Annotated in this window: 46 protein-coding genes and 1 pseudogene; 21 read left to right on the plus strand and 26 right to left on the minus strand. The window is 39.5% G+C overall.

The window, feature by feature from the left end:
• Nucleotides 1-245: class I tRNA ligase family protein (locus tag MRT15_RS01625; RefSeq protein ID WP_304327286.1), on the minus strand; the 245-nt coding region annotated here is incomplete at its 3' end.
• Between the two features lie 474 nt (nucleotides 246-719).
• On the opposite strand from MRT15_RS01625, the gene MRT15_RS01630 reads away from it, so the two are divergent.
• The 3 genes from MRT15_RS01630 (at nucleotide 720) to MRT15_RS01640 (ending at nucleotide 6253) form a co-directional block, all read left to right on the plus strand.
• Nucleotides 720-2363: a DUF2070 family protein gene (locus tag MRT15_RS01630; RefSeq protein WP_304327288.1), complete on the plus strand. Its 1644-nt coding sequence runs from the start codon at nucleotides 720-722 to the stop codon at nucleotides 2361-2363.
• 60 nt (nucleotides 2364-2423) lie between these two features.
• On the plus strand, nucleotides 2424-5417 hold the full coding sequence (mgtA, locus tag MRT15_RS01635; protein ID WP_304327290.1) for a magnesium-translocating P-type ATPase: 2994 nt from the start codon (nucleotides 2424-2426) through the stop codon (nucleotides 5415-5417).
• Nucleotides 5418-5563: 146 nt separating this feature from the next.
• Nucleotides 5564-6253: an MBL fold metallo-hydrolase gene (locus tag MRT15_RS01640; RefSeq protein ID WP_304327292.1), complete on the plus strand. Its 690-nt coding sequence runs from the start codon at nucleotides 5564-5566 to the stop codon at nucleotides 6251-6253.
• 35 nt (nucleotides 6254-6288) lie between these two features.
• Here MRT15_RS01640 and MRT15_RS01645 read toward each other — a convergent pair whose 3' ends face one another.
• Nucleotides 6289-6756, minus strand: a complete 468-nt coding sequence (locus MRT15_RS01645) for a hypothetical protein (RefSeq protein WP_304327294.1) — start codon at nucleotides 6754-6756, stop codon at nucleotides 6289-6291.
• 110 nt (nucleotides 6757-6866) lie between these two features.
• On the opposite strand from MRT15_RS01645, the gene MRT15_RS01650 reads away from it, so the two are divergent.
• Nucleotides 6867-7610: an ECF transporter S component gene (locus tag MRT15_RS01650; RefSeq protein WP_304327296.1), complete on the plus strand. Its 744-nt coding sequence runs from the start codon at nucleotides 6867-6869 to the stop codon at nucleotides 7608-7610.
• 2 nt (nucleotides 7611-7612) lie between these two features.
• On the plus strand, nucleotides 7613-8626 hold the full coding sequence (mch, locus tag MRT15_RS01655; protein WP_304327375.1) for a methenyltetrahydromethanopterin cyclohydrolase: 1014 nt from the start codon (nucleotides 7613-7615) through the stop codon (nucleotides 8624-8626).
• Nucleotides 8627-8713: 87 nt separating this feature from the next.
• On the opposite strand, the gene glyA is transcribed toward mch, so the two are convergent.
• The 3 genes from glyA to MRT15_RS01670 all read right to left on the minus strand — a co-directional run bounded on the left by glyA (nucleotide 8714) and on the right by MRT15_RS01670 (nucleotide 12108).
• Nucleotides 8714-10027, minus strand: coding sequence for a serine hydroxymethyltransferase (glyA, locus tag MRT15_RS01660; protein ID WP_304327298.1), 1314 nt, complete (start codon nucleotides 10025-10027; stop codon nucleotides 8714-8716).
• 25 nt (nucleotides 10028-10052) lie between these two features.
• A complete protein-coding gene (ade, locus tag MRT15_RS01665) occupies nucleotides 10053-11783 on the minus strand; it encodes an adenine deaminase (RefSeq protein WP_304327300.1) in 1731 nt (576 codons plus the stop codon).
• 121 nt (nucleotides 11784-11904) lie between these two features.
• The gene (locus tag MRT15_RS01670) at nucleotides 11905-12108 is read right to left on the minus strand and encodes a tautomerase family protein (protein WP_304327302.1); all 204 of its coding nucleotides are present in this window, start codon (nucleotides 12106-12108) and stop codon (nucleotides 11905-11907) included.
• Between the two features lie 114 nt (nucleotides 12109-12222).
• Here MRT15_RS01670 and MRT15_RS01675 point away from each other — a divergent pair, with 114 nt between their 5' ends.
• Entirely contained in the window at nucleotides 12223-12990 is a 768-nt protein-coding gene (locus MRT15_RS01675; RefSeq protein WP_304327304.1) for an HpcH/HpaI aldolase/citrate lyase family protein, read from the plus strand.
• A 69-nt stretch (nucleotides 12991-13059) separates the two neighbouring features.
• Here the strand turns inward: MRT15_RS01675 and MRT15_RS01680 are convergent, their stop codons facing one another.
• From MRT15_RS01680 to larA, 5 genes are read right to left on the minus strand one after another with little or no spacing between them, the layout of a single operon-like run.
• Nucleotides 13060-14673 carry an amidohydrolase family protein gene (locus MRT15_RS01680; protein ID WP_304327306.1) on the minus strand — a complete coding sequence of 538 codons (1614 nt, stop codon included), beginning with the start codon at nucleotides 14671-14673 and terminating at the stop codon, nucleotides 13060-13062.
• 50 nt (nucleotides 14674-14723) lie between these two features.
• Nucleotides 14724-16166 (minus strand): tRNA uridine(34) 5-carboxymethylaminomethyl modification radical SAM/GNAT enzyme Elp3, encoded by a 1443-nt coding sequence (locus MRT15_RS01685; RefSeq protein WP_304327308.1) that lies wholly within the window; start codon nucleotides 16164-16166, stop codon nucleotides 14724-14726.
• Nucleotides 16167-16214: 48 nt separating this feature from the next.
• Nucleotides 16215-16919, minus strand: coding sequence for a class I SAM-dependent methyltransferase (locus MRT15_RS01690; RefSeq protein WP_304327310.1), 705 nt, complete (start codon nucleotides 16917-16919; stop codon nucleotides 16215-16217).
• Nucleotides 16920-16935: 16 nt separating this feature from the next.
• Nucleotides 16936-17136: a DUF1922 domain-containing protein gene (locus MRT15_RS01695; protein WP_304327312.1), complete on the minus strand. Its 201-nt coding sequence runs from the start codon at nucleotides 17134-17136 to the stop codon at nucleotides 16936-16938.
• Between the two features lie 55 nt (nucleotides 17137-17191).
• On the minus strand, nucleotides 17192-18427 hold the full coding sequence (gene larA, locus MRT15_RS01700; RefSeq protein ID WP_304327314.1) for a nickel-dependent lactate racemase: 1236 nt from the start codon (nucleotides 18425-18427) through the stop codon (nucleotides 17192-17194).
• A gap of 105 nt (nucleotides 18428-18532) precedes the next feature.
• Here larA and MRT15_RS01705 point away from each other — a divergent pair, with 105 nt between their 5' ends.
• Complete coding sequence (locus MRT15_RS01705) at nucleotides 18533-19378, plus strand: class I SAM-dependent methyltransferase family protein (protein ID WP_304327315.1); 846 nt, start codon at nucleotides 18533-18535, stop codon at nucleotides 19376-19378.
• Here MRT15_RS01705 and MRT15_RS01710 read toward each other — a convergent pair.
• Nucleotides 19365-19550, minus strand: coding sequence for a tautomerase family protein (locus MRT15_RS01710; protein ID WP_304327317.1), 186 nt, complete (start codon nucleotides 19548-19550; stop codon nucleotides 19365-19367). The genes MRT15_RS01705 and MRT15_RS01710 overlap by 14 nt on opposite strands.
• A gap of 192 nt (nucleotides 19551-19742) precedes the next feature.
• Between MRT15_RS01710 and MRT15_RS01715 the strand changes: the two genes are divergently transcribed.
• On the plus strand, nucleotides 19743-21035 hold the full coding sequence (locus tag MRT15_RS01715; protein ID WP_304327319.1) for a GNAT family N-acetyltransferase: 1293 nt from the start codon (nucleotides 19743-19745) through the stop codon (nucleotides 21033-21035).
• An 80-nt stretch (nucleotides 21036-21115) separates the two neighbouring features.
• On the opposite strand, the gene MRT15_RS01720 is transcribed toward MRT15_RS01715, so the two are convergent.
• From MRT15_RS01720 to MRT15_RS01735, 4 genes are all read right to left on the minus strand, one after another.
• Nucleotides 21116-22999, minus strand: a complete 1884-nt coding sequence (locus MRT15_RS01720) for an ASKHA domain-containing protein (RefSeq protein ID WP_304327321.1) — start codon at nucleotides 22997-22999, stop codon at nucleotides 21116-21118.
• A gap of 148 nt (nucleotides 23000-23147) precedes the next feature.
• Nucleotides 23148-24986: an aldehyde ferredoxin oxidoreductase family protein gene (locus MRT15_RS01725; protein WP_304327322.1), complete on the minus strand. Its 1839-nt coding sequence runs from the start codon at nucleotides 24984-24986 to the stop codon at nucleotides 23148-23150.
• 78 nt (nucleotides 24987-25064) lie between these two features.
• A complete protein-coding gene (gene sfsA, locus MRT15_RS01730) occupies nucleotides 25065-25802 on the minus strand; it encodes a DNA/RNA nuclease SfsA (protein WP_304327324.1) in 738 nt (245 codons plus the stop codon).
• Between the two features lie 24 nt (nucleotides 25803-25826).
• Nucleotides 25827-27224, minus strand: coding sequence for a threonine--tRNA ligase (locus tag MRT15_RS01735; protein ID WP_304327326.1), 1398 nt, complete (start codon nucleotides 27222-27224; stop codon nucleotides 25827-25829).
• A gap of 71 nt (nucleotides 27225-27295) precedes the next feature.
• Between MRT15_RS01735 and MRT15_RS01740 the strand changes: the two genes are divergently transcribed.
• The 10 genes from MRT15_RS01740 to MRT15_RS01785 all read left to right on the plus strand — a co-directional run bounded on the left by MRT15_RS01740 (nucleotide 27296) and on the right by MRT15_RS01785 (nucleotide 35710).
• On the plus strand, nucleotides 27296-28012 hold the full coding sequence (locus tag MRT15_RS01740) for a gamma-glutamyl-gamma-aminobutyrate hydrolase family protein (protein ID WP_304327328.1): 717 nt from the start codon (nucleotides 27296-27298) through the stop codon (nucleotides 28010-28012).
• A gap of 149 nt (nucleotides 28013-28161) precedes the next feature.
• Nucleotides 28162-28737 carry a hypothetical protein gene (locus MRT15_RS01745; RefSeq protein ID WP_304327330.1) on the plus strand — a complete coding sequence of 192 codons (576 nt, stop codon included), beginning with the start codon at nucleotides 28162-28164 and terminating at the stop codon, nucleotides 28735-28737.
• Between the two features lie 137 nt (nucleotides 28738-28874).
• On the plus strand, nucleotides 28875-29489 hold the full coding sequence (locus tag MRT15_RS01750) for a transcriptional regulator (RefSeq protein ID WP_304327332.1): 615 nt from the start codon (nucleotides 28875-28877) through the stop codon (nucleotides 29487-29489).
• A gap of 46 nt (nucleotides 29490-29535) precedes the next feature.
• A complete protein-coding gene (locus tag MRT15_RS01755; protein ID WP_304327334.1) occupies nucleotides 29536-30309 on the plus strand; it encodes an HAD-IC family P-type ATPase in 774 nt (257 codons plus the stop codon).
• A 10-nt stretch (nucleotides 30310-30319) separates the two neighbouring features.
• Entirely contained in the window at nucleotides 30320-31978 is a 1659-nt protein-coding gene (locus MRT15_RS01760) for an HAD-IC family P-type ATPase (RefSeq protein WP_304327336.1), read from the plus strand.
• A gap of 49 nt (nucleotides 31979-32027) precedes the next feature.
• On the plus strand, nucleotides 32028-33026 hold the full coding sequence (locus tag MRT15_RS01765) for an ATP-binding cassette domain-containing protein (protein WP_304327338.1): 999 nt from the start codon (nucleotides 32028-32030) through the stop codon (nucleotides 33024-33026).
• 1 nt (nucleotide 33027) lies between these two features.
• Nucleotides 33028-33792 (plus strand): ABC transporter permease, encoded by a 765-nt coding sequence (locus MRT15_RS01770; RefSeq protein WP_304327340.1) that lies wholly within the window; start codon nucleotides 33028-33030, stop codon nucleotides 33790-33792.
• Between the two features lie 51 nt (nucleotides 33793-33843).
• Nucleotides 33844-34101: a hypothetical protein gene (locus MRT15_RS01775; protein WP_304327342.1), complete on the plus strand. Its 258-nt coding sequence runs from the start codon at nucleotides 33844-33846 to the stop codon at nucleotides 34099-34101.
• A complete protein-coding gene (locus tag MRT15_RS01780; protein WP_304327344.1) occupies nucleotides 34098-34679 on the plus strand; it encodes a lysine exporter LysO family protein in 582 nt (193 codons plus the stop codon). The genes MRT15_RS01775 and MRT15_RS01780 overlap by 4 nt, the downstream gene beginning before the upstream one ends.
• A gap of 50 nt (nucleotides 34680-34729) precedes the next feature.
• Nucleotides 34730-35710: an ornithine cyclodeaminase family protein gene (locus tag MRT15_RS01785; protein WP_304327346.1), complete on the plus strand. Its 981-nt coding sequence runs from the start codon at nucleotides 34730-34732 to the stop codon at nucleotides 35708-35710.
• A gap of 36 nt (nucleotides 35711-35746) precedes the next feature.
• Here the strand turns inward: MRT15_RS01785 and MRT15_RS01790 are convergent, their stop codons facing one another.
• From MRT15_RS01790 to MRT15_RS01830, 9 genes are all read right to left on the minus strand, one after another.
• Nucleotides 35747-36598, minus strand: a complete 852-nt coding sequence (locus MRT15_RS01790; RefSeq protein WP_304327349.1) for a M55 family metallopeptidase — start codon at nucleotides 36596-36598, stop codon at nucleotides 35747-35749.
• 69 nt (nucleotides 36599-36667) lie between these two features.
• Entirely contained in the window at nucleotides 36668-36835 is a 168-nt protein-coding gene (locus tag MRT15_RS01795; protein WP_304327351.1) for a hypothetical protein, read from the minus strand.
• Between the two features lie 89 nt (nucleotides 36836-36924).
• Nucleotides 36925-37875 carry a fumarylacetoacetate hydrolase family protein gene (locus MRT15_RS01800; RefSeq protein WP_304327353.1) on the minus strand — a complete coding sequence of 317 codons (951 nt, stop codon included), beginning with the start codon at nucleotides 37873-37875 and terminating at the stop codon, nucleotides 36925-36927.
• A 28-nt stretch (nucleotides 37876-37903) separates the two neighbouring features.
• On the minus strand, nucleotides 37904-39061 hold the full coding sequence (locus MRT15_RS01805; RefSeq protein WP_304327355.1) for an MFS transporter: 1158 nt from the start codon (nucleotides 39059-39061) through the stop codon (nucleotides 37904-37906).
• A gap of 64 nt (nucleotides 39062-39125) precedes the next feature.
• Nucleotides 39126-40073, minus strand: coding sequence for a hypothetical protein (locus MRT15_RS01810; protein WP_304327357.1), 948 nt, complete (start codon nucleotides 40071-40073; stop codon nucleotides 39126-39128).
• A gap of 3 nt (nucleotides 40074-40076) precedes the next feature.
• On the minus strand, nucleotides 40077-41048 hold the full coding sequence (locus MRT15_RS01815) for a hypothetical protein (protein ID WP_304327359.1): 972 nt from the start codon (nucleotides 41046-41048) through the stop codon (nucleotides 40077-40079).
• A gap of 29 nt (nucleotides 41049-41077) precedes the next feature.
• The gene (locus MRT15_RS01820; protein ID WP_304327360.1) at nucleotides 41078-42112 is read right to left on the minus strand and encodes an SPFH domain-containing protein; all 1035 of its coding nucleotides are present in this window, start codon (nucleotides 42110-42112) and stop codon (nucleotides 41078-41080) included.
• Nucleotides 42113-42610, minus strand: coding sequence for a hypothetical protein (locus tag MRT15_RS01825; protein WP_304327362.1), 498 nt, complete (start codon nucleotides 42608-42610; stop codon nucleotides 42113-42115).
• Between the two features lie 58 nt (nucleotides 42611-42668).
• On the minus strand, nucleotides 42669-42890 hold the full coding sequence (locus MRT15_RS01830) for a MoaD/ThiS family protein (RefSeq protein ID WP_304327364.1): 222 nt from the start codon (nucleotides 42888-42890) through the stop codon (nucleotides 42669-42671).
• Between the two features lie 101 nt (nucleotides 42891-42991).
• Here MRT15_RS01830 and MRT15_RS01835 point away from each other — a divergent pair, with 101 nt between their 5' ends.
• On the plus strand, nucleotides 42992-44290 hold the full coding sequence (locus MRT15_RS01835) for a CapA family protein (protein WP_304327366.1): 1299 nt from the start codon (nucleotides 42992-42994) through the stop codon (nucleotides 44288-44290).
• Here MRT15_RS01835 and MRT15_RS01840 read toward each other — a convergent pair.
• The gene (locus MRT15_RS01840) at nucleotides 44285-45613 is read right to left on the minus strand and encodes an NAD(P)/FAD-dependent oxidoreductase (RefSeq protein WP_304327368.1); all 1329 of its coding nucleotides are present in this window, start codon (nucleotides 45611-45613) and stop codon (nucleotides 44285-44287) included. The two genes, MRT15_RS01835 and MRT15_RS01840, sit on opposite strands and share 6 nt — an antisense overlap.
• 61 nt (nucleotides 45614-45674) lie before the next feature.
• Nucleotides 45675-47189, minus strand: a complete 1515-nt coding sequence (locus tag MRT15_RS01845) for a DASS family sodium-coupled anion symporter (RefSeq protein WP_304327370.1) — start codon at nucleotides 47187-47189, stop codon at nucleotides 45675-45677.
• A gap of 236 nt (nucleotides 47190-47425) precedes the next feature.
• On the opposite strand from MRT15_RS01845, the gene MRT15_RS01850 reads away from it, so the two are divergent.
• Both MRT15_RS01850 and MRT15_RS01855 read left to right on the plus strand, forming a co-directional pair.
• Entirely contained in the window at nucleotides 47426-48871 is a 1446-nt protein-coding gene (locus tag MRT15_RS01850; RefSeq protein ID WP_304327372.1) for a TldD/PmbA family protein, read from the plus strand.
• A pseudogene (locus MRT15_RS01855) lies at nucleotides 48868-49640 on the plus strand (hypothetical protein); the annotation flags it as partial. The gene MRT15_RS01850 and the pseudogene MRT15_RS01855, both read left to right, overlap by 4 nt.

The raw sequence follows: 49640 nt of genomic DNA on the forward strand, positions 1-49640 counted from the left end.
CTCTTATACCTAGCAGTAATGTCAACTCTAAGTATGGTGAAGGCTCCACCGAGATGTATAAGGCCATTGATGTATGGATATGGGAAAGTTACAAAGAACTTTGGTTTTGATGGGTCTGGCTCAGCTTTAAAAATTCCATTATTAATCCATCTATCCATCCACTTATCCTCTATAGCTCTAACTTTACTGACGAGGGCAGGGTCAACCTTCGGCTTAACTCGACGCTCATTTACAATTCCAACCAAACACACCAACCTAGATATTAATGTTTAGAAACCTTTTAAAAGTTTTCATGAAATGTGATTGGTAGCATATGAACGCCTAATCCTCCTCACCCGAATCATATAGTATAAAATGATTATTGAGGTAATAGCCCAAACAATAAGTATAACCATTGAGAACACTCTTACCTCCCAACTATGAATGAAAAGATTCATTAACAATAGTATCAATGCAATTAGGAGAAGGATTCTTTGAAGAAGTCTAAGATAGAGGAAGCGCCTTCTAAGCCGACGCAACTCAACGTTTCTCACATGTAAAATTTGCATGAAGAATATTATCCAATCATCATGTAATTAAAATTTATCATTATTTGAGTTAAATTATTAGGGAAAGGTATATGTGATGTGGATAGAAGTATATTAGGGGTATGTACACAGTTAATTATAATTTTAGCTGAGGGGTATGGCTCTTAAATGTTGAGTTAGGGGGCAAGGGGATTGAACATTAAACATGAAACTATTGAGGAGAGGGCTAAGCTGGTTTTTTCACTGGGATCCATGAAGACTGCTATAGCAATAGTTACTGTGATGCTCACATTGATGTGGGGGGTAAACTTAATATATGCAAAAGACTTCATCAAGCCAGCATTATTCACAGCGTCAATAGCATTGATGACTTTGTCAGCTAATAAATCGAGTAGCTTCATGAATGTGAGGAGATCACTTTGGGCATCAATTATAATAATTGCACCACAACTCATAGCTCAAGTGATATTGATGCCCATAGGGCTTGAAAGATATGCATATGCCCTATTATACACATCCATGTACCTAGCGGGACTTGTAGCCATGATAATGGATAACAAGATTGCTAAATATGTGTTCATGGCATCGCCAATAATACCATCGATCCATGGGGGATTAACAACGTTAACGGCAGTATCAACAGCCATAATATCAATATTACTAACGAGGGAGGTTATTAAGAGAATCATGTTCATAGGTGAAGACATAATAAAACCTGCAACACACCTACTAATAGATGGAAACCCAAAACCTCTGGAGGAGGTTCTTGAGAAACTATCACCGGAAGGGGAAGTTCAAATATCAACAATAAAGGCCGAGAATATAACTCTGATAACAGCAAACTTCCATCCAGGACCCCTAATAGCTGGAAGCTCCAATGCACCAGCAAAAATAATGAAGATACTTGAAGAAAGGGGGTTTAAACCAGTATTCCTAAGAGCAGCAAGCACACACTCCGAAGACATACCATCACAAGAAGAAGTAGAGAAGGTTATAGCTGGAGTGGAGAGATGCATAAGTGGAGTTGAAGAATGCAAGTGTGGAAAGCTTGTGGTGAGAAATGATGGTGAATATGAAATAACAGCACAGAAATTTGGAAAAATAGTATTGACAACGGTGAGTGGGAGGGAGTTTGAAAGCTTCGAAGATATACCAAACACCACTGAGAAGAGATTAAATGAAATATTAAATGCAAAGGGTATGAATGTGAAAGCAATAGTGATTGATAGACATGACTCACTGACCCCTGGAAAACAAGCCGTCAAGGTGAAGCCATTCTCAAAGGAGGAGGATAAACTAGTAGAGGCATTACTAAAAGCAGTTGAAGAAGCCATACAAAGCGAAGGGGAAGAAGAGGTATACGTGGGATACTCAAGTAGAAGCATAAAGAGGGGTAGCATTGGAAGTGGGGGGATAAGAGCTGTGACGATAGGGGGAGCAGCATACATATCCTTCGACTCCAACAATATGATACCAGAGCTAAGGGATGCGATAAGCGAAATCGTAAGGAGTGAGGGATACCACCCAATAATAGCCACAACAGATACGCATGAAACCGTTGGACCTAGAGAAGCAGCAAATCCAGTTGGAATAAATTTCAATAGAAAGGATTACGATGAAATAATAGAGACTGTTAAAAGTGTTATAAGGGAAGCAAGGGGGAATTCTAAGAAAATGAAGTTGATGAGTGGAACGGTAAATGTGAGGGTGAAGATGGTTGGAGAAGACGTTATGAATAGCATAATTAAGAGAATAGAAGTAGCCAACTACATAATTCCACTAATACTCATGGGCATAATACCAGCACAAATAGCGCTACTCACAATAAATATATAAAAAATATAAAATATTATGAATATTTGTTGTTTAGGAGAGAGTTGTAAGGAAGATGATAACATGCCAGGGAATTACAGAAATAATGGTGGAAATGAGGAGGGGCTTAGCGCACCCTCCATAAGCATTGATGAAATACTACTCCTACCTGCAGACGAAGTCCTTCAACGTCTAGGAACCTCCATGAATGGTCTCAGCCCCAGTGAAGTTGATAGACGTTTAAACATTTATGGGTATAATGAATTGGAAGTGAGGAAGAAGAGGAGAATTATAATAGAATTTCTATCACACTTCAAAAATCCACTAGTAATAATATTGCTATTTGCAACGTTAATATCTGGATTGACTGGAGAGATGAGCAGTGCAATTATAATAACCTCCATAATACTCATGAGCACAACCCTAGACTTCTATCAGGAACATAAAGCTGAAAAGGCTGTTGAGAAACTTAGGGAAAGAGTTGCAATAACAGCCACCGTCATTAGAAATGGAGTGAAAAGCGAAGTGAAAACGTCAGAGCTAGTTCCAGGAGACATAATCCTACTTTCAGCTGGAGACATAGTTCCAGCAGATGCTAGGATAATAAGTGCAAAGGATCTATTCGTAGATCAATCAGCATTAACTGGAGAATCTTATCCCGTGGAGAAGAATGGGGAGCCATTAAAAACATACAGCCCAGACATAATTGATTGGAGCAATTACCTATTCATGGGAACATCAATAGTTAGTGGGAGTGCAACAGCTGTAGTGGTTAGAACTGGAACCAGTACAGAGTATGGGAAAATAGCAAGGGGACTTACATTAAGGGGGAGGGAGGTGGAGTTTGAGAGGGGAGTAAGATACTTCGGCTATATGATAATGGAATTGACATTCCTACTCACAATATTTGTATTCTTCATAAATGCATTCTACAAACGTGACGTAGTAGAATCACTATTATTCGCAGTTTCACTGGCAGTGGGCTTAACACCAGAATTACTTCCAATGATAATAAGCATAAACCTCTCCAAGGGAGCAATACTAATGTCCAAGCATGGGGTAATCGTGAAGAAACTAGTTTCAATACAAGACTTTGGAAGCATGGATATACTATGCACAGATAAAACTGGAACCCTCACAGAAAATAAGGTTAAACTCATACTCTACATAAACATAGATGGGGAAGATGATGAGAAAGTATTACTCTACTCATACCTAAACAGCTACTACCAAACTGGGTTGAAAAGCCCACTGGACAATGCAATACTAAGCTATAGGGAGATAGATGCTAAGGGGTATAGGAAAATAGATGAAATACCCTTCGATTCCATCCGTAAACGCCTATCCATAATAGTGGAAAACAATGGGAGAACATTAATGATAACCAAAGGCGCACCAGAAGAGATCATGAAAATATGCACAAAATACGAAAACAAGAATTCAATTATGGAAATGACTGATGAAGTTAGAGGGAGAATTGAGCAGAAATACCTTGAACTAAGTGAAAGGGGGTTTAGAGTATTAGGAGTAGCTTACAAGCAAATTGATTATGAGAAGAAAGCGTATTCAGCTGAAGATGAAAGGGAAATGATATTCCTAGGATTCATAGCATTCATAGACCCACCAAAGGAAACTGCAAGGGAATCAATAAAGCTATTGAGGGAAGCTGGTATAGAAATAAAAATACTAACGGGAGACAATGAACTTGTAACGAAAAATGTATGTAGATATCTGGGTCTTGAAATTAAGGGGGTTGTTACAGGTAGAGAGATAGCTCAAATGAGTGATGAAGCATTATCGAGAATAGTTGAAGAAGCAAATCTATTCTGTAGGTTAACACCAGTGCAAAAGGAGAGGATAATTAAAGCCTTAAGGGATAATGGGCATGTGGTTGGATTCCTCGGGGATGGAATAAATGATGCACCACCAATAAAGGCTGCAGATGTAGGGATATCGGTGGATAATGCTGTGGACGTTGCAAAGGAAGCTGCAGACATAATACTACTGAAGAACGATTTAACAGTACTGTATAGAGGTGTAATGGAAGGTAGGAAGACCTTTGGGAACACCATGAAATACATTATGATGGGGATAAGCTCAAACTTTGGAAATATGCTCAGCGTAGCCATAGGATCAATATTCCTACCATTCTTACCAATGCTACCAATACAGATACTGCTCAACAACCTACTCTACGATATATCCCAAACAGCTTTACCAACAGATAATGTTGATCCAGAATACATAGAGAAACCTAAAAGGTGGAACATGAAATTCATTAGAGCCTTCATGCTATACCTAGGGCCAGTAAGTTCACTATTCGACTTCATAACATTCTTCACAATGCTATTCATATTCAAAGCTTCAGAAGCACTATTCCAAACAGCATGGTTCATGGAATCACTAACATCACAAACGCTAGTAATATTCTCCATAAGAACCAAGAGACCATTCTGGAAGAGTATTCCAAGCAGATACCTACTAATAAACAATTTAGCAATAGTTGCATCAGCACTAATATTGCCATTAACACCCATAGGTGGATACTTCAAATTCGTACAACCACCACCACAATTCTACATGGCATTGGCACTAATACTGTTAACCTATATATCCCTAGCAGAAGCAATAAAGAGGGTATTCTATAAGAGGTATGATAAATACTTAGAACAATTCCAATACCGTAGAAGAATAGCAAAAATTTACTACGAGAACATCCAGAAGATAACTCAAAACTTAATAGCAACAATATGCCTACATGAAGAAAGGGAAATACCAATAAACACACTCATAGAGGAATTAGAGGATGAATTAGGAGAACAGGTAGATCCAAAACAAGTATACAGAGCATTAAGACACTTGAAAAATGAGGGACTTATATCCGTAAGCTGGATTGATGGAAAAGTTAAACGTGAAGATAAAATGAAAGAGTATGTTAACAAAATGGTTAGGAGGAGACTAAATGAAGTTGCCATAAACTGGAAAGCGGCAAGGGAAGTACTTATGAAAAGATACTCAAAAATAAACCAAGAATATATGGATATAATAAAACAATTGAGTAAAATTGAACATAAATAATGGAGACATTTAAACCCCCATATTTTACATAAATCCAGAAGGCAAACCCATGCACCTAAAACCATCCCAAACAGGATTGAAAATGCTGAGATTAAACAAACCAAATATAAGTAAATGAAGAACAAATGTAACCCGGGTGTTTACATTTGAAGAATTCGTGGCAAGGTGAAAACTGGAGTTTGAAAGTTTTATACTCTAAAGCTGGAGTAGCCACTCAGATACTGGTATCCACAAATGAATGCGACCTATTAGTAGATGTTGGTGATGGTGTCTTAAGAGATTTACTTGAAAACAAATACGACTTCAATAGGTTGGAGGCTATAGCCATAACACATGGACATTACGATCACATGGGTGGATTATGGAGTATACTTGGATTCCTCAGAATGCTCGGGAGGGGGAAGGATTTAACCATAATTTCACCAAAGGGTTGCAGTGAAGTAAGAACTGTTGTCCATGATTTTCTAGGGATATATGGGAAGACAATGCCATATAAGGTGATTTTAAGAGAAGTCATGGATGGAGAAGAGGTAAATGTTGGGAGCATGAGCATCCAAGCATTTCAAGTAATACATAGGGGGTCTATTAGGCATGCTGGAATCTTAGAGCCAATACCAGCAGTGGGATACTCAATAAGGTATGGAAATCAAAGGATAGTTATAAGTGGCGATACGGGATACTGCAAAAGATTGGTGGAATTCGCTGAGGGGGCAGACCTAGCGGTAATTGAAGCCACAAGTTCAAGTGGAATTCCAGAAGTCCACTTATCCATAGATGAGGCTATGGAGATTGGGAAGAAAGCGAAGGAATACATCCTCATACATAAAAGAGATTAATTAGGGGAGATCACATTTTTCTAGATTCGCAAGAATCATTTCTCTAAAGCTTCATTGAAAACCCTTCTGAAGTACTCCACATCTAAATTGAATGTTGAACATAATTTAACTATACTTTTGGCATACAATTTTAGTAGATCTTCAAGGGCATTCTTTATATCCATTGGTGAAAGCATTTCCCTCGGTTTAACCAGCAATATGAACCATCTCCCCAGAAACGTTGGTTTATACCATTTAACCCACATGGATTTACCATCAACCAAAACCTTCTCCACATCTTCCTCCAATATCTCTAATTCAACAAATGTTTTCAAATACTTGATGATAGACTTGTTTGAGTGTTGGGAGAGCTTTCTAATTAAATCCCTTTGATAAGTTTTCCCATCCAAATTTATATTTCTAAGTATGTCTAAAGCAACTTCAGAACTGAATATGGAAGTGAGTGTACGATACTGTAAAACTGATTTGTATGGTAGTGGAATTATGTAAGGCCAATACTCCACGAAATCACCAATAACCTCTTAATACACATACTTTTATTTCTCATCTTCCATGGGAAACCTTTATATATTCAGTGTAAAATAGGGAATAGCAGTGTAAAGGTGGAAACTAGATGAAGAGTAGAGATATAGCCCTCGCAGCATCCTTCGCAGCACTATACTTCATTCTATCAAGACTTCCAGGAATCCCAGTTATCGGATTACCACAGGTAAAGATACAATTGGAAGCAGCAATAGCATCTGTATTTGGACTCATATTAGGGCCATTTGTGGGGGCTTTAGCAGCTTTTGTAGGTACATTAATAGCATTCTTCTATAGTGGAGCAAACCCCTTCGGCTTACCATTCATACTATGCCCAGCATCAAATGCATTAATTGTGGGATTAATGTTTAGAAACAAGTTTAAAATAGCATTTGCAATACTTGCCGCAATAATAATTGGATTCTGGTTAACGCCAGTAGTTCAACCATTAACTGATTATTGGTATGTTGGTGTAGCTGCCACCTTCGATAAAATAATAGCTTTACTATTGATAATCCCATTGGCGAGAGCATATTCGAAGGGTATCTTTAAATTCGAAGGTTCTGGAAGTGTTAATTCGAAAAAGCTGTTCATATACCTATTCATAGCTTCATTTATTGGGAATCAAACTGATTCATCTCTTGGAACAACATTATTCGCTACACCACAGGTGTATAATGGCATATATGGGTTGAGCTTAAAAACTACGCGGACACTATTCTTATTAAGCCCATTTGCATATCCAGCGATAAGACTGATACAAGCATTTATAGCAACATTAATTGGGTTACCACTATTTAAAGCGTTTAAATCGAGGGGATGGATATTACATTGAATATGAATGAAAGAGCTTTAAAGATAGTAATGGAAATGGTTGAGAAGGCTGATGAACTGAATGTAAAGGTGCATAGAGCTCCATGCAAAGCTACAATAATAGATGCTGGAGTTGAAGTTAAGGGTAGTTTAATGGCTGGATTATATGTGACTAGAATTTGCTTAGCAGATTTAGCCAACATATCAATAACAAGCATGAATTATGGACAGTTAACATTGCCAGCCATACATGTATCCACAGACTACCCTTCAATAACCACAATGGGATCTCAACTTGCAGATTGGGAGATATGCATAGAAGGATATTATGGATTGGGGTCTGGACCTGCAAGGGCATTAGCCCTTGAAAGACCACTACCGAAGGCTGTAGCTTTAAAGAAGGATTTCTATGAGAAAATTGGATATCAAATTCTAAACCCAAAACAGATATATGAGAAGATAGGGTATGGTGAAACTGCAGATGTAGCGGTAATTGTGATTGAAGCTCCAAAACTACCGCCAGATGCCGTTTTAATGGATATAGCTGAAAAGTGTAAAGTTAAAGCGGAAAACGTTTATGCCATCATAACACCAACAACGAGTATAGCAGGCTCAGTCCAGATAGCTGGAAGGATAGTGGAAGTTGGAATACATAAACTCACATTACTTGGATTCGATCCGAAGAACATAATATTCGGATCTGGATGTTCACCAATAGCCCCAGTACATCCAAACATGATTAAAGCCATGGGAATAGTTAACGATGTTATAAGATATGCTGGATCCACATTCTACATTGTCAATTGCGATGACGAAGAATATTTAAAGAACATTATTAGCAGAGTTCCATCATCAAGCTCCAACAAATACTACAAAACATTCATGGAAATATTTAAGGAGGCAAACTACAGCTTCTACAATATAGATTTAGGGGAATTCTCACCAGCAACGATAACAGTAAACAATGTGAAAACTGGAAACATATTTAGTGCTGGAGAAATAAATCCAACAATGCTAAAAATGGCTTTAACCACCTAAACTCTAAACTCACTTTTTTCCATTTAAAATTAAGGGTTGTTATATGATTTGATTGGAGGGTTATGATGAGTTCTTACTGTACTAATGTTACTTTATGCGTATATAGGCGTAAGCTTCCTTTGCACTCTCGAAGCAATACTTTATCTCATTAAATCTCTTCCTAAATTCAGCGACATCCTTAGCTACAACTTTTGGATCTTCACGGTTTATGATAACCCTCTTCATGAATGATGCTATTTCGCTCATATCATCCTCCTTCATACCTAGCCTAGTTACCTCACTCGTACCTATACGTATGCCACCAGGATTAGTGAAATGCCTCCCCATTTTGAGATCCCATGGAAGTAGATTTCTATTGACTATTATATGTGCATCCTCCAACGCTTTCTCAGCATGTAACCCGCCACCATGATCTGAAACATCTATTAGTATTGTGTGGGATTCCGTGAACCCCTTCTTCTCAGCCACAACCTTGAACCCTTCATTCCATAATGCTTGTGCAAGTGCTTTAGCATTCCTTATTATCTGATTTGCATACTCTCTACCGAAGGCCTTCATTTCACATAAAGCTACACATAACCCAGCCAATGTATGTAGATGATGATTGGATGTAACTCCTGGGAAAACTGCCTTCTTTATGGCATCAGCATACTTATTCCATGAGAGTATTGCACCCCTCTGAGGTCCTGGGAGGGTTTTATGTGTACTCATCGTAACTACATCTGCACCCTCCCTCAATGGATCTTGGAAGCATTTCCCAGCTATGAGTCCAGCCACATGTGCAGCATCATAAGCCACTATCATGCCCATGGACTTCATGAAATCACTTAACTCCTTCACTGGATGTGGGAATAGGAATACACTTGCACCAAACATTGCCAATTTAAGTTTAACACCCTCCTTAACCAACCTCTCAATCTTCCTCTTAGTCTTATCAACATCAATATTCATCTCCTCATCATCAAATGGGAAATACTCAACCTTCAAACCATGAACAAGCCCAGCAGTTCCACTAAGCTCCTTCTTACCATAACTAATGTGACCTCCATTTGGTATGGATAAGCAGATCATGGTATCCCCAGGCTCTGTGAAAGCCGAATAGACGGCTAGATTGGCCGTTACACCAGATATTGGTCTAACATCAGCAAACTCAGCATTGAATAAATCTTTCATCAATTCTAGGGTTAATAATTCCACTTGATCAATGTATCTGCAACCAGCATAAACCCTCTCACCAGGCCAACCCTCAGCATACCTATGACCAAAATCAGATATCAAAGCTTCCCTAACAGCATAACTGGTGATATTCTCACTTGCTATTAAGGGTATGCTTGTAGAAAAGAATTTATGATGCTCCTCCAATAATGAGAACAACCTGTTATATGCTTCATGGGCATCCATAAAACATCACAATTAACTATGCTTTTCAAGTTTTTATAAATTTCCTTACTGGATCTATAAATCGAATACTCTTATCCAATGGATCATGTAAAATAAGCCCTCTATCAGTTAACCTTATTTCTGGAATTACAGACAATGCTATGAATGATAATGTCATGAAAGGCTCTTTAAGTCTACATCCAAGGATCTTTGAAGCCTCATATAACCTTTCGAGTTTAGCTGAAACTTCCCCAACATCTAAATTGCTCATTAAACCAGCTATTGGTAGTGGTAGGATTTCAAGTATTGAGCCACCCTTAACAGCCACAATTCCCCCACCATTCTCAACGATGCATTTAACAGCGTAAGCCATATCACTCCAATTCACGCCTACAACCACTATATTGTGACTATCATGTGAAATGCTTGAAGCTATAGCTCCAAACTTCAACCCAAACCCCTTAACAAAACCTAAACCAATATTCCCAGTAGCTTTATGACGCTCCACAACCGCAACCTGTATAATATCATCATCCACACTTGGAATAACTTTACCGCCCTCCACATTCAATTCAGCAGTTAAGTGTTTAGTGTATAATGTGGCTTCCTCAACTCCAATCACATTAACAATTGCTCTACCACACTCATTACCAACCTTAATGGCAAAATCATCTGTGGAGGGGAGCTTCTTCAAATTCATAGTTCTATACACTCTAGGAGGATAATCCCATTTCCCAATATCCACCGTGAGATTACCATCCTTCGCAACCACAACACCATTAAAAATGGTCATATAAACATTTATGGTTTTAAGATCATCAAGAACTACAAGATTAGCTTTTAAACCAGGAGCCACGGCTCCAATTTCATCATCTAAACGGTAGTATAATGCTGGATTCAATGTAACCATCCTAATGGCATCTATAGGGTTGCATCCACATTCAATAGCCATCCTAACAAGTTTATTCATATGGGATTTAAATGCATCCATAGGGTTTAAATCGTCAGTTACAAGCATAACTCTAGATAAATCCACACCAACCCTAACAAGGTAACCCAAAACTCTATTCAAATCTTTCGATAGTGAGCCTTCCCTAACCATAATCCACATACCACATCTAAGCTTCTCCAAAGCTTCAAAACCATCTACACATTCATGATCAGAATATACTCCAGCGGAAACATATTCTTGTAGGAGTTTACCACTCAATGATGGTGCATGACCATCAACCCTCAAACCACGCTCCCTAACCATGGAAATCTTCCCCATCAATGTGGGATTACGATTAACAACCCCCAAGAAATCCATAACTTCACCCAAACCCACAACCCTCCTAAAACCCAACAATCCCCTAACATCATCTAAACCAATAGTGGCACCGGAAGTCTCGAAATCTGCAGTTGCTGGAACACAACTTGGAATTGTAACATAAACATCCAACGGTATACCTTCACTCTCATCAATAAACATCTTCACACCATCAACACCAAGAACATTGGCAATCTCATGTGGATCAATAACTATCGATGTTGTCCCATGAGGCACTACTGCTTTAGCAAGCCCCCTAATAGTCAACATACTACTCTCAACATGAAGATGAGCATCAATAAACCCTGGACAAACATACCTCCCCCCAACATCTATAATTCGTGTTGAATCACCAATCACATCATCAACTGAACCAACTCTCCATATCCTTCCAAACTTAACAGCAATAGAACCATCAACAATTTCACCACTAAAAACATTAACTATCTTAGCATTCAAAAGAACCAAATCAGCATACACAAATCTAAATTGGAAAGACTGATATTAAAAGATTCAGCAAAATTAGAAACTTGAAAGACTACCCTTTAAACCTTACAATTTAGGAAATTGAATTAAAAAAGATGGGTATTTATGGTATCTTTACACCCTTAAACTTTTCACTAGCTTGACAGCCACCAATCCCCCAATTCTTCATGGGCAATTCATGTATCAAAACCTCCACAGCCTCCCTTGGAATACCAAGCTCAGTGAATACATTGGTTATCCCATGAATAGTCCTCCTCTTAGCATCATCAGAAAACCCTTCCCACACAAAGACATGCACAATAGGCATAGAAACCACCATAAAATATTATGATAAGGTAAAAGGTATATATTAAATTCAAATGTAACCAAGTCAATGAATAGGTTTTTCAATAGAACTAGTCATAGTAGTTTGATGGGTATTATGGTTAATAGGTTGAAGGAGAAGTTGATGAGGGGGGAGACTACTTACGGTATTTGGATAACTACAAACTCCACAGATATAGCGGAAGCGTTGTCTATGCTTGATTTCGATTGGATGCTCATAGATATGGAGCATGCACCACTAACCATTGGCGATGTCCATAGAATTATTCAAGTGATAGATGAGGATAAGGTGACACCTATAGTTAGAGTTCCATGGAATGATTTCGTACAGATAAAGCAGGTTTTAGATGTGGGTGCCATGGGGATTATGGTTCCATGGATAAATAATAGGAGACAAGCTGAGGAAGCTGTAAGGGCAATAAGATATCCTCCAAGGGGGATTAGGGGGTATGGCCCAAGAAGAGCTGCAAAATATGGATTGAAGCTTAAGGAGTATTTGGAGAATGTGGAGAGAGACTTAATGCTAATTGCGCAAATAGAGACTAGGGAAGCTTATGAAAACATTAATGAGATAATTATGGTTGATGGTGTAGATGCACTATTCATAGGCCCATACGATCTAGCAACATCACTTGGACATATAGGAAACCCACAACACAGAGAAGTTCAAGAAGTAATTAATGGAATTCTAAAGATATGCATTGAAAGGGGTAAACCAATAGGAATATACAGCTCAATAGAATATGCTGAAAAATATAGGGATATGGGATTCAAAATGATAGCCTTGGGAAGCGAAATAAATGCATTAATCTCATTATTCAATAGGGAACTTTCAAAACTAAAGGGCAATACCGTGAGAAAATAATAGACATAACATAAAAATTAAAATAATTTTTGTGGAAATAGGGAGTTAGATAAGCAATTTATGTGCACATTATAAAGTTTTTAACCCCTCAAAACTACGCCTCCTCAGAACTCTACCAGCCTTTGCACCAGTATGTACACCATTATATATTGTTACTACACCATTAACTATTACGTGTAGTATTCCACTTGGAAGTCTATGTGGATCTATGAAGGTGGCATTGTCTATCACAGTCTTAGGATCGAAGACGACGATATCTGCGTAAGCCCCTTCACGTATTATCCCACGATCTCTCAATCCAAGTCTCCAAGCTGGGAGATATGTCATCTTCCTTATAGCTTGCTCCAAACTTATCACCTTCCTCTCACGGGAATAAACTCCGAGAACTCTTGGGAATGTCCCATAATATCTTGGGTGGGGTTTACCCTTCCCCAAAACCCCCTCAGGAGCCACAGCACTACCATCAGATCCCACCATAACCCAAGGCAATCTCATTACATACTCAACATCCTCTTCACACATACCAAAACTTATATGTGAAACCCTAGTCTCCTCATCAAGCAACAATTTTATCACGGTATCTTCAGGGGATAGATTCAGCATGGAAGATATTTCACTAATAGTCTTTCCAAGGAACTGTTTATTCTTCTCCAAGTATGATATCATTATCCTATTCCAGTATTCTGGATCCCTCCGCTTATACATTTCCAAGTGACTTTTAATCTTATTTAGAGATTCTGGATTCTTTAATCTTTCAAGTAGCTTTTCAGCTCCACCTTCATGAGCCCATTCAGGCAGTAGTGCTGAGAGACTTGTACTTGCAGCTATGTATGGGTATTGATCTGCAGTTACATCCACGCCCATCTCCCTAGCTTCCTCAATAATTTTTGCAGCATCTTTAACTTTACCCCAATTCAGCTTTCCACTAGCTTTGAAGTGACTTATCTCCACTGGAACTTTTGCTTCACGTCCAATACGTATAGCTTCCCTAACAGCTTCAAGTAAAGTTTCACCTTCACCCCTAATGTGACTTGCATATATCCCACCATAATCAGCCACAACCTTAGCCAACTCAATTATCTCTTCAGTCTTCGCATAACAGCTTGGGGGATATATTAAACCTGTACTTAAACCCACAGCTCCATCCTTCATGGCATCAGCAACAAGCTTCTTCATATCCTCAAGCTCCCTACTTGTTGGCTCCCTATTATCAAACCCCAAAACACACGCCCTAACATTTGAATGCCCAACATGGGAAGCAACATTCAAGGAAATCCCACCCTTCTCAAGTTTATTGAAGTATTCACCCATCGTAGACCAATCCAGCTTTATCTGCCAATCATACTCTGGCAAAACAAACTTCTCCATATGGGCTTTCAGTAGATCATTTAATGGAGCTGCAGAACTACCACAATTACCCACAACCTCCAATGTAACCCCCTGATGAATTTTACTTATAGCTCTACCATCAACAAGCAATTCCAAATCGGAATGGCTATGCATATCAATGAACCCTGGAGCCAAAGCCAATCCAGATGCATCAATAACCCTCTTCGCATCCACACCCCTAGCCTTACCAATAAACGCTATCTTATCACCAAGAACACCTATATCCCCATAAAACCATGGATTACCAGTCCCATCAAAAACCCTTCCACCAACTATGAGTATATCAAACTCCATACCCATCGAATATGATATATGTGAATTCAAGAATTAACGGTTTCGATAATTTATTTCAAAACTTTACACATGTATGGGCTATCCCTAAGTTTACGGTAACCCAAACCCCTATAGTAATCCCTAACACCAATACCAGATAAAACTAGAATCTTCTTGGCATCAAATTCTTCAAGGGATATCCTTTCAGCTTCAGCCATCAATAGGCTTCCAAGCCCCCTATGCTGCCACTCAATGGTTGGCTTGAAACCCACTGGAACTTGAGGTCCATAAACGTGAAGCTCCCTAACAATGGTGGTTTTGGAATCTATTTCACGTCTATGGGCAAATTCAGATGGATACCTAAGCCTAAGGAAGGCAAGTAAAACATCTCTAACAACATCCTCAAAGGATAGGAAGACTTCAACTCCACCACTAGCTTCATAAGTCTCCCTAAGAAGCTTAACATCATTAATGTTTGGGTAAACCCCCTCCTTAAGCATCTTATGACCAACCTCCCTACACCTAATACAATTACACTTCAAACCCATCTCCCTCAACCTCCTATGAACAACCTCCCTCAAATTACCCACATCAACACCAGCTTCAACAACATTCAATGGTATATCCCTCTGAATACGCATAACCCTAACCCACCTAGGAAGCTTTGGCAAAACCTTCGTAAGCAATTCAATGGCATCTTCAGTGGTAAACGGCTTATATAGGCCTTTAACCCAATCATCATAAAGCCCAGTACCCTTAACAACCACCGTTGGATATATCTTCAACATATCAGGCATGAAATTTGAATCACTAAATATGGTTTCAAAAACCTTTAAATCCATATCCAAATCGCTACCAGGGAGACCTGGCATAATATGATAACAAATTTTGAAACCACAATCCTTTAGAATTCTAGTGGATTCAATGGTATCCTTAACAGTGTGACCTCTACGAACCCTAACCAGAATATCATCGAAAACAGTTTGAACACCCAACTCCACCCTAGTTCCACCCAAATTTAGCATTCTATCAGCATGAACCTCCCTACCCCAATCAGGCCTAGTCTCAAAAGTCATACCAACACATCTAATCATGGAATGCTCATTCCTAGCTTGAGCATCCCTCAAATAAATCCAGCCACTAGGCTTACCATTGGGATACCTATTCATAGCCTCCAAACACATGGTTACAAACCACTCTTGGTAATCCAGAGGCATTGCTGGGAAAGTTCCACCCATAATTATGAGTTCAACCTTCGATGGAATATGCCCAAGGGAGTAGTACTGATTAAGCCTAACCCTAACTTGCTCATATGGGTCATAGCCGCATTCTTGAGCCCTCATGAGGGCAGGCTCCCTACCATAATAGCTTTGAGGAGTCCCATAATCAGGCCCCCCAGGACAATAAATACATTTACCATGAGGACATGGGTATGGCTTAGCCATAACGGCAACAACACTAACCCCGGAAATCCCCCTAATAGGCTTCTTCAAACGCTTAAAATACTCAGCCAAAACTTCCAGCATAACAATTAAATGAAAGGTATTGGTGGGATAAAAGGTTTAAGGCTTAAATAATACAGCCACATGATTCTCCGAGAAGCGGGTTTTCCTAAAACTCTTACCGTAAATGTATGCTATGGAGAATTTCGATGATGAGCAGAGCTTAACAAATTCACGTCTAGAGAATAGGTGATGAAACCTCATATAAACAGCATTCCTAGACTTCCATGGAATATAAACATCCCCAAACTCCAAAACTCTACCAAAAACCCTATCTAAAAGCATTCTTGGAATAAGCCTTATGAATCTAGTCTGATAGAGTGCCCATGCACTTAGAATTAGAATACCAAACCTCTTCAAAACCCTATAAATCTCGTTAACTGAATCCAATCTAGCTTTGAATGTGGGTATATGGTGTATGGTGGCAATGCATAATGCATGATCTATGGAGCATGATTTAAATGGCAAAAACCCTATATCACAAACTACACCATTAACAAGCCTGTAACGATCACCACCCCTAAACTTAGATAAACAAAGTTTAACCATGATTGGGGATATATCCACAGCCAAAACTTCACAACCGCAATTCACCAAAGCAGAAACATGCCTACCAGAACCACAACCAAAATCAGCTATTAAACCACCAAATCTGGCCAGCAGGTAAACTTCACTCCAAGGCTTAGTCCTAGTAACATCAAATTCATATGCAATCCTACTGAAGACATCCATAACCCCCCTCTTAATATTCGAAATTAAATCCATGAGTATCACACGACATTTAACCCCTCTTTTTAAGGGATATCTCCTTAAACTTCATAACCAATAGTGGGAGGGAATCCCTATCACCAGTCCTATACAGTATTAAATGGGGAGCCAATTTAACCCTCCTACCACAAGTAAAACATTGGAAACTCTTAACATTGGAATGCACAGCCCTAACATCACCACAATGGGGACATTTAACAATCAAGTAGCTCATACATTAAAATCAATTGCTAGATACAATATTTAAATGAAGCGCAAAACAAACATGCCTAAGATTCAGCAATCCTTGGGACGCATATACTGGCTTCAGGTAGAACAGCCACTTCACCCTCAACACTAGATAACGCTTCATCCAAAGCCTTCTGCAAACTATTAAATGGCTTAATCCCTATCCTAGTTAAAACTTCTCCACTTAAATTTGTCACAGCATATATGTTGAACTTTTCAATTGCATCCAAGAGCTTTGCAGCTTTATGGTATCCAAGCTTATAATCCTCCCATATCCTCCTAATAATCTCCCCCCTATCCCCACTTACAAGTAGATCGTAGAAGTTTCTTGGACCAATACCATCCCAACATGGGGCTACGAGTATTATTACTCCACCAACCCTCGTCACAAGCTTAGTAGCTTCAATAGCCTTCTGAGCTTGATACAAATCTATACCCATACTTCTAGGTGCAACTGCAATTGTAATTCCAGCCTCCCTTGGAAGCTTAACCAAGTAATACGATTCAACATCCCTAACTATTGAGTAGAAGGATTGAAATGGATCACCAGCCTTAGCAGCCCAAACCATCCCCTCACCATTTATTGCAGTATTCAATGAGAATATACTGACCCTCTCAACCACAGCCTTAGCAATCTCCTCAAGATCCTCATGGACTGGATTACCCTTAAGCTTACCAAGAGCAGCTTCCGGCATTAAAGCAAACCTATGATTCTTCTCAATAGTTTCATACATGCATAATCCAGGGGCAAACATCTTCCTACCACCACTATAACCAGCAAAATAATGTGGTTCAACGGAGCTTATGGTGACCAGTAAATCATGCTGGAAAACCTCCCTATTAACAAGGATGGGAGTCCCCCTACTTGTAACCCCAAGATCAACGAATTCACTCTTCCTACAATCATGAGCCACAGTTACACCCCTCAAACGATCATAATGATGCCCAAGTATCATGCTACGATACTCCTCCTCAGTGGGAGCTCTATGAGAACCTGTGGCAACAATTATCTTCAAACGCTTCGCAGAAACCCTCCTAAGAATATGATCCAGCAATTTCGGAGTTGGAGTTAATCTAGTTTGATCATTAACCGATATCAACACACTTTCAGCATCATAATCTTCAAGTCTCCTCCCAATGGGATTATTAAGAGAATCCTCAATAACCCTATCCTCATCAACCCCTAAAGGCTCCTTAACTCTAAAAACACCCATAAATCGGGAATCTGGAATATCAACGGATACAGGCTCATTACCATATAGAACACTAACCTTCAAACAGAGCTCACCAATATCAACCTCAAGACATTCAATTTAAAACTTTCGTGGAAAATTAGCTATAAACCATATGATTTAAAGGTGTATAACGCAAAATTTAGGGTGATGAATCTTAGGGATATAAAGAGGGGGTGGCTTAGAAGCCTAGACATAATAGGAGACATTGCAGTAATAGAAGTTAAACCTGAATTCAAAGAGATAAAACATGAAATAGCAGAGAAAATACTTAGAGAGGTAAATTACATTAAAGTTGTCGTTGAGAAGAAGAGCCCAATAAGTGGGGAACATAGGGTAATGGATTTAGAGTGGCTTGCAGGGGAGAAGAGGTTCACAACAATACATAGGGAGTATGGATGCATATTTAAACTGGACATATCAAAAGTGTACTTCACACCAAGACTCTCCACGGAGAGGATGAGGATAGCGAGAATGGTTCGCGCCGGGGAAGTTATTGTTAACATGTTTGCAGGTGTAGGGACATACTCAATAATAATAGCTAAAAGGGCTTTGGAGAAGCCTTCAAAAATATACTCAATAGACATAAACCCATACGCATACGATTATGCAGTAGAGAATGTAAGGATAAATAAGGTTGAAGACATAGTTATACCAATACTTGGAGATGCAAAGGAAGTGATAATGAATAAACTTATGGGAGTTGCAGATAGAGTTTTAATGCCATACCCGGAACTAGCATTAAAATACCTTGAATACGCCATAATGGCATTAAAGGATTCAGGTGGAATAATACATGCATACGACTTCATAAAGTACATGAAGAATGAAGACCCAAAAGTGAAGATGAGGGATAGATACGAGGAAAAGCTGAAGGGGTTTGACGTAAAATACGAGATATTAGATGTGAGGAGGACTGGGGAAGTTGCACCTAGGGAGTATAGGATGGTTATAGACATAAAAATATTAAGTAAAAATGGGTTTAAGAGGTTTTAGAAGCAAGCTTACCAGCACTCCCCCAATTACTCTTCTCCACATCATGCAAAATCACAGTCACAGCTTCAGCTGGAACTCCGAGATTCACAAAGACATCAGTGATCCCCTTAACAATCTTCTCCTTAACCTCTTGACTCCTCCCAGCCCACATGTACACATGCACCACGGGCATCAAAATCCACCTCCAAACACAAATATAATAACAACCAATATTTAACCTAAACCATTCGGAAAGAGGCATTTAAGGTGAGGCTCAGCTCTGGTATCACTCTTCACAAATCCGTTTTACCAGCTCTCTTCATCGCCAAATAATTAGATGGAAATCCGATAAGATAAATATATCCATATAAAGAGAACTTTAAACATGGAAGTGAAGTTTAGGAGATATAAATCTGGAGATGAGGAGGGAATAGTGGAGTTAATGAAAACTTGCTTCAGAACCTTCAACTCATGGAAATTAAGCGTAATGGACTGGATTGGATATGAGGGGGATGATGATGGATTCTCAAGGGAAAATGCATTAGTAGCTGAAATTGATGGGGAGATAGTTGGACACGTACAGTTAATGCATAGGAAGATGAGGATTGGGAAAAGCATAATAGATTGCGGTGGAATAGCCAATGTATCCACACACCCAAAACATAGAATGAAGGGGGTAGCCACAAAACTAATGCAAATGGCATTGGACATATGCCGAGAGAAGGGGTGGCCAATATCATCACTGTTCACAGGATATGGAAGTGATGGATATAGAGTGTATAGGAAAGTTGGATACGCCAATACAACATTCATACACGAATACGTTGGGACATGCGAAAACGTCGACAACGCTTTGAAAACCCTGAGAAAATATGATAGAAATGGGATAAGTGAAATGGGTGAAGAAGATTTACATGCAGTAATAAAAATACATGATGAATATGGTAGAAAGATCAGTGGATATTGCCAGAGATCAGAGAATTATTGGAGGAGAAAGATTATGGAGAAAACATATTATCAAAGCTTCTTCTACGAGGGGAAGGAGACAGGGATCAGAATAGTTAGCGAAGATGATGAAGTAAATGGATATGCACTCTCATTCAACACATTAAAAGCTTCCAGAAGTCAATGGACAGATAAATTGGGGATGGTAATGGAGCTTGGAGCGATTGAAAGTGGAAAACTTTGCAATTTGCTAAATGGAATCTTAAATAAAATGAGGAATGAGGGGATTAAAATATTCAGACTTAGAATACCTAAACATGAAGAATTAAGCGAAGCATTAAAATGCTTTGAAACCATGAAGGGAGCAATATACATGAACTACATCGTAAACCAAAGGAAACTATTTGAAGCCATAAAGGGGGTATTGGAGGAGAGGATTATTGAGAAATATGGAGAATTGGACTACGAAATATCCATTGGAAGCCCATATGGATGCACAAAACTGGAGATATCAAGTGGCAAGATAAATGTGGTTGAGGGGAAATCTAAAAATCACATACAAGTAACCAGCGATGGAATTACAAAGCTAATATACGGAGTGGAAGGATTCAAGGAAATGCTAAATGACGGGAGAGACATTATTAGAATTGAAATTGATGGTGAAGCTCTAAAAATATTTGAAGCCATATTCCCAAAGAGAATTTTCCAGATAAGCCCAATAGATGAGTGGTAAATTTATGGGTTGTTTAGAAGAAGTGCGGTAGATTTGCTTAATTCACTTTTGGAAATACTATTCCCGTTAAGCTTTGAAAATCATATGTGACTTTGAATGTACTTCTTCACCGATGGAAATCTATCGATGATACTGTTTGGTATGGGAATTGCATTAATAAATTCTGAATTGAAATCTGGATCTGCTGCAAGCTCATGATAACGAACAATCTTCGTTAATGACTCCGCAATTTCCCTAACTTCCCTTGATATTAGAGCCATCTTCGCACCCATAACTGCCGTGTTCCCCACAAACCTTATCTTCTCAGTTGGTATGTCTGGTATTAGGCCTATGATCTTTGCATTTTCAGGGTTTATGTAGTTTCCAAAAGCACCGGCGATGAGTAGTTTATCGATATCCTCTTCCCTGAGACTCTTTTTCTTCATTAAAATTGAGCATCCTGTGTATATTGCTGCCTTTGCAAGTTGCAGTTCTCTAATATCCTTTTGCGTGATTGTTATTTCCCTCCCAGTGGCAGTTTCATTTTTCCATGCAATTACAAATTCAAATCCTCTCTCAGTTTTCCTCATTCTTGGAGTTGGAATGTTTGTGTTGAATTTCCCATGGAAATCTATTATGCCATGTTTAAACATCTCTGCCACCACATCTATAACTGCTGAGCCGCATAACCCTCTAGGCTTTTCACCACCTATAGTTTCATATTCAACTTCAAGATTTTGGGTTATGCGGATTCTTTCTATTGCACCGGCAACTGCTTTCATTCCATCTTTTATGTGAGCACCTTCAAATGCTGGTCCAGAAGCACAAGAGCAGCATATTATATCCTCCCTATTGCCAACAATGACCTCGGTGTTCGTTCCTATATCCACTAGCAATGTATTCTCTTCAGATTCATGAATCCCCGTTGCAATTATATCCGCCACTGCATCAGCACCCACAAAGCCAGCTATTATGGGTAGAATGGTTACAATACCCCTTGGATTCATGTTGCCTAAATTGAGGTTTCTAGCTGTTAGGCTTATTGCTCTCTTAACTGCTGGAGTGTATGGTGATAGAGCAAGATATTTCGGTTGAATCCCTAGGAAGAGGTGATGCATAGCTGTATTGCCAACTACAACAGCCTCATAAACCTTATTAGGATCAACATTAGCCTTCCGACATGCTTCATCAAAAACCTTATTTACACCATCAATGACAAGTTTCTGGAGGATGTTGAGGTTATGATTGCTATTTGATGCATATGCAATCCTCGATATCACATCCTCCCCATAAAGGATTTGTGGATTTTCAATTGAACCCACAGCAAGAGTATCCCCAGATTTTAGATCAACGAGATGGCAAACTATCTTTGAAGTTCCAATGTCAACGGCCATACCATAAATTTCATTTGTAGTATCCCCTGCTTCAACATCAATTAATCTATTGCCCCATAGAACTGCTGTAACATTCCATTTAGAAGATCGGAGGATTTCCGGCAACCCCTTTAAGATGTCGAAATCGAATTCAATTTTAACCCCCAACTCCCCCTCTACAGCTTCCAATAACCTCTCCAAATCGGGCTTTACATCAGATAACGTTGGCTCCTTCAATTTAACATAAACCTTTCTTAAAAGGGGGTTTAACTCAACCCTCCTCTCAAAACCATAAACTTCTATTTTACGAACTGCAACACGACTCTCCAATGGAACCATAACCACAACATCCTTCAAAATTATGGCTTGACATGAAAGCCTATAACCCTCCTCAATTTCACGTTGTGGGAGAAGCTTCCTCTCAGCATTTGATATATCTGAAACTGCACCCATATCTCTAATTATTACTTTGCATTTCCCACAAACCCCCCTACCACCACACTCAGACCTTATACTAATTCCAGCCTCCTTAGCAGCTTGTAAAACAGTTGTTCCAACCTTAACCCTAACCTTCTTACCATCAGGTTCAAAAGTCACTACCAAATCACTCAAACCTACACACAACTCCTCAACAAATACCATAAACGCATACGCAATACTAATCTTAAAAATTTTGTCAATAAACTTGAATTGATGCCATAAATTTGTGGGAGGAGGGGTTTAAATGATCAATTGAGGAAAAAAATTGGGTTTTAGATTGTTATGGGGTTAAGGCAACGCTCTTTGAAAGCTGCTCTGCTACATCCTTTAATCCAAGTTTTTCAAAAGTGCTTTTTGTCGGTATCCCCCTACTATCCCATCCACGTTTAGCATAGTACATGTCCAGTAACTTATCGAATTTCGTTTTGTCAAGTGTTGCACCCTTATATGGTCCTTTAGTTATTGGTTCTGTAAACCAGCGTTTTGGTGGGTAATCCATCATGCGACTCCATCCTTGACCATATTCACGCACCCAGAAGGCTCTTATGAGAGCATATATCCTATCAGCAATGGTGTATAGCATTTCCTCTAGAGGAATTTCCACTCCTGATGCTGCTTTTAAGAGTTTGGGGTACCATTCAAGTTCGAAGCCGAGTTCTATCCATGGGAGTCTACATGAAACTAGGGATTCAAACATCCCTCCCCTTATCCTCTGAAATTCTATTACCTTGTCCACTTTTGCCTCAGTATATCCAGATCTATCCGTCTTTATCTCCCATGAGATAACCCATGCATCCTTATGGTGGGCACCTATTGGTGATGTTGCATATGCTAGAGCCATCCCTGGAACTGTGTGGCAATCGTAGGCTGAAACTTCAAGCCCTTTGACATGTATTGCCCAATTCTCTGATCCTCCACCAAGTTTTTGACTTACCCTCATAGTACCTTCCGCTAGGAGGTTTCCAAGATCCCCCTTCCTATAAGCAATTTCTTGAATCAACATTTTCGCTCTTTCAAAATCCCCCCACTCTATTCCATCCTTTAGAAGCTTCTTCTCAGTGGCTTCCATGGCGAAGGCTATGGTGTTGCCTAGGGAGATCGTGTCTATTCCATACTCATCCGCCATCCTATTTAGCACAGAAACTTTCCCAAGATGACCTAACCCAATATTGGAACCAAGCATAGCGACATTCTCATAATCTAGTTCAGCTTCCCTCCCCTCACTGTCAAGGACAACATTTCCACATGCCATGTTGCAGTAGGGGCACCCCCTCCGCTTAACTTTCGCTGCTTCCATTGCATAACCATCAATGAGTCTACTAAACTCAAAGATCCCCTCCCTAAAGTTATGTGTGGGTAGGACACCATTCTCATTAGCCCACTCTATTGTTGCCATGGTTCCCTGTCTAATCCAGAAATCATAGCCAACTCTAGACCTAATGCTGGCATAGGCTTCATTCACAAGCTTACTATATGCTTCCGGATCTGCTAAACGAATATCCTTAGTCCCCTTAAATACTATAGCCTTAAGCTTCTTAGAACCCATAACAGCACCAATACCAGGCCTCCCACCAGCCCTCCCCTCTTGGGAGATGATGGTGGCGTATCGAACCATATTCTCCCCTGCAGGACCTATAACAAGCACCCCCACATCCCTACCATGAACTTCCTTAAGCCCCTTCTCAGCTTCGAAAGTTGTTCTACCCCACATCCCTTCAGCACTTAAGATATAACCTACCCCATCCTCCACGTAAAGGTAAACTGGCTTTTCAGCCCTCCCCTCCACCACCACAGCATCGAATCCAGCTTTACGCATATTTACTGCAGCCATAGTTCCAATATTTCCATCCCCATACCCACCAGTGAGTGGGCTTTTAGCTGCCACAACCAGTTTACCGAGGCTTGGACCTGGAAGCCCAGTTAATGGTCCTGCAGCTATGACAAGTTTATTCTCAGGACCTAAGGGGTCTATGCCAGGCTTCAATTCATCCCAAAGAATTCTCGCAGCAAACCCCCTACCACCCACATATTTCCTCGCAAAATTCGCATCATAATCCTGTACAGCCACTTTCATCTTTGAAAGATCAACACGTAAAATTTTACCATTCCAACCATACATTTCAGTACACCTTATTAGATACTCTATTATGAACTTTACATTTAAAATATACGGTTTAATTCTTGAGGTTTACCAAGTTTAGGTGAGTTGGATGGGTAGCATGCCACCCCATGAAATTTCCATGGAATCCACATTCAAAACAACTTTACAAGCATAAACTTTAACGCCAAGACCATAAGCCTCCAATAAAGCTTTTGAGAATTCCTCATCCACATCCCAATTGGGCTTGAAAATCTCAGCTTCAGGATGTGTAACTAGGAAGAAGATTATCGACTCATAACCATCATTTAAAGCCTTGATCAAGCATTTAACATGCCTCCTACCCCTAACTGTGGGTGCATCTGGGAATAGTGCAAAGCCATTCAGCACTAGAGTACAACCTTTAACTTCCAATATGGCTTTACCACCAAACCTAGATTCCAATAGGAAATCAAATCTACTACCAGAATACTCATATTCAGCCCTAGATATGCTGTAACCATGCAAATTTGGTATGAGTTCTGAATTTAAAAGCCACTGGAATATCTTGTTATGTAGGGCGGAATCAACGAGAACCCAACTTCCACCAGAATTAACTGCGAATAGGTATAATTCAGTTTTCCTAGCACTGGAATAATGTGGTCTAACGAGAACTTCAGAACCAAATTTCAATAATTCATTCAGCCTCCCAGGATCATGTATATGTGCAGAGTAAACTCTACCATCAACTTCAACCATACATCTAAACCTATTCAACCTTTTGAGAAACAATCCTCTCTTAACACCATCATAGTTAAGCTTAAAGCTCACAGTAAAATGGGAGTGTAAGTATTGCATTTAAATTGTTTCGTCGTCATTGGATTAATATACTATGAATCCAGGTCTCTTGGAAACTGTTTTTGGGAAGTATCTAGGCTTCTTTGGATAACCACTACAAGCGTTATTGAGTTCTGAAACAAACTCTTCCAATGAATATTCCCTCTGATCACCCTGCACTCTACGTCTAACATTCACCTTCCCCTCAGCTTCCTCCCTATCACCAACAACAACTATATATGGAATCCACTCCTTCTCAGCATCCACAATCTTCCTAGACATAGACCTATTGGTATCGTCAACATCAACCCTGAAGCCCTGAGACTCCAAATATTCACAAACCTTGAAAGCGTAATTGAGGTTCCTTTGATCCACAGGGATAACTCTAACCTGTACTGGGGAAACCCATAATGGTAGTGTGGGCTTCTTCATTCTAAGGGCTGTGTCGAAGAGCATGTATATGTATCGTTCAATTCCACCAATTATGGCTGTATGGAGGATTATGGGGTAATGCTCAGAGCCATCTTCACCCATATACTTTATCCCAAACCTCTCAGCATTACCCACATCAATCTGGACTGTGGCTATCTCCCTAGGTCTATTGGAGAAGTCTACAATCATATACTCCACATTAACAGTCCAATAATAGTTTAACCCAGTGGCGGGATATATGCATACCAAAACTGGTTTACCCACATCCCTAGCTAAACCCAATATCAACTCCCTATTGGAAGAATACTCATTGGGATTTACAACATTAACCAAAAGCTCATAGGTTCTACCAATCTTGGAAGCTTCCTCCATAATCTTCCTATGAACCTTCATAAACCAATCCTTAGCCTCCACAATATCCCTAGTGAAGATGTGTAAGTCTGGCATGAAGAATCTCCTAAGCCTAAAACATAACTCAACCTCACCACTCTGCTCAAACCTATATGAATCTGCAATCTCAAATGCTCCAAATGGGAGAACCTTATAGGATAACTGCCAATCCTTTATCATGGAGAACTGTTGATGACAAGCAGCATACCTCAAAACCATCTTACCCTTATCACTATCAACCATGTAAAGCCTATCACCATAAAGCTTAGCATGCTCAGAAACTGCAGGTACATTTAAATCGAAGAATGCAGTCCCCTTAACCTCCACTACCGGTATACCCAAATCTCTTACAACTTTACGGGAAACATCAGCCACAACATCAAATATCAATGCAGCGTAAGGGCCAAACCTCATATGACCAAAATCGGAATTCCCCTCCCACTCAAAACCAAACCTCCTAAAATAATTGTGGATCCTAGAAACCCCCCTACCAACCTCCTCCTTCAAAGCCTCCTTCCTAACTAAAACCTTAAAATCATCATTAAACCCATCAAGGGGGACTTTAAGTGGATCCAATTCCCTACCATCAGGAGTCAATATAAGGTATCTACGAACACTCAAGACAACATCTCCTAGCAAAATAGAATACTTTAAGTAATTTTTAAACTTTTACTATTAACTGGCGATCAAAAATGAAGCCAATGGTGGGTATAACAGCATCACATGATTGGAGTAGAGGAACATACATGATGGGGGAGGCATACGTTAAATCTGTGGAACTTGCAGGAGGGATACCAATAATAATACCTGAAACCATAAACATAGACCCAAATGAAATCATAGATAGGGTGGATGCAATAATACTCAGTGGAGGACCAGACATAGACCCATACCTATATGGTGAACCTCCAATACCGAAAATGGGTTCAATAAACCCACTCAGAGATAAATTTGAAATAGAATTAGCTAGAAAGACTGTGGAGAGGGGGAAACCTCTACTGGCAATATGTAGAGGGATACAAGTCTTAAACGTAGCCTTCAATGGAACACTATACCAAGACATAAACACACAAATACCAAAATCAATTAGACATGCATGGCACACTGCAACTGGAACAGAAGTTCCACCAAACTACCCAACACACACAGTAAAAGTTAAAGTAGGATCAAAACTACACAAAATATTCAACAAAGAAGTTTTAAAGGTAAATAGCTTCCACCATCAAGCAGTGAAAGATGTTGGACTTGGATTTGAAGCCACAGCATGGGCTGACGATGGAGTAATAGAGGCAATAGAGTATAAGGGGGATAAATTCATAATTGGAGTACAATGGCACCCAGAACATATGTGGGATAGCGAAATGATCAAAATATTCCAGAAACTTGTGGAAGCAGCTAAAAACAATTAATAAAACCATAAAGCTGGAAGCATCAAAAACACCAGAAATACTCATAAAAATATATCATCTATGTTTTTCTACAATATGAATAATGACCCCATAAACTGTGAAAACTTATAAGCTTCATTAACCATATTTCATGTAGTAATGTGACGATCATGGATGAAGTAATCAGCACTATCGTCATACTAATCTCCATAGCTTCATCAGCAGCTGGTCTTGGCTATTGGCTTGCGAAACAATTCGGGAATATTTACATTAAATTTAAGGAGATAGATGTGAAGTTCAAGGAGATAGATATGAGGTTTGACGAAATACGTATGCAACTTAGGGGGTTGGAGAAAAGGATAGATAGACTTGAAAGGGGGATTTTCAACTTCAATGAACTCCTATTAAAAGTTCTTGAAGCAAAGGGTGTGATAGGCAAAGTAGAGGCAATGTCGCTCATGACCGCACTTCATACCATGATCCCTAGTTCCGGATCGAAATATTACACGAAGGAAGTTGAGAAGAGGTTGAGAGAACTCCTAAGCATGGATCCAGAGAAGTATACGATGGAAGACATTAAGGAGCTTGAAAAAATAGCTGACATAATGGAGGAAGAGTACATGGTATCCGAGAGGAAGGAGCTAATAGACTTCGCATCAAAACTCAGAATAGTAGCCCTAGTCCTAAAAATAGTATTCGTAGAACCCAAAATGAGAAAACTAAAAGAATGGCCGCTTGGACCTTAATGTAACATCAAGAAAATTTACGAAAAATATTGTCACAGTATAAAAAGCTATCGATATTCAACCATGATAAAGCTTTCTAAATTGTCTATAGTAAGATTTATATAACCTTTTAGATTGATTTAATAGGTCGATTATCTATGAAGAAAAGAGCTGTTAGGGTGGTTCGCGATCCAGATATAATTAAAATTTTAGCAGACCCCGTCCGTAGGGAGATTCTTAGGCTTACCTCCGCTAAACCTCATACTGAAACTCAGCTTGCTATGAAACTTAATTTATCTAAACCTTCTGTTGGTCATCATCTTCAGGTTTTGCTTAAAGCTGGGCTGATAAAAATCGTTGAGGCGAAGGTTGGTCGGTATGGGATATTGGAGAAGTATTATGAGTCAACAGCCACCCTCTTCCTCGAGGACCCTAACAATATACCACTAGACTTACAGAGGTATTTCGTTCACAGATACATTGAGCGTTTGAGGGGGATGCTGAGCGCATTCTATATAGCGGGGTATATTGGGGAGGACTTTGAAATATCCCCAGAAGACCTTGAGGAGTTAGCTAAAGACCTTGCAAAGCATATAGTGAAGGTTGGAGAGAAGTATGAAAATATTGAGGTTGATGTTGGAAGAGAGAATCTATTCATAAAGGTTTGTGGTGAAGCATTGAGATTGATGATGGCTACAGATAAGTGGAGAGACCTCCTCAAGCAAATTAAAGTCCCCATAGAAGAAGAAAGAAAATTCTCAAACGAGCCATAGTTTAACTGAGAAATAGATGCTTAACTAGATGTGGGGGGTTAATGACTTGACTGAGCTCAAAAATAAGGGTTATGTAACACATGACTTTCAAAAGATGACAGTGGAGGAAACTGTGAATCTTCTGAAGACAGATTTAAACGTAGGCTTGAAGCAGAGCGACGCTGAAGATAGGTTGAAGCAATATGGTTATAATGAAATCCCTGAAAAGAAGGTTCACCCCCTCATAATATTTGTTAAGAAGTTTTGGGGCTTAACCGCTTGGATGCTTGAAGCCATAATCATGCTCTCATTAATACTCGGGAAATACACAGACCTATATACGGTAACAGCCCTACTATTCTTGAATTCGATTTTAAGCTTTATCCAGGAGCAGAGGAGCTCTAAGGCATTAGAACTCCTAAAAAGTAAGCTACAAGTAAACGTGAGAGTTTTAAGGGATGGTGCTTGGAAGCTTATCCCCTCAAGGGAGCTGGTACCAGGGGATGTTATTAGAATTAGAGCTGGAGACTTCGTTCAAGCTGATGTCAAAGTTGCAGTAGGTGAAGTTTGGGTTGATCAATCAGCATTAACCGGAGAATCCATGGATGTTGAGAAGAAAGCTGGCGACATAATATATTCAGGCTCCATTGTAAGAAGGGGTGAAGCCACAGGGATAGTTATACTTACAGGAGTTAAAACATATTTTGGCAAAATAGTACAGCTCGTTCAAATTGCACGCCCAAAACTGCATTCAGAAGAGGTTATATCCAAAGTTCTCAGATGGCTTCTAGTTATAGTTGTTTTACTATTGAGTGTAGCCACAAGTATTCTCCATAATTGAGGGAATAAACTTGTTGGAGATCATACCACTAATGCTTGTGCTACTGCTAGGCGCTGTACCAGTTGCTTTACCAGCCATGTTCACAGTCAGCATGGCTGTAGGATCCATGGAACTTGTTAAGAGGGGGGTACTGGTAACTAGGCTCAATGCAACTGAGGATGCTGCCAGCATGGATATTCTATGCGTCGATAAGACGGGTACAATAACATTGAACAAAACCTCCATAGTTGATGCAACGCCCTTCGGGAAATATAGTAAAGAGGAAGTTATCCTTTATGGAGCATTAGCATCACAAGAAGCAAATCAAGACCCAATAGACTTAGCTTTCATAAATGCAGCCAAGCAAAGAAACATATCCATCAACAATTTCCAACAGAAATCCTTCACACCATTCGACCCTAAAACCCGTAGAACTGAAGCACTAGTATCCGATGGAAACATGGAATTTAAAGTTGTTAAGGGGGCAGTCCACGTGATCACCGAATTATGCGGGTTAAGCGGGGATAGCTTAAAAGCCGTCGATGAAGAAGTCAATGAACTCACGCATAGAGGGTATAGGACGATCGCTGTAGCCAAATCAACTGGAAATGGATCCTTCGAACTTGTTGGATTAGCTGCACTATACGATCCACCTAGACCAGACGCCAAAGAACTCATTCAAAAACTTAAAAGCTTGGGAATCTCCGTAAAAATGATAACTGGCGATGCATTACCAATTGCTAAGAAGGTGGCAATGGAAGTTGGACTTGGAGATGATATAGTAAGGGCTTCAGAACTTAAAGAGTTAATTAAAGATAATCCTTCAAAGGCTGCAGATATAGCTGATAAATGCAGTGGATTCGCTGAAGTATATCCGGAAGATAAGTATCTCATCGTGAAGAGCCTCCAAGAGAAGAAGCATATAGTTGGAATGACTGGCGATGGCGTGAACGATGCGCCAGCATTAAAACAAGCTGAAGTTGGCATAGCTGTTGCAAATGCAACGGATGTCGCTAAGAAGGCTTCAAGCGTTGTCTTAACAAGCGAGGGGTTGTTGGGGATGCTCAACCTAGTTGTAATAGGCAGATCGGTATTTGAGAGGGTAAATACTTGGATTTTAAATAAGGTAAGTAGGACTGTTCTGAAAACTGTTTTTGTAGTTTTCACTTTCCTATTAATAGGGAAGTATCCCATATCATCATCAGCTATGCTTCTAATGATGTTTATGACGGACTTCATGAAGATATCCCTAGCAACAGATAATGTTAGGTGGCCTAGCAAGCCCTGTAAATGGAACATAAATAAAATTGTAAAGACAGCTGCCATACTAGGTATACTCATGGTCTTAGAGGCATTCGGCCTACTCTTCATAAGCATAAAATTCTTCAACATACTATCAGACCAGCAAACCCTATACATGTTCAGCTTCCAGACACTTGTCCTATTTGCAATATTCTCAATATTCGTAGTGGGGGAGAGGGGATACTTCTGGCAATCCATGCCTGGAAAAGCTCTTTTAACAGCCTCATTAGCTAATCTGGCATTAGCAATATCAATAGCACTCATCGGCATACCCGGTCTAAAGCCACTTCCACCAAACCTCACCATCCTAATACTAGGCTACTCCCTACTATTCTCACTGATAATCAACGATATCGTCAAATGCAGCCTCCTAAAAGGTTTATTTTAAGAAAAGTTTATATCTCCAATTCTCCCCCATCAATCTTCTGATGACCACAATGGATTATGCTGTGAGCACCCATGATTTAACGAAGGTTTATGAAGGTAAAGTTAAAGCTTTGAATGGCGTCAACTTGAAGGTTGAGCCAGGCAAGATTTTTGCACTCTTAGGGCCAAATGGAGCTGGTAAGACAACTTTAATGAGAATTTTGACAACCCAAATTAAACCAACATCAGGTGAAGCATATGTTTTCGGGCTAAATGTCGTTCGCGATGGCGCTAAAATTAGACAACTCATTGGCTACGTTCCACAGGAAATGAGCGTTTGGACAGATATAAGTGGATATGAAAATCTACTCATATACGCTAAGATTTATGGCATTCCACCAAGCAAGAGGAATGAACTCATATGGAGTGTTTTGGAGGAGATGGGTTTAAAGGAGTATGCCAACAACCTTGTAAGGACATATTCCGGTGGAATGATTAGGAGACTTGAATGCGCATGCGCCCTACTAATCAAACCAAAAATTCTATTCCTAGATGAACCAACAATAGGCTTAGATCCATCAGCTAGGAAAGCTGTATGGGAGAAGTTGACGGCATTCAAGAGGGAATATAATGCAACAATCTTCTTCAACACACATTACATGGATGAAGCAGACCTATATGCAGATGAAATAGCAATAATTAATGGGGGGAGAATAGTGGCCTCAGGAACCTCTGAGAGCCTTAAACATACCCTTGGAGGGGAGATAATTTCCCTTGAAGTGGAAAATTCAGAATACAGCTTAAAAGCCCTAGAAACACTTAAGATGAATAACGTCATCAGCGATGTAATCGTAAGCGAGAGTGAAGTGAACATATTAACTCAAGATGCCGAATCCTCCCTACCTAAAATCATGGAAGCTCTTAGAATCAACAAAGTTCTAGTTAAGAGAGTTTCCATAAATAAGCCAACATTAGACGATGTCTTCTTAAAATATGCTGGTACCAGAATTGAAACTGCTGAGAGGATTAGCAATGTTAGACAGATGAGGAGGATGATTAGGAGGGGGTAGTATGAACGGCTTTGCAAGAAATTTGCTTGCAATGATTGAACTTGAAATGAGGAGGATAAAGCATGATAGGACAGAGCTTTACTCCAGAGCTGTTCAACCAATACTATGGATAGTTGTATACGGCCCAATAATGGGGAGTGTTAGAGCAATACCAACAGGAGGAATACCATACACTGATTACATAACCCCAGGCGTATTAATTCAGTCAACAACATTCATATCAATATTCTACGGCTTAACAATAGTTTGGGAGAGGGAATCTGGAATACTGAAGAAGCTCCTCGTAGCCCCAGCCTCAAGATACTCCATAGTCATGGGGAGAGCACTGGCATCAGGTATTAGGGCAATATTCCAAGCTCTAATAATAATCCCAGTAGCTTTACTTATAGGTGTGAGATTCATACCTAACATACTAAACTTCACAATGGCTTTCGCAGTGATATTCATAGCTTCAGGAGGATTCGCAGCAATATCAATTCTCATAGCATCATTCATGAAGACTAGAGAACGGTTTATGGGCATAGGGCAAGCAATAACAATGCCACTATTCTTCGCAAGCAACGCCCTATATCCAGTCTCAATGATGCCGCAAATCATGCAATGGATTGCACACTTCAATCCAATGAGCTACGTGGTAGATGCTGTAAGATCACTAATGATCACTGGGAATCTAGCAAACTTACCAATAGATCTAGCAGCAATAGCACTATTCGATACAGTAATGTTCATCATAGCCTCAATAAACTTCAGCAGAATAATAGAGTAATAACTTACCAAAAGTTGCAATATTCCACGCCTCTTAAGGAGGATGTGGTGAATGATTGAAATATATGTGGCCATAATACTAGGAATAACAGTAGGGTACATGTTAGGTAAAATGAAAATTAAAAGGAAGAATATACTTGATAAAATAACAACTGCATCAATATTGCTACTAATATTCGTGATAGGGGTTGGGATAGGATTAGAATTACATTCCATAAGCATTGAAACACTAAAAATCATAATGATTATAACTGCATTAAACATAGTAATCCCAGTATTAATTGAAGCATTAATGAAGATGAGGATATGAAGGCAACATACACCCTTACAGCCTTAATCATTGGAATATTGGCGGGGGCAATGATAAGAGGGGCAAATATTATCATGCAATTCCTAGACATATTATTATTCGCATTAATATTGCAAGTGGGAATTGATGTGGGTTTGGAGTATGAGAATTTAAGGAAATCCATAGAAACTCTGAGGAATCAGCTTTACCTACCAATAATAACCATAACTGCATCCGTAGTAGCCGGAATTATTGGAGCAGTAATACTCAACATGGATTACAGGTTGGCATTAGCAATATCATTGGGGATGGGATGGTACAGCTTCACAGGAGCATATGTAACGGCAAAGGTAAACCCATACTATGGGGCAATAGCATTCATAGCGAACATGCTTAGGGAAACAGCCACAATGATAATAACACCAATACTACCAAAAAGGATGAGGAGAGCTGGAATAATTATTGGTGGAGCCACAACAATGGATACAACACTACCAATAATAACAAAAAGTCTAGGCGAAGAAAACATAATGATATCATTATATCATGGACTCGTGATAACAATCATAATACCATTAATCCTATCCATAATCATATGAAACATTTAATAAGCCAATAAAGACAATATAACATTAATTGGTGAATACTCGTGGTTCTAATAATAAGTAGAGAGGATATTGAGAAAATATTGACAATGGAGGAAACCATAAATGAAGTGGAAAAGGCATTCAAAAATCTCTCACTTGGAAAAGTTATAATGCCAATTAGAAGCAACATACCACTAAAGAAGTATAGTGGAATAATATACTACATGCCAGCATATATAGAGGAGAATGATGCATTAGCAGTAAAAGTGGTTTCAGTACACCCAGAAAACTACAAATACAATCTACCAACAACACAAGCCACAATACTATTAAATGAAGCAAAAACTGGGAGGCTACTGGCAATAATGGAGGGGGGATACATAACGGCCATGAGAACTGGAGCTGCAAGTGGAGTTGCAACAAAATACCTAGCCAAAAGGAATGCAAAGACTGCAGGGATATTTGGAGCTGGAATACAAGCAAGAACACAATTATGGGCATTAACGAAGGTTAGAGATTTAGAGAAGGCATACGTATACGACGTGAAAAGGGACGTCATGGAGAAATATGCAGAGGAAATGTCAAGGAAGCTTGGAATAGACATAAAACCAGTCACAGACCCAAAGAAGCTTGTTGAGGAAAGTGAAATAATATGCACAGCCACAACATCAAAAACACCAGTATTCAATGGGGAGTGGCTTATAGAGGGTACACATATCAATGGAATTGGAGCTCACACACCAGATGCAAGGGAACTGGATACAATCACCATAAAGAGGAGCAAAGTAGTGGTAGACTCATATGAAGCATGCTTAAAAGAGGCAGGGGAATTGATAATACCAATAAATGAGGGGGAGATAACAAAGGACAAAATATATGCAGAGCTAGGGGAGATCGTGGCTGGAATAAAGAGTGGAAGAGTAAACGATAAAGAGATAACACTATTCAAATCAGTGGGATTGGCAATACAAGATGCAGCAACAGCATTAAAAGTTTATGAAAAAGCATTGGAAAACAAAATTGGAAGAGAAGTAAAACTTTAAAAAATAATTTATTTTTTAAAGTTTCAAAACCTAAGATCAGCCAGCATCCCTTTGAAGAATATTTGCCACAGCAGAACCAGCCAATATTAAAAGTTCAAAGAACTTGTATGCTGAAGCCATACTATCACATGAAAACTTAACAGTTAAACCATCAACCCTCTTAACATTTGGAGCTAGGGAAGCAACATCAGCAAAATGACTGGCAATAAATGTGATTTCAAAATCCACTGGAAGATTCACTTTTAAAGGCTTAACAGCACCATTCTTAAACTTCTCAACAGAACGCTTAACAGCAGACCTCAATTCACCCTCAATTCTTGACATACTCTGACTCTTAGCAGAAACACGGCTTAATGAATGCTTAAGAATGACTGGTTCAATCCATGGTGCAAACCTCTTCACATCATCATCAATCAACTTAGCCTCCCCAGCCACAAGTATAACTGGAACATTAAATTCGCCTAGAACATATGCATTCAATAGGAATTCGCTGGCAGGTACACCGTTAACCTTAACCTCCCTAATAGTTCCACCACTATACGTGTGATCGAAGGTTGATAAGGGAGTCCCATACTTTGCATGATAACCAAGAAACAAAGCAGCATCACAACCCTCAAAACCTGCAATCATACTTAAAGGTCTTGGAAACCCCCTAACAATCTCAACGTATTCTGGAATGCTTTCAACATTCAAGTTAACCATAGGCCCATGACTATCAGCCACAACCACACCACTAAACCCACACCTGTAAAGCTCTTCACAAACAATATTCGTAATCTTTGTGGCTATATCCCTAGCCTCCTTATATAATGTACCTCTAAGGTTAAGTTGAGCTGGCGTAACTATATATGGCATACCCTCCAAATCCACAGAAACGAATGCCTTCAAGAAATCACCAAAAAATGTGTATTATATGGTGTGTATTTAACGCTTACCCATTAAAGGGATCGAAGCCCCCTACTTTGGCTCAAACATTGAGCAGTTGTGGCTGTCCCTCCCTATCTTCATAAACTTCCATTTACCACCGAAATTCCCCTTATTGCACTTCACGAATACGTTGTTCGGCGAAAGTTCACTGCGATTTACCTCTGCATATTTACAGTTTAGACATGCGATTTCAGGCATTGAAACACCTAGATACTAATAATAGAGCATACTCCATATTTAAGCTTTACCATAAAAATTATATACACAATGATGTTAATGAAGCTTTGTTATTTGTTTAATTTTCTAACTTTATTAATAATTCTTCCAATACCATCAATACAAACTTCAACCACATCACCATCCCTGAGGAATACTGGTGGATTCCTCCTAAAGCCCACACCACTAGGCGTACCAGTCAATATAACGTCACCAGGCATTAGAGTCATATCTTGAGATAGATGGCTAATCAAATCTTCAACTCCAAATATCATATCATCAACCAGTGAATTCTGCATTAAAGTTCCATTCAAAATGGTTTTAATCCTAAACTTACGCCAATCATCCACATAATCCTTCAACAATATCCCTGGACCCATGGGGCAGAAGGTGTCTAGGGATTTACTTCTAAAGAAGTGTAGTGAACCACCAGCAAACTCCAAATCCCTAGCAGTAACATCATTAGCCACCATGAAACCTAAAACATAATTTAAAGCTTCACCCTTCGACACATACTTACACTTAGCACCAATAACCACTGCAAGTTCACCCTCAAAATCCACTTGATTGGAGACTTTTGGTAGGATTATGTCATCATATGGGCCTATTATGGATGTTATAGCCTTACTGAATACGATGGGTTCACTTGGAATTTTACCACCAGTCTCTTCAACATGACTCCTATAATTCAATCCAATACCAATAAGCTTTCCAGGTTTAGGCACAGGGGCATAAAATCTGACTTCACTCAACCTATATGAAACCCCCTCAACATCAATGAATCTATTCAAATCCTCAACAATCTTACGCAATAGGGGAATTATTATGGGACCTCTACTAATCAAAGTCATAATGTTTCTAGGCATAACCTTGTAACTTCTACGCTTAGCCACATCGTAGCTTAACCCTTCATCCATCAAAATCCTCTGATAAACTGAATTCAAATCAATAATTACATCATTAACTAAAATGCCTGAAGAGGGTTTTCTACGATTCAATGGAGTGAAATATATTAAGAGCATATATGCCACCAAAACAAGTATATGCAAATTACATATAACGCTTTTCCACTAAAAGTTTTGAATACTTAGCATACATGATAATTACGGTTAAAAGGGATAGCATCGTCAATACGGTGAGGAAAACATATGCAACTTCCAAACCATAAACCCCAGCCAAAAATCCAGTTAAAGATGAAGAAACAGATCCTAGGGAGAAGTTTATGCAGAAGAATAATCCATAAACATATCCAGTTAACGATGAATCCACAAGCTCACTTTGAATCTTCGTCGATGGGGGTTGATGAGCATAAAAGGAGAAACCATAGAGGATCACTCCAAACAAACTCATGTAAATACTCCATCGACCGAAAACTATGAAAACTAAGCTTATGGGGACAAGTGTGAAGCTTAAAAATAAAGCTTTCAAAGAACCTTTAGCGTCGGCGAAGAAGCCACCGAAAATTTGCCCAAAAACCCCAGTGAGCAATAATAGTGACATGGCCATTGCAGCATAAAACTGATCAAACCCCCTTGAAATAAGTAATGATGGTAAGAACAATTCAAAACCACGGGAAAACAATCCAATAAAAATGGAAAATAGGATTATCCACTTAACCCTACTATAAGGAAACTTAATCTTCAAACCCTCAGCTTCTATGCGAATAGGCTTAGATTCACCAGTGATGAAGGCAATGGATAAAAGCATTGATAGAAAACCCAAAAGTATAAGTGAAGTTCTCCAATCAAATATTTGCGATATGGCTATGGAGAACATTGGAACAACAACGGAACCCAAACTTCCACCAAGACCGTGCAATCCCATAACCCTACCAACACTACCATAATAATCTTCTGAAATCAACTTGTTGGCTATGGGATGATATATACTTGCAAAAAATGAATTAAGGGCTAGGGAGAATGTGAAAACATAAACATTCACATATATAAGTAGTGGAACTAGTGATAGCCCAGAGAAAAGTAGACTGAGGAAAACTAATCTCCTACTGGAAAACCGCCTAGATAAGGGGCCAGCAAATATGGATCCAAAACCATAGAGGAAGTATGCCAATGAAGTTACATAACCCATATCATAAATACTTATATGGAGGGAGTTGGCTATCTGTGGAAGTAGAACTGGTATAGCCAATAGGAAGCTATGATTAATGGCGTGAGCTAAACCGAGGAAAACTATGCTGGAAACCCGCATAAAAACCACTTAAATCAATTGAGGAATTGAGGATAACATTCTACTAATAAGCGTTGCCATCACGTTAAATTGGTATTCTGCCAATGAACTTTATGGCTTCAAGTATCTCCTTACCTAAACTGGCCTCCCTCTCATAAGTTCCAAAAACCTTCAAAGTGTATGTTTGAACTTTATATGCACCCTTCATGAATAGTGGAATTGCCCCAGCAAATGCTGGCGGAACCCCTCCAATCAAACCAATCAATGGAGCTGACAACGCTAAACCCGAAATTAACCCAATAACAGCGCCAGCAAGTATAAGTCCAGCACCTAGAGACATTGATAAAGTCCTATGCATAGTTGAAACAAGGTATTGACCATAAAGAACTTCACCATTAACTGCATCCACAAACCCATTAAACTGATAATTCAGATAATTGTATTTGAATTCCCATATAGGGTAATGAACAAGACCCTCACATCTACTATCAATCTTAGCCTCCAACCCCCTACCAGCAAGATCAAGCTCCCTAGAAAACCTATTATAGACTCTCGCCCTAGCAATCTTCTCCAGATCATCAATGGAAACTGTGGGTGAATAGAACTTTGCATCCTTAATTATTTGAGGCTTGAAATATATTTTACCCCTAACTGGGAAACTATACCCTTGAGGTATGGGTACTGGAAGCATCTTCAATGCCGGCAAAGCCACATAACCAACTTCAAGAACTTCAGGACCCCCCTTAGACTTACACTCAACATAAAATACGTAAAGTGGGATATAATGTAAAACTCTACCCACAAGATTAATTTGATCACTAAACCCCCTTGGAACACCAAACTGCCTTGATAAAATGGATTTCAATCTACCATAAGCAGCTTGATCATCATAAACTGCTGGATAGAAGTAATGCTCAAAATCAAGTTTCCCAACCTTAATGTTAACGGTTAACCCACAATATGGACATGTAACTATACTTACACCCTCAGGAACATCAAAACTTCCACCACAATTACTACAAGTATAATTCAATTCTCAACCACCCTCAACTCTAACATCCTCAACTATCTTCCCACCAAAAAACCAACTTACAGCACATCCAGCAGCCAAACTGAATAAACTATAAATTGGATTTAACCCTCCAGCAAATGTGAAAGCTAAACCCAAAGCTGAAATTAAGCATCCAGATACAGCCCCAAGCATATAGCTAACCCTATGATAAACCATGACAGGCTCCTGTGCTAATAGTAGATGGCAATCCCAACCAGCATATGCCACCCTATACTGTGCTTCACCATAACTATAAATAATGTACCAGTATGGGAGCAACGTCAGCTTAGACTTCTCAACAATCTTAGTGTTACAAACAAACTTCGTCAACTCATCAACTTTAGATGAAACCCTCCTAAGCATTATATCCCCAGCATCATCCCTAGCAATCACCGAAGCCTCCTCAACTCCAATCTCAGACCTCAAGAAGGTCATTTTAAGATTCTTTAAATCCTTCAAATTACCAATTGGAATGCTTTGGGGATTACTGTAATTGTAGTGTGATGTAAGCTCCTTTAATGAGAAGTCCTCAGCACTACGCCTAGCCAAAACAGGTATCTTTAATATGGTGGAAAAGCTTTCTGAAATACGCCTCCTCCTAGTCTTAACTTGAGTCCTCCTACCCGTAGTCTCCACAACCCTCTCAATCTTCCACCCCTCATAGAAACCCTCAACCTTAATGGAGAAGAAGTAGAATGGTATATAAACCCCCTTAACTTCAACAATCCGAATTTTATCTGCAATACGTTTCAAATCGAAATCTTCAGAAACCCTAGTTAGGAAGCTTTTAACAACATCATCTCTACCCACAGATGGAACTACCAATATATCTTCAGTGGAATCCACAAACCAGTTGGGAGTACCACAATAACTGCAAACAACCATTATGGTTTCAGGGGTGACGTCAAGCTTACCACCACAATTCCTACACTTAAACTCCTGAACCACCGTGGACATTCAATTGACCCCTCGAGGAAAAGGGTTCTCTACTTCAACTCTTCCCCACAAACTGGACAAAACCTGGCTTCCTCAGTACATATATGTTGCTTTGAACACCATTTAACCTTCCTACCACAGTATGGGCAGAAATTAGCTCCAATGGGAACTTGTTTACCACAATATGGGCATATGGCGAAGGATGGAGTGGCTACAGGGGCTGCAGGTTGAGTGGCAACTGTAGGCGCAGTTGTGGGCTGAGTGGGTGGAGGAGGCTGCATCAATGGTGGAACTATAACCATCCCAGTTCCAATGGCTGCACCAGGACTTTTACCAAGCTCCTTAGCAACCTCCTTAACAGTCTCCATTTGTAGAACATATCCAGTTTGCACTCCACCACGCATCATCCAGAATAATCTGTCACGCCAAGGCCCCTCAGTATCCACACCCTCAAAAACCACCTTTTCAAGGGATACCCCTATATCTTTGAAGTCTTTCCTTAAAAGCATGGTTACACGCTCAGTAACTTCAGCTTGCTTCATATAAACATCTTGAATACTAGTGGAACTCAAGTAAGCCATAATCTTCTCATTAAAGTACCCTCTCAAATACTCATTCAATTCATCTGTGGTGAAAACCGATTGGGGCCCAACAACTTTATTTACGAAGAGGCTTGGATCCTCAATCCTAAAGTAGAAGCTTCCATGGAATAATAGTGGTGCCAATTCAATTGTTTGAGTTCTACCACCAAACTTACCCTGAAACCTCCTCAGGGAAACATATATTATCATGCATCGGAAAATGTTCTCTCCATAAAGCCCCTCTACAAGCCCACTTAGAAATGGGACATTCTGTGTATCTAGAACATGCCTCCCAGCTCCAAGTAAACCATAAAGTTTACCATCACGATAAAATAATGCATTCTCAAACTCCTTCACAATGACAACGCTACCCCAAGGTATAACCTCATCTGGATATTTCCACACAATCTCAGTATCAGATGGATTAACCCATTCAATTAGCTTAGGCTTCAATCCAGTAGCTCTAGCAGCCTTCCCCAAACCTTTACCAAATATGTTCGCCAACTACCCCACCCCCCTTAAAACCTTAATCCTTCTACCCATAATGTCATCCACCTTGGATAAATATTCGCCTATCTTATTTAGCAATTCAACCTTAACAGTTGAAACTGATGCAGCTTCCTTAACACTCTTAGACAAATTTAAAATTTCATTAACAATGGATACAAGCTCCTCATCTAAACGCTTCATCTCCTCAAGATTTGGCAGATCAACCTTAACTATATTGTAATGTGGAGCATAACCAGACTCAGCAAACCTCAACTTATCCGAAGCCAATCTAACATTAGAAGCTAAAGTATTAATCTTCTTAGCCAATGTGAAATCATATTCACTCATAATTGATGCAGCCTCCTCCAAATAGTTTTTAGCATCCGTAAGGAGCTTAACAAGATAACCCCTCAAAAGCCTATCATCCTCACGTACAAGCTCCCTCTTCTTATAACCACTAAACCCAGGAAGAATTAGCTCCAACTTTTCAAGCCAAGTAAACCTCTTAGACAAAAACTACACCAAATATAGTGGTGTATGGAGAGTAGAAAAACTTTTGTATAGTTGGAAGCTATCCTCCACCTATTATTGGCATTAAGGTTATCGTATCATCATCATCCACAATGGAGTCGAGGTTTCCAGGGGAATTATTAACTAAAATTATAATTCTACTCTGAGCTTCAAGTGGAATGTCAAGTATCTCCCTAATCCTCCTCGGGGAATCCAATTTAACCTCAACAACACTCCCCCCAACATACTTCGTGAGGAAACCTAAAGCCACAATCTTAACCATACACACAACCCCAATAATACATTTACTCAACCAATTTAAAGGTATATTTCGAGTATGAAAAGAGCTATAAAGAGAATTTAAATAAATAAATGCGATGAGTAATGCAATCAAATGGTAAACGTTTAAGCATAGCATTAACTGGAGACTCATTCATAGCCACAAGAATCTCAACATTCACAGAAACACTATTCCTAAAACTAGTGGAGATAATAAGGTCTGCAGATGTGAGATTCACAAACTGTGAAGTTTTAATAAATGATTTCAAAGGATATCCAGCAGTTCAAAGTGGTGGAACGTATGCTGGCAATGAAAGTTATATTGCAGATGAATTGAAGTGGATGGGATTCAACATTGTTAGTAGAGCAAACAATCATGCCATGGATTATAGGGAGATAGGCTTAATTGAAACATCAAAAAACCTAGATAGAGTAGGCATCGTACATGCAGGTGTAGGGATGAATCTTGGAGAAGCTAGGGAACCAAAATACCTTGAAACATCAAAGGGGAGAGTTGCATTAATATCGGCAGCCACATCATTCCCAACAGAAGCCAGAGCAGGTGAAGCTAGACCAGATATGCAAGGTAGACCTGGACTAAACCCCCTCCGATACACAATAACCATAGAGGTCACTGAGGAAATCTTCAAAAACCTAGTGATCATTGCAAAGATGATGGGAATAGAAGTTAAAGAGGATGCAGAGGAAATTAGGATTCTTGGACAGAAATTCAAGAAGTCAACTAAAATTGAAGTGAAATATGAGGTTAATAAGAGGGATTTGGAGGGGAATATTAAGGCTATTAGAAATGCAAGGAGGATGGCTGATTACGTACTATTCTCCCTACATGACCATGAGAGGGGTAAAAGCATATTCGAACCACAACAATTCGTAGAGGATTTCGCTAGGAAATGCATAGATGAAGGTGTCGATGTATTCATTGGACATGGACCACACGTGTTAAGGGGGATAGAAATCTACAAGAAGAAACCAATATTCTACAGTCTAGGAAACTTCATATTCCAAAACGATCTAATAAGAAAGCAGCCAGCAGACCTATATGAAAGATATGGATTAAATTGGGATTCAACACCAGCAGACCTATATGATGCTAGAGAGAAGGGGAGTCCGGAAACAGCATTCATGGGATTCAAATGGTTCACAGATAAGGAAGAGTATTGGGAGAGTATATTGGCATATATAACATTCAATGATGGAAATTTAGAGGAAATTAAGTTATACCCAGTGGACCTATGTAGAGAGAGGAATAGAGCTAATAGGGGGAGACCAATACTTGCCACAGGAGCAAAGGCTAACAAGATACTGGAGACTGTGGCTAAACTATCTGAAAAGTACAATACAAAAATAACAATAAAGAATGGTGTGGGATTCGTGGAGCTATGAAATATGCTCCATAAATTCACATATCAATTTTTCCACACGATCCCTCCAAGCAGGGAACCCTTTCGGATCTCTGGGATACTCCCCATATAAAGCTTTAATTTTACCCATATAATCCACGACGACCTTCAACTTATACAATAGGGATGGCCTTGAAATAAGCTTTAAAGCTCTACCAACCTTACCCACAACACCCAAATTCAATTCACCAACCCTCCCAACCCTATCAACATCATCACCAGAAATTACATTATGTTTAAATGCGAAATTTAAATCATCATCTGAAAGCTTCTGCAGAAACATTCTAAACAAATCCAGTGATGACTGCTTCAAACCATAATCCGAAATATACCTCAAACAGTAACTCCACAAATTATCCATGGATGGTGAACCATGCTCCAAAGCTTCTAAAATTACTTCAGCAGCATGCTTTGCACTGATAAGTGAAGGTCCTATCCCACCACCATGAATTGGATTACATGCAGCAAGGGCATCCCCCACAGCTAAAACACCATTGCCCACAGGGCAGTATATAGGTCTCCTAGTTGGAACAATACCACCACCAGAATCAATAACCCTTGCACCCTTAAATTCAGGTCTAGAAGCTATGAAGCGCATATAATTAACCCTTGGATTTGGAGCATTCATGGTGGGTTGAACACCTAAACCAACATTAACCACATTACTCCTCTTCGGGAAAAGCCACCAATAACCTCCAGGGGCAATCCTCTTAGATAGATAGATCATGGCATACTTGGTGTCGAAATCAACCTTAGTTTCAACGATCTCACGATAACAGATATTGGTGTCTTCACCCCTAATCTTCTCACTAATCCACCAATCAGATGGAAGTCTACTCCTAACTATTGATGAGAAGCCTGAAGCATCTATCACCACACTGGATTTAATTTGAACCGTATGACCTTCACGATCCACCCCCTCAACCCCAACCACAAATCCACCTTCAACCAATGGTTTTGAAACATGGAAGGATGGGAATAAATCCACACCCACATCCAAAGCCATATTCAAAAGCCTCCTACCAAAAGCCTTCCTATTAACGCCAAACCCCTCACCTGGAACAATTATCGAGTGCTCCTCATCAGGAGAATATATCTTAACACCACTGAAAATACAATCCAACTCCTCCCCAGAAGGGTAACTTAAACTTAAATTGTCGAAATGATGCTTTCCAATGGCATCACCACAAACCTTATACCCAATATCATTAAACCCCTTCCTCTCAAGTAATGCAACCTTCAATCCACCCTTACCGAGAATGTATGAAGCATAGCAACCTGCAGTTCCAGCTCCAACCACAATCACATCATATGCACCCATTGACAATTCGCCGAAAAGTAATATTATTGGAATAGTAAATAAGCTTTTAAGCTAAACCCTTCAAAGCCAACATCATATTCACAAGGTAAGGCTCCAAAATTATCAAGATAATAAGCCTAACTATATCTGATATCATTCCAACCTTAAACATACTCCACAACCTAACATAACCAGAACCATAAACTATCGCCATTGGAGGCGTCGTGCTTGGTAGAGCACTTGAAATGGAAGCGGCAAGAGCAGCTGACAAAACAGCGGGTATTGGACTAACACCAACACTTTGAGCTATAGTTGCCGCTAAGGGGCATGCTATAAGTGCAGCTGCAGTGTTGGAGGCAGGGTAAGTGATTAGGAATGATAGTATTGCACTTAAAGCTGAAACACCCCAAACACTCCTAGCCCACTCAAACTGTGAACTGGACATTATCAATGCCATCCACTCAGAGAATCCACTACCAGTTAAGGCTTTACTCATGGCAATCCCACCACCAAAGAGGAATATCACATTCCAATCAACACCAGTTTCAAAATCATCCCAAGTGAGTAGGGGTCTACCATTAACCCTCAATAAACATAGCAAGAATACTGCCAATATTGATGGAAGAGCTTCTGGAAGAGCATTCTTAATTAATCCAGCAACATAACCGTATTGTGGATAAAAGTTTGATATTATCATTAAGATTCCTGGTGTAAGCCAAAGAGATAACGTTATTAGGAATACCAGTAAAACCATCTTCTCCCCAGTGGACATGGGACCTAGCGATTTAACTTTATCCTCAATGGAAGCTCTACTCAAATTTATTTCAGAAACCTCAATTCCAATCAACTTGAAGGTTAAAATCCAACTTACAATTAAACCAATAAAAGCTTGAATACTACCAACAATAAACCAATCGAGGAATGTTATAGTTACATTTGGACAACAAGATTCAATAACCTTCTTAGCCACAAGGTTTGGTGGAGTACTTATTAGGAATAGCATTGCACCAGCAGTGGATGCTTGAGCAAGGGATAGCATGGTGGCTTCAGCGAAGAAGCTCCCCTTCATAAAACCTATGGAAGATAAGTATGCCATAGCTATCGGATAAACTATTGTGGTAGATGCAGTGATGGAGCCAGTAATGGTCAATATGAATGCTGGGAGACAGGCTATAAAGAATGCTGCAAACATCGGGTTACTACCCCTATAAATTGTGGATAAATTGAATGCAATCCTCTTATTCAAACCCCAAATTTGGAAGGCATTAGCTATGGCAAAACCACCTATAAAGACCCATATTATTGGATCCATGAATGATGTAAGTGAATCCTGCCATGAAATAAAACCAAGAGTGGAGAAGATTATTGGAGCCAATAGAGCAGTTACACCCAATGGAACAACTTCAAAAACCCACCAAGATGCAATCCATATCATCACAGCCAAAGCCACTTGAGGTGCATTAGGGATAGGTGCATGAACAATTCCAGCAGCCTCAGAAACCATTGGGAGAGGTGGAAGTATGATTGAAACTATGAATAGGATTGGCCCTAAAAGGAATTTAACAACGTTCTTAAACGACAAGCCACATCGCCCAACCCGAGAAATAACCCCTCCAAATTGGTGAAAACAATCAAGGGTATAAATTAATTTTCATATACAAACATGCAATTATAGTTTTACATAATAAAAAAATTCATTAAAGTTGAATACAATGTAATCGGCAAAAACATCTTCACCAACAAGGAACAAATTTCCAATGGTTAAATTTATTTACTATTCACAACATAAATTCAATAATACATTATTTAAGGTGAATCATGATGGAAGATGTAATACAAAGAGCTCTGGACACGGCATTAAAAGGCGGTGCAACATACGCAGACATTAGAATTGTGGAAATAACCACAGAAAACATAGTTACAAGAAATGCTAAAGTGAGAAATCTAGTTGTTGGAAAAAGTAGGGGGATGGGTATTAGAGTACTGTACAAAGGTGCATGGGGATTCTCCAGCAACTATGAAGTCACACCAACGGAAGCTGAAAGAGTTGCTAAAGAGGCATTGAAGATAGCTAAAGCCAGTGCAATGGTTAAGAAGAAGGATGTTAAATTGGCTCCAGTTAAGCCTGTAAAAGACAGTTATAAAACGCCGTACCAGAAGGATCCATTCAAAGTTCCAATAGAGGAGAAGATAAAACTCCTAATTGAAAGCGATAAGGAGGCAATGGCCGTTGGGAAGGAGATAAGGGTTGCATCATCAACCATGCAAGCTAGAAGGGAGAATAAGATCTTTGCAAGCAGTGAGGGGGCATATATAATCCAAGAAATAACATGGTGCGGAGCATCACAAACAGCAGTGGCAATAGGGTATGGAGATATGCAAGATAGATCCTTTGATGGAAGAAACTACAATACTGGAGGATATGAAATAATAGAAGCAATAAACCTACCTGAAAGGGCAAGGGAAAGTGCTGTTGAAGCAATAAAACTTTTACAAGCCAAAAACTGCCCATCAATGATTACAGATGTCATAATAGGTGGAAGCCAACTTGCACTACAAATACATGAATCTTGCGGACACCCAACAGAATTGGATAGAGCTTTAGGGGCAGAAGCAGCATACGCTGGAACAAGCTTCCTAACCCCAGATAAACTTGGTAAATTCAGATATGGAAGCGATATAGTAAACTTGGTTGCAGATGCAACTGTACCAGGAGGGTTGGGGACCTTTGGATATGATGATGAGGGAGTCCCAGCACAGAGGGTATACCTAATAAAGAATGGGATATTCGTAAACTATCTAAGTGATAGGACTTCGGCCGGGGAACTTGGATTGGAAAGCACTGGAGCTGCAAGGGCATCAGGCTGGAATAGAATACCAATAGTGAGAATGACCAACATAAACTTGGAGCCTGGAGACTGGGACTTCGAAGAACTCGTAAGAGAAACAAAGCATGGCATATACATGGAAACCAATAGAAGCTGGAGCATAGATGACAAAAGGTTAAACTTCCAGTTCGGAACACAAATAGCATACATAATAGAGAATGGGGAGATGAAGGAGCTGGTTAAAAATGCCGTTTACACAGGGATAACATATGAGTTTTGGAGGAGTTGCGATGCAATATGCAATAAGAAGTATTGGAAGATGTATGGTACACCAAACTGTGGTAAAGGTCAACCTGGCCAAATGATGTATGTGGGGCATGGAACAGCCCCGGCAAGATTTAAGAATATAAGGGTGTTTGGAGGTGTTAGGACATGATTTTAGGTAAAGATGCATGCCTAGAAATAGCAAGTAAAGTTCTCAATGAAGCATTAAAAGCTGGTGCCACACAAGCAGAAGTAACATTGATAAACAGCACCAGCTACCTAACGAGATTCGCAAATTCCGTAATCCATCAAAACGTTGGAGAGAAAACGGTAAACATAATATTGAAAACTGTGATTGGTAAGAGGATTAGCAATGTAACTGCAAATGAAACAACCAATGAAGCTTTAGCCAACCTAGTACAAACAGGCATAAAACTTGCAAAGATATCTGAGGAAAACCCAGATTTTGTAAGTCTACCAGAACCAGAACCAATACCAAGAATAACAGGATTATATGTTAGGGAGACAGCGGAATGCACAGCAAAGAGGAGAGCTGAAATAGTTAAAGGAATAATAGACTCAGCACATTCACTATCAAGTAAAGTGGATTCAGTTTCAGGAGCATTAACCACAACAGCCAACGAATACTGCATAGTAAACTCACTTGGAATAAACGCATACACAAAACTAACAGCAGCAGATGTAAATGTAACCGTAATAGCTAAGGAGGGAGATTCAGAGGGATTTGGATATAGCGAAGACATATCCAGAAACGTGAAAAACATAAACCCAGAAGCCTTAGGGGTGGAAGCAGCGGAGAGAGCTGTAAAAAGCTTAAACCCAAAAACACTAGAACCAGGTGAATACGAAGTAATATTGGAACCATATGCGGTGCAAACAGCTCTAGCATACACAGCACAAGGATTCAGTGCAGAAGCCTA

This window comes from Candidatus Culexarchaeum yellowstonense (assembly GCF_024707025.1).
Classification (GTDB): Archaea; Thermoproteota; Methanomethylicia; order Culexarchaeales; family Culexarchaeaceae; genus Culexarchaeum.

Bases quoted from the DNA above. Each gene is read 5' to 3' on its own strand.
- MRT15_RS01710 (WP_304327317.1), bottom strand. From the start codon at position 19,550: ATGCCCGTGGTGCATGTGTACATGTGGGCTGGGAGGAGTCAAGAGGTT.
- MRT15_RS01695 (WP_304327312.1), bottom strand. From the start codon at position 17,136: ATGAGCTACTTGATTGTTAAATGTCCCCATTGTGGTGATGTTAGGGCT.
- sfsA (WP_304327324.1), bottom strand. From the start codon at position 25,802: ATGCAATACTTACACTCCCATTTTACTGTGAGCTTTAAGCTTAACTAT.
- MRT15_RS01690 (WP_304327310.1), bottom strand. From the start codon at position 16,919: ATGGATTTAATTTCGAATATTAAGAGGGGGGTTATGGATGTCTTCAGT.
- MRT15_RS01680 (WP_304327306.1), bottom strand. From the start codon at position 14,673: ATGGAGTTTGATATACTCATAGTTGGTGGAAGGGTTTTTGATGGGACT.
- MRT15_RS01850 (WP_304327372.1), top strand. From the start codon at position 47,426: ATGATGGAAGATGTAATACAAAGAGCTCTGGACACGGCATTAAAAGGC.
- MRT15_RS01815 (WP_304327359.1), bottom strand. From the start codon at position 41,048: ATGTCCACGGTGGTTCAGGAGTTTAAGTGTAGGAATTGTGGTGGTAAG.
- MRT15_RS01675 (WP_304327304.1), top strand. From the start codon at position 12,223: ATGGTTAATAGGTTGAAGGAGAAGTTGATGAGGGGGGAGACTACTTAC.
- MRT15_RS01650 (WP_304327296.1), top strand. From the start codon at position 6,867: ATGAAGAGTAGAGATATAGCCCTCGCAGCATCCTTCGCAGCACTATAC.
- MRT15_RS01770 (WP_304327340.1), top strand. From the start codon at position 33,028: ATGAACGGCTTTGCAAGAAATTTGCTTGCAATGATTGAACTTGAAATG.
- MRT15_RS01750 (WP_304327332.1), top strand. From the start codon at position 28,875: ATGAAGAAAAGAGCTGTTAGGGTGGTTCGCGATCCAGATATAATTAAA.
- MRT15_RS01705 (WP_304327315.1), top strand. From the start codon at position 18,533: ATGAATCTTAGGGATATAAAGAGGGGGTGGCTTAGAAGCCTAGACATA.
- MRT15_RS01795 (WP_304327351.1), bottom strand. From the start codon at position 36,835: ATGCCTGAAATCGCATGTCTAAACTGTAAATATGCAGAGGTAAATCGC.
- MRT15_RS01740 (WP_304327328.1), top strand. From the start codon at position 27,296: ATGAAGCCAATGGTGGGTATAACAGCATCACATGATTGGAGTAGAGGA.
- MRT15_RS01800 (WP_304327353.1), bottom strand. From the start codon at position 37,875: ATGCTCTTAATATATTTCACTCCATTGAATCGTAGAAAACCCTCTTCA.
- MRT15_RS01765 (WP_304327338.1), top strand. From the start codon at position 32,028: ATGGATTATGCTGTGAGCACCCATGATTTAACGAAGGTTTATGAAGGT.
- MRT15_RS01830 (WP_304327364.1), bottom strand. From the start codon at position 42,890: ATGGTTAAGATTGTGGCTTTAGGTTTCCTCACGAAGTATGTTGGGGGG.
- mgtA (WP_304327290.1), top strand. From the start codon at position 2,424: ATGCCAGGGAATTACAGAAATAATGGTGGAAATGAGGAGGGGCTTAGC.
- MRT15_RS01725 (WP_304327322.1), bottom strand. From the start codon at position 24,986: ATGTATGGTTGGAATGGTAAAATTTTACGTGTTGATCTTTCAAAGATG.
- MRT15_RS01780 (WP_304327344.1), top strand. From the start codon at position 34,098: ATGAAGGCAACATACACCCTTACAGCCTTAATCATTGGAATATTGGCG.
- MRT15_RS01670 (WP_304327302.1), bottom strand. From the start codon at position 12,108: ATGCCTATTGTGCATGTCTTTGTGTGGGAAGGGTTTTCTGATGATGCT.
- MRT15_RS01775 (WP_304327342.1), top strand. From the start codon at position 33,844: ATGATTGAAATATATGTGGCCATAATACTAGGAATAACAGTAGGGTAC.
- MRT15_RS01715 (WP_304327319.1), top strand. From the start codon at position 19,743: ATGGAAGTGAAGTTTAGGAGATATAAATCTGGAGATGAGGAGGGAATA.
- mch (WP_304327375.1), top strand. From the start codon at position 7,613: ATGAATGAAAGAGCTTTAAAGATAGTAATGGAAATGGTTGAGAAGGCT.
- MRT15_RS01745 (WP_304327330.1), top strand. From the start codon at position 28,162: ATGGATGAAGTAATCAGCACTATCGTCATACTAATCTCCATAGCTTCA.
- MRT15_RS01805 (WP_304327355.1), bottom strand. From the start codon at position 39,061: ATGCGGGTTTCCAGCATAGTTTTCCTCGGTTTAGCTCACGCCATTAAT.
- MRT15_RS01835 (WP_304327366.1), top strand. From the start codon at position 42,992: ATGCAATCAAATGGTAAACGTTTAAGCATAGCATTAACTGGAGACTCA.
- glyA (WP_304327298.1), bottom strand. From the start codon at position 10,027: ATGGATGCCCATGAAGCATATAACAGGTTGTTCTCATTATTGGAGGAG.